This window comes from Desulfatibacillum aliphaticivorans DSM 15576 (assembly GCF_000429905.1).
Lineage (GTDB): Bacteria > Desulfobacterota > Desulfobacteria > Desulfobacterales > Desulfatibacillaceae > Desulfatibacillum > Desulfatibacillum aliphaticivorans.
Genome location: NZ_AUCT01000029.1, coordinates 1 through 57,671, shown reverse-complemented (window position 1 = coordinate 57,671; position 57,671 = coordinate 1). Strand labels below are relative to the sequence as shown.

Sequence of the window (57,671 nt, the reverse complement as noted above, 5' to 3'; positions counted from 1 at the left end):
AGCCCATTACAGGCGCCAAGGGGGAGTATGAAAGAGGACGTATACACCAGGCTGGGAGAAAGGCTGAACAAAAATCCTACAAGAATGCCGCTGGTGCCGGAGGTTCTGGGGTTTCTGCAATCCATATTCAATGAGGAGGAGGCGCAAGTAGGCGCCGATTTTCCCTTGGGCTCCCATCCGGTGGAGGCTTTGGCGGAAGCTATGGAGAGGGAACCGGAGGAATTGCGGGCTATGCTGGAATCCATGGCGGATAAGGGTCTGGTTTTTTCCAAGGACAAGGATTCGGGCGTGCGGGAGTATTCTTTGCCTCCGTTCATGCCCGGCTTGATTGAGCTGCAACTCATGCGCGGCAGGGAGGATGCAGTCGAGGTTCGCCAGGCAAAATTGATCAAGAAAATGCTGGACGGGGTGGAGGAAGCGGTCAAAGGGCTTTTCATGATGCCGGAAAAGGCTCGCCGTGTGATCAAGCCGGCCCTGCGCACCCTGACGGTTGAGCAGGAGTTGCCGTTGGAGTCCGGGGTTCAGCCTTACGAAAGGGTGGCCGAGGTTATCAAGGCCGAAAGCTCGTTCGCCGCCGCAGTCTGTCATTGCAGGCAGCAGGCCAAGTTGACGGGAGATCCCTGCAAGGTGAAGGACGCGCCTTCCCACACCTGTTTGTATTTCGGAAGCGCGGCGGATTATGTGGTGGATCGCGGCTTCGCCTCCAGGGCCACCCGGGAGGAGTGCATGGAAATTTTGGAAGCCAGCGAAAAAGCCGGGCTGGTGCACAATGTGAGCAATTTCGACGGCGACAACATTGTGCTTTGCAATTGCTGCGGATGCTGCTGCGACTTTATGATCAAGATGAAAAAATACCGGGGCGTGCGCATGGTGTATCCTTCCAATTTCGCCGCCAGAATAGACGGCGATCTTTGCATAGGATGCGGCGAGTGCCTGGACAGGTGCCAGGTGGCGGCCATCTCCCTGGACGGGGACGCCGCCGTAATCGCCGGGGAATATTGCATTGGGTGCGGCAACTGCGCTACGGTGTGTCCCCAGGAAGCCATTAGCATGGTTCGGTGTGCGGAAAAAGCGCCTCCGCCCCGGCCGGATTTCATCGTAGGGCTTGGGGTGTAGGGGATATTTCAATTTTTGGAGATTTTTTGTGACCGTCAAACGATTCAGGGAATTACGCAAATCGCAAAAGGAAGATCGCAGGCAGGCCATTACGGACACGGCGGAGGAAATCCTTACGGCCAAGGGGATCGACGGGGTGGCCATTCGCAGCGTGGCCAAGGCCGCAGGGCTTTCCGTGGGCTCCATCTATGTGTATTTCAAGAACAAGGAGGAACTGCTTTTAAGCATTCTTCTTAGGCATCTTGCGGCCTTGGACGCGGTTTTTGAGGAAAGAATCCAGGAGCCTGACCCGGTAAAGGCTTTTAAAGCCATGGCGCATGATTACAAGGACTATTACCTGCAATGCGGAAGATACATCAGCGCAATGGGGTATTTTTACGAGCAGGGCGACAAGACGAAGGACGTCAATCCCGATCTTATGGAAGAGTTGAATACCCTGCTGGGCCGAATCCTGGAGAAGATACATTTTATCCTGGCGCGCCCGGCAATGGCGCCCATGCTGAACGGCCTGGACCCCGCCCGCGCCATACCTATTATTTGGAGCATGATCACCGGCGTGGCGGAACTGACCCTGGCCTCGGCCCGAAGCGTCCAGTCCGGTTTTGATTTTGAGCAGGTGTTGAATGATTCCATCCATGTTTTGACGGGGAGGGGAGACGCCTCCTGACAAAGGAGAACAGCTTGAAGACTATAGTGGCCTTGATGCGGTGTAAGGAGTATGATTTCGAAACCTTGAAGGATGTCGTCGCAAGGGGAGTGACGGCGGCCGGATTCGATCTTTCTTCATTGGGCGGTTTGAGGGTCGCCCTGAAGCCCAATCTGTTGATGCCCAGCCATCCGGATAAATGCGTGGTCACTCATCCCGTGTTTTTTCGGGCGGTTGCGTCCATCGTCAAAGATTACGGCGGCCATCCGGTTTTGATTGAAAACCCCAATTTTTTCTCCCTGGAAAATACGCTTAAAAAGGCTGGCTACGGCCCCATTGTGGAGGAACTGGGCATTGAAGTCGCCGATCCGGTCCCCACCCGGCCCTTGCACTGGGAGCACGCCAAGCTGTACCGGACCATTGATATTTCCGCCGCCTATTTTGAGGCGGACGTCATCCTGAATCTGGTGAAATTCAAGACCCATTCCTATTCCTACGTAACCGGCGCGGTAAAGCATTGGTTCGGGACGATTCCCGGTTTGAAAAAATCCCGGATGCACATGCGCGTGCCCGACCAGATGGATTTCGCCGATTATTTGCTGGACCTTTACGGCGGCCTGAAGTACGGATTGGGGGACGGCAGGAGAATCTTTCATATTGTAGACGGCGTGCGCTCCATGGAAGGGGAGGGGCCGGGGCCTACGGGCTCGCCCAGGGATTGGGGCGTGGTCATCGCCGGAGAGGACGCCATCGCCGTGGACTGGGTTGCGGTAAAGACCGCGGGCCTGGATGCCGATAAGGCGTATACCCTGGTGCAGGGCTTTAAGAGGGATTTCGGCCCCAACTCGCCGGATGACATCCAGGTGCTGGGGGAAAGCATTCAGGATTTGGCATGCCGGTTTACGCCGCCGAAAAACACCGTTTACGGCGGAGTGGTGTGGCCCCTGACGTCCAAAACGGTAAAAAACTGGCTGGTGGAAAAACCGGCCCCAAACCCGGAAAAATGCGTTTTATGCTATCAATGCATGAAAACCTGTCCGGCGGAAGCCATCTCCAAGCCCCGGGAGGGCAAAAAAACGCCGGTTTTTGACTATCGAAAATGCATCCGTTGCTTCTGCTGCATGGAAATTTGCCCGGAAGCCGCCATCGGCTTGAAAAAAGGGACGCTGCAATGGTTGTTTTCGTTTAAATAGGAGATTGCGATGAGCAGCTTGAAAATATACCGGTCCCTGGCCGAGAAATTCGTTTTTAAAAGCATGTTTCCTAACGTGCTTGTAACCGATTCCCTGCTGGCTTTGGTCAAGTTTTTATTCGACGAACAGGAGGCGAAGGTGTTGAACGCCCTGTCCTTTGCGCCCAAGCCGGCCAAGACCGTGGCCCGGTATGCCAACCTGCCTTTGGAGACGGTGCGGCCCATTTTGGAGGACCTGGGAGACCGGTTTATGATCTTGCGCCTGACCATGGCCGGGGTTCCCGTTTACAATCTCCTTCCTTTGGCGCCCGGCATATTTGAATCCCAGATGATCCGGAGCAAAAGCGATGCCGAAAATGCTCCTTTTTACAGGGAATTCGCCAGATTGTTTGAAGACGTGTACCACGAATACATGCTCTATTTTAAGGACAAGGCCAAGGGAAAAGACCTGCGCTTCGGCCGAATCGTGCCCATTGAAAAATCCCTGGAGTCCACCACGGGCGTCATGCCCCTGGCCACGGACAGGTATTCTGAAATCGTGGAACGGAACCGGAGCTTCTCCCTGGTGGACGTGTGCGCCTGCCGGACGCATCAGGAATACCTGGGGCAGGGGTGCGGACGGGCCATGCACGCGTGTTCGGCCATGGGCTGGCTGGCGGACATGGCTATAGACAAAAATATCGCCCGAAGGGTTTCCCGGGAGGAATTCCTGGACGCCAAAGCCGCCGCCGTGGAAGCGGGCCTGGTGAACATGGTGGACAACCTGGAAGACCCCATGCAGGTGTGCTCGTGCTGCACCTGCTGCTGCGGCGTCATGCGCATCCTCAAGGAATACAACATCCCCACCATCATCGCCAAAAGCCATTTTGAGGCCAGCGTGGACGCGGATAAATGCATCGGCTGCAACCAGTGCGTGGAAATCTGCCCCATGGAGGCCCTCTCCCTGGTGGACGACAAGGCGGTCATCGACCACACCCGATGCATCGGCTGCGGCCTGTGCGTCCCCAAATGCGGCAAGACCAAAGCCATCAGCCTCAAGGAGCGCTACGGTCATAAACCGCCTTCCAAGGACGTCCTGGCCTACGCGGCCGAGCGGATCGAGGAGCTGAAAGGCATCCAGAAATCCCTGCTGCCCAGGCTCACCCTGGGGGCGGGAAGCCTGCTGTATCAGCTTTCCCCCAAGCAATTGACCGGCCCCCGGTACAAACCGCCCAAGTCGTGAATCAGGGCGTTTTTCGCGCAGATTATCGGTGAAGATTGTTTGATAATCCTGCCATTTATGAAAAATTTTCTATGGGTTTTTTTGGGGCGTCCATCTGGATTGTTGAGTCAGACCTCCCTGCTCGAAGTTCATGGTTAGTGGATTATTCTGGGATGTCCCAAAAATTATGGAATTTCCTGTCAGAAAGCACATACTTATTTTTTGAAATAATATATTTCGACGAGTTTACAAGTTTAATATAATATATTGATATACAATATATTTTTAGCTTGAAATCAATTTAGTACTGTCGTATATTTGAAAGTGTAGATGTCGTATTTTTGGAAGGAGGCGGCCGTGCCGGTAAAAAACACCTTAGAGAGCAAGATAACCTACCGCGTGAAGCGTAGTAAGACGCCTGTTTTTGTGCGTGATGATTTCAAGGATATTGGCGGCTACGATCAGGTCGGACGCATTTTGAGGGGGCTTGTGAAAAAGGGGGTCCTGGTTAGTCTGGGTTACGGGGCCTACGCCCGCTCTAAAAGATCAAGCGTTAGCGGCGCTGTTGTTCCGGAGAAGCCCCTGCCGGAACTTGCAAAAGAGCTTCTGAAAAAACTCGGCGTTAAGGTGGTCCCATCATCCGCCGAGAGGGCTTATAATTCAGGGAAAACAACCCAAGTTCCAACCGGGCGTGTGATTGGCGTCAAAGGCAGGATTGTGCGGCGTATTGGCTATAATGGAAGGTATATCTCTTTTGAAAAAGTCAGTTGATAAAACTGTTATTCAGGATATTTCCTTAGAGTTAGGTCTTGATCCGTCGTTTATCGAGAAGGATTGGTACGCGGTGCAACTCCTTGTCCTTCTATCTGATTTCAAAAGCGATAAAGAGGTGAAAATTGTATTTTCAGGCGGAACCAGCCTCTCCAAAGGCTATGGTCTGATAAAACGATTTTCCGAGGATTTGGATTTTATACTGACTATTCCTGAGGGCGTCTCGCTGTCCGCTGGACAAAGAAGAGCCTTTCGCAGGGAGTTGGTCTCTGCAATACAAAGGGATGAGCGCTTCAATATTGACGAAGATAAAATCCAGCGCGGCGACAGCCATCGTTTCTTCAAAATACCTATTCAATACGACAGGTTTTAGGATGCCGCATCCCTAAGACCGCATCTTCAGTTAGAGATGTCTTTTAAGGAACTTAATCGGCCTTTTGAACGCCGGAGTATACGTTCAATGGCGTCTGAAATGGCAAAATCAGACCCGGAGCTTGAAATTGACTGCGTCTCGGCTATAGAGACGGCAGGCGACAAATTAAGTGCATTAACGTGGCGTATCCTCGTTCGTGACAGGGCGGATGAGAAAGATGACCCCACAATCATACGACATCTTCATGACCTTGCTGCGCTGGAGAATATGATTTTAGACGCATCAGATGATTTTGTATCCTCAGCTAAAAAATCTTTGGAACAAGATAAAAATCAAAGGGGCGGCGATATTATTGCGAATATGTCTGTTATTGACAGACTGGCGAACACATTAAAAATTCTGAAAGAGGATGATTTGTACAAAAAAGAGTATACGATGTTTGTAACAAGCATGTCCTATGCGCCCGAGGATGAACTGACAGGATTTGAGGGAGCGGTTCATGCGCTTGAAAGAATAATTTATCATTATAATGCATTATCCGAGTAAAGCGGATTTTGTTTCATGAATTGCGCAGATTTTGAGTTTAAGGAACTCTTTTGGAGATGTCCCCAATGATTTCAAAACAGATATCCGGCCCAAGATACAAACCGCCCAAGTCGTGATTACGGGCGTTTTTAGCGCGGATTATCGGTGAAGACCGTTTGATAGTCCCGCTCATCAAAGATAAATATCAATCAAAACCTTTTTGATTGGATAGTAACCATCTTACAATCAAAAAAGAGACACTGTCCAACTCCTCGCAGTCCATCTTATATGAGGCGCGGATTACGCTTATATGCTGAAATTCTTGTTAATATAAATTTTCCCTTTACGGATGCGCCCCCCCATTGTATTATTTCTACGCTTGTTCCGGCCATAGCGCCAGACGATGAATGCGCCGGCCTTTTTTTGCTACTGCAGCATTGAGAGTGGAGGGAGTATGAAAAAAATGTTTGGATGGCTGCCCAAAGCAGCCGTGGTTGCGGCCCTGTTTTCTTTGGTATTTCCGGCTTTTGCAGCCGATAAGGCTACCAAGGAGGAATGCATCGGTAAGTGTGAGGCGGCGGCGCAATTGATGGAGACTAAAGGCGCGGCGGAGGCCTTCAAGGCGATCAACGACAAAGGGGGGGAGTTTGTCTGGAAGGATTCTTATGTTTTTTGCCTGGACCTGGAAAAACAGTGCAACGCAGCGCATCCCATCAGCCCGGCGCTTATCGGGCGCAATCTCATGATGGCCAAGGACGTGAACGGCAAGATGTTCTTCGCAGAGTTCATCAGCGTGGCCGTCAATCAGGGAGAAGGGTGGGTCAGCTACATGTGGCCCAAGCCCGGCGACCAGGGGCCTTCCCCCAAAATCACCTACGTCAAGAAAGTTCCCAACCAGCCCTACGCCATGTGCGCCGGCATTTACGAATAAGCCTGAGTAAGATAGGCGGACGAAAGGCCGCCCGGCCTGTTTAGCCCGAACAATATCAATGGGGCTGCATGGGAGACCATTCCCGCGGCCCCATTGCTGTTTTTGGGCTTCGGGAGTCAGCTTTTGCCAAACAAAAATGGATGCCGCTTCGCGGCGGTTTTTTAGGTAGGCGCGGCTATTCACACTGATGTTGGATTTTGCAAGCTATTCCCAACCTAATATTGGCATTTGCTATGAGGTTGAAGTGATGATATAAAACCCTGTGACAGAATAAAAGATGTGAAATTATGTTGCGCAAGCCGAGAGGCAAAACCCCATGTGGCCCTTTATCAAGAAAATCCAACGGCCGAAAGCGCCCAAATACGACGCTCAGGAACGGGAATTGACCGTATCCGTGACCAATATGGCGGATTACGTCCGGGTTGCGGAAATCTTGCCGCTGGATGCCCTGTCCGAGTTCATGAACCGGTATTGTGAGCTGAACGTCGAGGAGATTCATTCCCGGGAAGGATGCGTGGACCGGTTTGAAGGGGACAAAATTTTCGCCTTCTGGGGGCTTTTTGAGACGGAGAAGCATAGCGCCCAATTGGCCTGCGAAGCGGCCATGGCCCAAATCCAGGCCATGAAGCGGTTTCATGTCTGGGCGGCGGAGCGCGGATATCCATGCCCCGGGATAAGAATCGGGATTAACACCGGCCAAATGGTCGTGGGGAATATGGGATCCGACCAGCGCATGGGCTACTCGGTCATGGGCAAGGAGGTGAGCATCGCCCATGCCGTGGAGGAAGCGGCCAAGAAGCATGGGTTTGAAATTCTCGTCTCAGAAAGTACGGCCGGGAACGCCCAGGGCGTCCCTTTCGGCGAACCCGTTTCGGTTGATTTCGCCCAGGAGAGTCTGGTTGCCTATCCCGTCTGTACCAAATCCATTCATTAAAACGTTTATGGAGCTATTATGAAAAGTTGCAGCCCGCGGTATTATCTTCTCCTAATCGCTCATATTATTTTACTTATGTGCGTTTCGCCGGCCTTGGCCGGGGTCTGTTCTCGCATGCCGGCAGACATTGACGATGCTCATGTAATCCTGGAGCAAGGCCTTGCCCCCGAAACCCTTGCCATGATCGACGCCATGGAATCGGAAGACGACATGATTAAGTTTCATTTTGGCTTGGGGACTGGCATCAGAAATTGTTGGGGATTATGGAGCGGTTCCGAATTCCAAAAATATTTGGTGGAGCTTGGTTTTCGGCATCCTGACGATATGTCCGGGACGATTCTGGACACATTCTGGCGCAAGCGCCATGGCAAGACTTTCGACATTCAAGACTATGTCGCTCATTACGCCGCATACTGGAAGGAGGCGGAAAAGGCGGAGGAAGAGGAAAAAGTCCGGGTTGAGGCGGTTAAACAAAGGATCCGCTCCATGATGATGGGCCTTCAACTCGAGAGCCGGGACGCGACGAAAATTCGCATGCCGGATAGAGTATACAATTCAGAACGAGCCCGGCAATTGGCGCCTTATGCAGGCGGCGTTTTTATTTCGGTTAGAAATTCGGCGTGGAGAACGGAAGACGATTTTGTTACCGAAGGTTACTTTTTCACTCCGGCAACCGGGAAAATTCATAAGGTTTTGACGCCTGAAATTGCTGAAACGCACTCGGTTGTCGCCATTGGCCGGACAGCCTGGTTCACCGGGGTGACGGAGGGGCGCACCATTCTTATAGGCCTCAGGGACAATACGCGTTTCCACATCCCGCTGCCGCAAGCCGGCCCGCCGCCCTCTCTCGGCTTCCACGGCGACAAACTCCTGGCGGTCTATCCCAAGGCAGTGTACCAACTCGAAGAATCAAGATGGGAGCTTCTGTATTCAGGAGACATCCTTCTGCCCAAGCCCGGCCCTCCACCCGAATTGCATGGGAACGTGCTATACATCAGGGATGAAGGAAAGCACGAAAACAATAAACGGCTATGGCTCCTGGAAATCGGACCAAAGCCCAAATTGGTCAGCCTTGATAAAGATGTGGGATTGGTGGGGTGGCACGGGCCGCGTTGTGAGAACTCGTACTCCTATGCGGTTGCGGAAGACGGCGATCTTTGGGCTTGCGTGGGGGGATGCATAACCAGATGTTCTCTACTTCGCAGGTCTGAAAACGGGCGCTATTCCATTGCGATCATTAATAACTCTACCGTGTTTGACAACAATTTGTTTGGATCGGAGGAATCCGACCAGGGCCTTACAGTTACTGCCGTAAAAATACTTCCCAATGGAGAAATGGTTCTGGCCGGGGCGTGTGGACTGTTTCGCCTCGTTGGAGACCGGGTCATACAGGATTTTTCCTTTACGAACACAAGGCAGAAGATTCCGTTGAAAAACAAGGACACCGTGTACCATTGGAACTGGGAACCAAGCAAGCTGATGCGCCTGGAAGACGGCTCCTATTTAATAAGCGGGGCGTTTGGCGGAATCTATCTGCTCGCCAAAAAGGACGAAGAGGGATGGCGCCTTCAGGCTTTGGACGAAGAATTTGGCGAACCTCTTTTTTGGTGAAACAGGAAGCGTTGCTTTATGCTTTTCCCGGTCTTCATTGCTGCGGCGTGTGCCAGAGAACGTCGAACCAGCCTGCTTGCATAAAAATAGGGGTAATAATCTTTTATCGCGAACAAATATTATTCACGGACTAACGGCCTGGAACCTAAACGGAAATCTATTCGACCGACTTTTTCCTCGCATGGTTAATTTCCGCCAAGCCAAGCTCGCGCTTGGCCTTATGGCCTATTTGATGTATGACTAATAGGCTTTTCAGATTTTAAGCCGCCGCCCGACGGATTCAGCCCTTTTTTTGATTCCTGTCCGACAAGATAGCTTCATATTGCACTTAAATGTTTTTGGAGGCCTGTCTTATGCAAGAACAAATGCGCGAACAAATCGACCGAATGTTCCATCCCCGGGGAATCGCCTTTTACGGAGGCGTAACCAAGTTCGGCTCCTTTGCCAATTTCGTCATGCTTTCCATCATGAAATACGGTTATGAGGGGAAGATCTATCCCATATCCGAAAAAGGCGGGGACGTGCTGGGCGTTCCGGCCATTCCCAGCCTGGACCAGGCGGACGGCCCCGTGGATCTGGCCTCCATCTCGGTGCCTGCCAAGGCGGTTCCCGAAGTATTGGAGCAATGCCTGCAAAACGGCGTGGCCGGGGTGCAGGTGCATACTTCCGGTTTTGCTGAAATGGGGGACGAGGAAGGAATCGCCCTGCAGAAACAATTGGAGGAATACGCGGCCAAGGGCTTGCGGATTGTAGGCCCCAATTGCTTTGGCATCCACTGCCCCAAAGGCGGACTGACGGTTTTGCCGGGATTCGACTTCAACAAGCAGCCCGGACCCTGTTCCATGATTTCCCAGAGCGGCGGCCTTGCCAACGATTTCGGGCATGAAGCGGCCCTGGCCGGCCTGGGGATTTCCAAGGTGGTCTCGTTCGGCAACGGGTGCGACCTGGACGCCATATCGCTTATGGAGTATCTGGCCGATGATCCCCAGACCGAGTACATCGCCGCGTACATCGAAGGCGTGGCCGACGCCGTCGCCTTTTTGGACGTGGTTCGGAAGACCGCGGCGAAAAAACCCGTGATCATCTGGAAGGGCGGCCTCACGCCTTTGGGCGGCCGGGCCACGCTGTCCCACACCGGATCCATGGGCGGGGAGTCGAAAATCTGGGAAGGCGCCCTGGCCCAGGCCGGCGCTTATGCGGTGCAGGGCCTGGATGAGATGATGGACACGTTGATGGGCCTGGTGTACACCAAAAGCCGGGGCAAAAAGATCGCCCTGGTGGGAGGCGGGGGCGCCATCGGCGTTTTCACCTCGGATCTGGCCTATCGCTGGGGCCTGGAGATTCCGGTTTTCAGCAATGAGACCCAAAAGAAGCTCAGGACCTATTTCCCCACGCCGGGCAACAGCATGAAAAATCCCCTGGACACGGGCACGCCCGCGCTTCCCCTGGACGTGTTGAAAGGCTGTGTGACCGAAATCCTGACCGCCGAGCCCGTGGACGTCATGATCCTCATTTTATTGACCCATCCCCTGGAAACGGTTTCCTCCACATTCTGCAAAATGTACGGTTTGGAGCCGCCCCCTCCAGGGCAGTATGTGGACAGCCTGTTTGAGACCCTCACGGGACTCAGGGGGCAGACCGGAAAGGATTTGGCCCTGGTTTTTGAAAACCGGGCCTATCGCCTGGAAGACATGGAAGCCGATGCCGCGTGGCGGCAATTGCGCGTCAAATATCAGGCTGCGGGGATTCCTGTGTTCGCCAGTGCGGAAAGGGCGTTGCGCGCAGTCAGGAACGCGGCCCTTAATATAGCATAAGTTTCCAGGTTTATTCTTGATGGTTACCGTTGATTTTGATATTATAGCTCGAATTCGCTTAAGTGCGTCCCAAAGCGGTTTGCTTGTTACCTCTTGTAGTTATTTATGAAGGCCTGGCGTACATGCATTTAAAAGGCAATTTTGAGACTGCGTCGTTGACCACCATCCTTCAGATGTTGTCCAACGATATGAAAACCGGGCTTCTGCGCCTGACCAATGAAGAGAATGACGTGCGCATTTTCTTCAAGGAAGGCGTGGTGATCTATGCAAGAGGAACAGCCCAGGAGCACGCTCTGGGCCAGGTGCTGATGTCCAAAGGCGTCATTACAAGCGATCAGCTGGACGAATGCCTGGAGGAATCCTCCCGGACCCGGCAGGCCTTGGGCAACATTCTGGTCAAAAAAGGGCATGTAAGCCTAAAAAGGCTTAAGAAGCATATCGCGGATCAGGCCGAGCAGGTGATTTACAGCGTTTTTTTCTGGGACGGCGGCCGTTTCGATTATTCGGACTCCGACCTGGTTCCTCCGGGGGTTCTGGTCACTCACCTGGACATCATGAACATCCTGCTGGAAGCCACACGGCGCATTGACGAATTGGATGTGCTGAAAAAGCACCTTCCCGGCGACGATGTGGTATTGAAGGCCGTGGGAGCCGCCTCCGCGGACCAGGTCAAGCTGAGCCCCATTGAATGGCGCTTTCTTTCTCTTGTGGACGGCAAGCGCAAGATCAAGGACATCACGCGGGAAAGCGGATACGATAAGTTTACGGTTTATCAGGTTTTAAATTCCCTGCTTTCCATGGGATTGGCGGAAAAGGACGAAGTGCTGGCCTCCAAAGTCGAAGCCTACGGCCCGATTTTGGATCTTTACAGGCAGTTTTGGGTGGTGGTTCGCAAGGAACTGGAAAAGGACCTGGGTTCACGGCCTTTTATCATCGTCGGGACTCCTCCCCCCGCCTCTCCTTCCAAGCGCAGGGATTTTATAAAGAATTTGCACGAAACTGAATTGTGGAAATGGATTTCCAATATTTTACTCAAGGCGCGGCCGAAAGACGAAGCGTTTCGAGGCGTTTTCAAGGGGATCCATCCGGATAACACGCCCACCGAAACCAAAGATTGGGTTTTTGAATGCTTTAAGGAGGAGGCTCCGGAAAAAGGCGCACGAATATTGGAGGAAGGGTACAAGTTGTATTTAACGAACCTGTTAAAAGACTTGCCTGATATCATTGGGGGATTCAGGACCCTGGACGTTATCGCCGCCTTGACCGAAACCCTAAGCAAAACCCGCGATAAGAGGCTCATGCTCTCACCGGATCAGTCAAACGGCATCCAGTCCGTTTTTGCGATGGCAAGTCAGTTCGTTGCAGAAAAGCTCAATGATGAAGAAGAAAAGATATTCGGACTTTTTGCTCTGAAAAACAGGAAGTATCTCTCTTAAGACCAACACGTCAGCCTATTGATTTATGCGAGCCGCGGCAGGGGGTGACCCGCAGGGCGGCTTTCCGGGGATTGGGGAATCGTTATGTTTGAAGTCGTTGCCAGGGAAGAATTCAATGACGGAGATCTTATATTCGAGGAAGACGCCGCCGGTGATAAAATCTACCAGGTGGAAACCGGCGCCGTAACCGTCACCAAAAAAGTGTACGGAGAGGACATCGTGGTTGAGGTCATCCGAAAGGGGGAGATTTTCGGAGAAATGTCCTATATCGCAAAAATACCCAGGACCGCCACAGCCAGGGCTTTGGGCGCCACGGTGGTCAACGTCCTGGACCCGGGAGCAATCCGCGACGAGTTTTCCGGCCTGAGCCAGGGGATGAGGCAGATCTTCCGGAGCCTGGTTATGCGCCTTAAAAAGGCTACGGACACTTCCTCGGGAGTTCATTTTCTCCGTAAAGAGCCCCGTATGAAAAAAATGTTTTCGCTGTCCTTTCTGGCCGGCGACGCCATAAGGGAAAGCTATTCCCACGACGCCAGTTGCGGAGGCTTGTTTATAAAGACCGACCGGCCCCTGGACATAGGCCGGGAGTTTGAATTGAGCCTGTGGCTGCCTAATCACCCCAAGCCGCTGAAAATCAAAAGCAAAGTCATGTGGAACCGGCCCAAGACGGACGATCCCATTGAGATGCCTGTAGGCATGGGGGTGCAATTCACTAGTATCAGTCGGGATGATTACGAAAAGTTGCAGGTAGCCTTACCGGAATGCTGATAAAAGTCCCGGGTATGCCGGCAAGCCCTTATTGTTTAAGGTAAAGTATAGAAAATGCTTGACATTTTATATGCAAAGCTGGAATGATAATATGCCTTTATTGCACAGTTTTTAATGATATTTTCTCTAATGCCGCAGCCTTGCATTTTGTATGGTGTAAAACATTGCGCAATACAGGGGGTGTGTTTTGAGCAATATTGACAATGAAGAGCTGGATGTTTTTCTTGACGATCCCGAGGATCGAACGCCTCGAGATCAGGACTCGGCGCCAGGGGGCGGTTCGGAAACCGGGCTTATGGGGCCGGGCCGTTCCTCTTCGTCCCAGATGGAAAGTCTAACCGAGGATTCGGGCGCCTTGTCCGGGGAGGAATCGGAGTTCCGGGAAGACGCCCCCATGGACCCGGATTCCGGTGAGGAAGCGTTTCAGGATGATTTCCCCTTGGAGGCCTCCATGTCTGAGGCGTCCGGCTCAGACGGCGCGGATTACGGAGACGACTCTGAGATCGGTTTCATCGTAATTGATCCGCCGGAAGACGAGGAGGGGGCGCCGCCGGACCCCGATAACCCGGAAACGACGGAGTGCGCGCCCGATCAGAGCGATCCTTCCCAGGACCTGGGATTCGTCTCCGAGCAGATTTCCGGGCTGTCCCAGCAGATGGAGCAGTTGTCCCGGGATTTTGAAAGCAAGTTGAAATACGACTCCCACAAGGAGAAAATCATTGATTCTTTGCACGGGGAGTTGCAGGAGTATAAAGACGGGCTCCTGAAAAAACATATGCAGTCCATGGTAATGGATATTTTGAAGATCATCGACGACGTGCGAAAGATCGTCCGCTATTACCGGGAAAAGGAACTGAGTGAAAGCGATCTTCCTAAATTATTGGACATATTAGAGGATTTGCCTTCGGATTTGGAGGACGCCTTTTCCTTCCAGGGGATCAGGCCGTACACATGCGAGGGAGACGCTTTCAACCCGTCCAGGCAAAGGGTGCTGCAAAAAATTGCAACGCAGGATGAGTCGCTGGACAAAAAGGTGGCCAAGCGGCTGCTGCCTGGGTACGAATGGGATGATACAACAATAAGACTTGAGATGGTTGGGGTTTACACTTACAAGCCCGTCTCAGAGGACTAGGGATTAGGAGTCAATATGGGCACGCAAATGAAACGGATTTACGGAATTGACCTGGGCACCACTTATTCTTCCATCGCTTATGTTGACGAGTTCGGAAAAGCGGTTGTCATTCCAAATTCTGAAAATGAACGCGTAACGCCCTCGGTTGTGTTTTTCGACGGGGACGCTGTGGTGGTGGGCGGCGTGGCAAAGGAAAGCGCCAGGCTGTATCCCAACGAAGTGGTCAGTTTTATCAAGCGTTCCATGGGCGAGCCCAACTTTTTGTTCGAATACAACGGGAAGAGCTACCGCCCCGAAGAAATCTCCGCCTATGTTTTGAAAAAGGTGGCCAAGGACGCAGAGGAGAAAATCGGCGAGGCCATTACGGACGTGGTCATCACCTGCCCGGCTTATTTCGGCATCAACGAGCGGGAGGCCACCAAGATCGCCGGCGAGATCGCCGGGTTCAACGTGCGCCAGATCATCAACGAGCCCACCGCCGCGGCCATCGCCTACGGGTCCATTGAACAAACCGACAACCGGGTCGTCCTGGTATACGACCTCGGGGGCGGCACCTTCGACATCACCATGATCGACATTCGGCCGGACGCCATCCAGGTCATCTGCACCGGCGGCGATCACAACCTGGGCGGCAAGGACTGGGACGACCGCATCGTCAACAACCTGGTCCAGGAGTTCCAGACCCAGACCGGCTCCCAGGAAGACATTCTGGAAGACCCCGACACCTGGCAGGACCTGCAGCTCTCCGCTGAAAAATCCAAGAAGATCCTCTCCCAAAGGGAAAAAACGCCCATCGCCGTCACCCACGGCGGAGAGCGCGTCAAGGTGGAGCTGCAAAGGGACAAGTTTTACGAAATCACGCGGGACCTGTTGGAACGCACCATTTCCCTGACCCACGGCATTTTGGAGGAAGCCCGGAAAAAGGGCTACAACCGGTTTGACGAAATCATCCTGGTGGGCGGCTCCACCCGCATGCCGCAGGTGGAAAAACGCATCAAGGAAGAATTCGGCATGGATCCCAAGGTTTTCGATCCGGATGAAGCCGTAGCCAAGGGCGCCGCCATTTTTGGTTGGAAGCTGTCCATCAACGACGACCTGATCAAGAGGGTGGCGCAAAAGACCCAGAAAACCGTGGAAGAAATCACCAAGACCATGGACACCAGCTCCCAGCAGTTCAAAGACGCTGCAAGGGAAATGGCCGACGATACCGGCGTGACCCAGGCCGCGGTGGAAAGCTCCCTCATAAAAATCAGGGACGTCACCAGCAAGAGCTTCGGCGTTGTGGTCAACAACGCTGAGAATGAAGAAGCCGTGTTCAATGTGGTGCTGAGGAACACGGCGGTTCCCGTCAATGCCAAAGACACCTTTTTCACCGCCGTCGCCAATCAGCAAAAAGTCCTCATTCGCATTATGGAGTGTGAAACCAGCGAGGAATGGGTGCCTGTGGAGACGGCCGTGGAAATTGGAACAGCGGTCCTTAACCTGCCGACCGGCCTGCCAACGGAAACTCCCGTGGAAATTTCCTTTTCCCTGAACAGGGAAGGGCGCCTGCAGATTACGGCCCGGGAAACCACGGAATCCAAGGAAGTGAATGTGGTTATCGAAACCACGTCGGTCATCCGCGGCAAGGACCTGGATGAAGCCAAAGCCCGCAGCCAGGGGGCCGTTGTGCAATAATAGAAATGTGCGAGACGGCCTCAGGGTATTGTATCGGCAGCCCAAGCTGCCATCACGCAGAGACTTAGGATGATAAGCGCTTCATGGATAGGGAAAACTATTACATTCTGTTGGAACTGAACATTGACCCTCCTGAACAGGACCCTGCTAAGATAGACGCCGCTATCAAGCGCATGCAGGCCAACTGGAGCCGTTTGCGCAACCATCCCACCAAGGGGATTCAGGCGAAAAACTATATAGGGCTCATTCCTGAAATCCGCAAAGTCATGAGCGATCCCGAATTGCGGGAGGCGGAGGCCAGGGACGCCCTGAAAGTCAGCCGGGAGAAAGAAGGCGAAGCCTTTGCCGAAATCGACAGGCATCTGGCCCTTCATTTAAGCAAGGGGTACATTTCCAACCAGGAAATCACCAAGCTCGCCGAACTGCATCATATTGAAGAAGACGACATCCGCGCCCGGATCAAGCTCATGGAAGAAGGGAGGCTGGTGGAGCTGGACAGCCAGCTCGGCTTGCGCATGGCCAAGGGGTATATCACCCAGGAGGAAATCTCCAAGTTGGCCAAAGCCCATGGCATGACCGAAAAGGATATTAAAAAGCGGGTGAACGTTCCCATCCGCAAAGCCGGATCCACGGAAAAGATCAAAGGCAAATCCCTGGATAAATCCATTGAGAAGGTGATCAATGACAACCTGAAGATCGTCGGCCACGCTTCTTTGTATGAATTTTTGGGCCTGCCTGAAACCGCCAGCGTCGAGCTTCTAAGGAAAACCGCCCGTAAAAAGGAAGCGGAAATCCTTAAAATCGCCAAAAAGGACGCCCTGGTGACGGCTTCCGGCATTTTGGCGGGGCAATGCTCGGCCATTTTTCGGGATCAGGAATCGCGCGCATCCTACGACATCAGCCGGGGACGCTCCCGTTTAAAGGATCTGGAAGCCGATATCGACGTGGCCGGCATTGACGGCAAAATCCGCTCCCAGTATTTCGACATCCTGGTCAAAACAGGCCAGGATCTGGGCATGGATGAGGCCGAGGCCAAGTCCTTTATCAAGAATTACTGCAAAAAAAAAAATTACGTTATCGAAGGCCAGGAAAAAAGGAAGATCTCCCCAAAGCAGTTCATTATCATTGGGGCCGCCCTGGTCGTTCTATGCGTGGCCGCAATGGGCGGACTCTACCTATTAATGGCCATGCAGGCCAAAGCCGAGTTTGAAGACACGACCGAAAGAGCTCTCCAGCAGCAAGATCCGGAAAAACGGATCGTCATCTATCGCAACTACGTTGCAGTCAATGATCCCAGTAAATACACCGAGCAGGTGAACGCGCTCATACGCGAAACCATGCAGCAGATGAAAGCTGACAAGGAAAAGGCCGCCTTTGCGTCGGTGGACAAACAGGCCAAGGAATTCCTCGCCGCCGAGGAGTTTGGAAAAGCCCTTGACTCGTATAAGGAGTACCTTGCGGATTTCCCGGGCGGCTCTCAAACAGGCGCTGCAAACGCCAAAGTCAAGGAAATTGAAAACGCCTTTGAAACCTTCCAGTTCGAAGGGCTGAAAGCCCTGGACGCCGCAGACACCGACCAACGCATCGCCGCTTACGTGGAATATCTGGCCAATCATCCCCACGGTCAGCATAAGGACGAAGTCTCCAAACTCATTTGGGAGATGGGCGACGAGTATTACCTGTTCCTGAACCGGAGAATCGAGCTGGCCTCCCGCCAGGAAAACTGGGCTCAGGCGATAGAATATTGCGACTCCTACATTCGGATCTTCGATAACAATAACGCCAAACGGTTAAGCCGGGAAAAGGAAGGCTTCCAAAAGAGGCTGGCTGACCAAAAGGCTTTCGAAGCTGTCCAGGCTAAGGCTTCGCGCCGCGGAACCGATTATGATGCAGCCCTGGCGGACTACAACGAATTTTTGACGCTCCATCCCCGGACCACGGCCAAAGACAAGGTCCTGGAGCAGATCAGAATGCTGCAGGCCTTAAAGTACAAGTCCCGCATTGACAACGCTCAGGCGGCCATGCGCCTGAAGCTGAGCGGCAATAAACGCTTTACCGAACAAAAGCCGGGGACTGTTCTGGATAGAAAAACAGGCCTGACCTGGACCCTTTTGTCATCCCAGGACGACCTGCAAGAGTGCGTGAGCTATGACTATGCCAAGGCCTACGTACAAAACATGAGTGTAGGAGGAGTCAGGGGATGGCGCTTGCCCACCGAAGCGGAGTTGGAGGCCTTTTACAAAATGGATAATGGCTATCCCGCCGCACCGGGCCTGGTCTTTTGGTCGAGCTCCAGCAATCCCAGATGGGCGGACGGCTACATGGCCGAGCAGGTGATCGTGGTTTCCGTTGATGACGGAGTGGAAAACTTCCGGTTGGATTCCAGGAAATGCGCAGCGGTGCACGCAGTCAAATAACAAGCTGCTTTTACAGTTAAAATAAAAGCCCGGAGGCGCCTGAAGCGGCCCCGGGCTTTTTTATTGAGTAGGAGCTTTACAGTTTTCGCAACTCCTTCTTGTCAATCTTACCCACCGTGGTCAGGGGGATTTCATCCATGATGATAATTTCCTTGGGCGCTTCATAAGGGGCCAGCTTGTCTTTGGCCAGGTCCATGATTCCCTTTTTGATGGCCTCCTTGTTTTTGGTCTTGGCGTAATCCGGATTCAAGGTCACATAGGCCCGGACCAATTCCGAGCCCGGCCTTTCCGGATTGGGTTTGCCGGTGATGGCGATCATGTCCACGCCGGGGTGTGTGGCGAGCACCTCCTCCACCTTCACGGAAAAGACTTTGTAGCCGCCCACGATGAGCATGTCTTTGGTGCGATCCACAATGGAGACGTAGCCGTGTTCGTCCATTATTCCCACGTCTCCTGTGTGCATGAAGCCTTCCGAGTCAATGGCCTTGGCGGTTTCCTCGGGCTTGTTGTAATACCCCACCATGACCTGGGGGCCTTTGACGCAGATTTCTCCGGGCTGGCCCTGCTCCACCTCCTCGCCGGTTGAGGTGTCCACCAGGCGGACCTCCGTATTGAGGAGGGGGAGACCCACGGACCCGAGCTTTTTTCTGCCCTTGGCCGGATTCATGGCCGACAGGGGGGAGGTTTCGGTCATGCCGTAGACCTCCAGGAGCTTCCCCCGGCCCACAACGGCTTCCAACTCCTTTTGGGACTCCTCGGGAAAAGGCGCCGCGGCCGATATGCACACCTCCAGGTTGGAAAAATCCAAGGCCTTGAAGGCGGGCTCGGCCAACAGCATTTGAAACAGGGAGGGTACATTAACCAGCGCGGTGGGTTTGTATTTTTCGATTTCCTTGCAAATATGCTTGGTGTCCCTGGGGTTGGGAATCAGGATTTGCGTCCAGCCCAGATACACGCAGTTTTCGCAAAAGAAAAGCCCGGCGATGTGAAAAAAGGGGAAGCCGGATAAGGCCAGGCCCTTGCCATGCTCCCAACTGAGCCATTTTTGGGTGATCAGCAAGTCGGAGACGGCGTTGCGATGGCTCAGCATGGCGCCTTTGGGAGGTCCGGTGGTGCCGCCCGTGTATTGGATGTAGGCGATGTCGTCCGGAGAAAGGGCCACAGACGGCTGCTTTGAGTCGAACTGTTCCCCTTGAATTACCTGGGAGAACTTAAGCACCTTTTTGCCAGGAAGCTGGGTCACCTTGCCGGAGGGAATTTTTTTCAGCAGCTTTCCCAAGGTCCTCTTTAGCGGCGGCAAAAACCCGCCCACCGACCCAGCCACCACCAGTTTCAGGTCCGGCAGGTAGGGAGCGATTTCCGTGACCCTGGCGGCGAAAATGGCGTCCAGGGTGACCAATCCTTTTGCATTGGAATTCTCCAACTGATATTTCATGCCGTCCGAAGCCATCAGCGGGGAGACGCCGGAAACCACGCAGCCGGCCTTCAGGGTTCCCAGCCAGGCGATGGCGTATTCAGGAATGTTGGGCAGATTAATGCCCACCACGTCCCCTTTTTTCAGCCCGCTGTCAAGCAGCATGTTGGCAAACCGGTTGGAGTACAGGTCCAACTCGGCGAAGGTGATTTCCACGCCCATGAATGCAAAGGCGGTCTTATTTGGAAATCTTTCAAAAACAGGTTTGACCGCATCGACGTAATTGGTTTCCCAAACCGATGGATCCAAATCTTCCATGCCCGGGTCGTACGACTTTCTCCAAAATTGCTCGCCCATCTGTTTTTCCCTCCATAAACGTGAAATACGACATGAAAAGCGACAACAGGCCCTGAGCTTTTTTTCTTCCAGGGCTATTTCCCAAGAAAAAAACCTGAATTGTAAAAAGGGGGAATAGATTTTACAGCATTAAAGGTGGATTAGTTGCCTTCATTATATCTTCGCTTTGGCCCTTCGGTCAAGGGATTCCCGCCATTTTGCAGCCGTCGGCGATTTTACCTCGTGCGCTTTAATCTGAATGTCGCTAAAATAATTCGGAATTTTTTATGCAAATAAAATGAATTTTAGGGCTTTTTTAGGCGTAATTTTTGCATAATTTAGGGGTGAATGGCGCTAAAGTTTGGTGACCTGCCTGCCGATTAACTTGTGTGGCGTTACCTCCTCGAAGGTCTTGTTCGCGCCTTTTTCTGTTTATAAACCATCCTTGATAGCAACAGGGGGTGCTTATGTTCAAAAAAGTAAAACTGGGGACCAAAATTTTTGGCGCCGTGATCCCGATTATGGTGCTTCTATGCCTTGTGGCGGGCTTTGCGTACAATGGATTCCAAAAGGTCGCGGATCGGGTGGAAAAGGGAGACGACGTCAACCGGCTGGTGAAAATTTTTTTGGAGACGCGGCGGCAGGAAAAGAATTATATGCTGCGCGGCGAGGAGGAGTACTTAAACTCCGTCCGCAAGAACGTTTCTGATATAACGGCCCTGGCCGAGGCTTCCAAGAAAAAGTTTCAGTCCGACGCCAGCAAAAAGCAAATAGACGAGGTGATCGCCAGCGCCGCGGAGTACGCCCAGGCCTTTGAGGCTTATGCAGCTTCCGTCGTGCAGAGAAACCAGGCTTTGGAAAGAATCGATGCGTTGGCCGAATCCGCTATTCAAGAGGCCAAGGATATCGGCGAAGAGCAAAAAGGCCAGTTGGAAAGGATCCGGTCTCGCAGCAAGCAATTGGTCGCCGAAACCCAATGGAGCGCCGAGGCCGCCGGAGAGGTCATTTACATGATTTTTGACGCCCGGGGCGCCGAGAAAAGCTATCAGCTCACCAGCTTTGACAAATACGCCGATAAGGTCCAGGAGTCGGGCGTTCAAATCAACCGGTTGCTTAGCAGCATTGAAAAGAAAATAGACAAGGAGCCTGGAAAAACTCTCATACAGGAGGCTCTTGCCGCGTCCCAGGCCTATTTCGAAGGCTTCGCAAAAATCGTGGAGATGACCAAAAACTATGAATACTCCCAGGCCGCCGAAGTCCGTGAGGAGGCCTCCGCCCAGGCGGATTTGCTGGTTCAAAAGGTGGAGGCGTTGACGGAAAACCAAAAGGTGGTATTGAACGAAATCCGAGATGAAGCAGAAGCCCAAACCAAGGATAAAATTGAAAAGGCCGACTCTTCCCGCAAGCTGGTTCAATGGTTTTTGGAGGCCCGTCTGGCGGAAAAGGCTTTTGTCAATTCACAAGGCGGGCTCGTCCATCTGGATGCGGTCAACGCCAGGATCGGCTCCATTCTGTCTCTTGGCGAGGACCTGGAAAACAGGTTCACCCAGCAGCGCAACCAAGAGAGGATCGGTGCAGTCATGGACGCGGTTCGCGCCTATGTGGGCGAGTTCGGGGCCATTGCCTCCATGATGGAAGAGCAGCTCATGGCCGAAAGCGTCATGGTGGAGTCGGCGCGGGAAGCCATAAAAGTCTGCGCAGCCGCCCGTGAGGAGCAGAAGACGAAGATGCTGGACGTGATGTCCTCCACCACGCGCAATATGATCCTGGCGGCTCTGGGGGCTGTCATTCTGGGATTATTTTTGGCTTTGACAATCACCCGCAGCATTACCAAGCCCATCCACGCCGTCATCTCCGGCTTAAACGAAGGCTCCGAACAAGTGGCCTCGGCGTCCCAGCAGGTTTCTTCTTCCAGCCAGTCTCTGGCCGAAGGGGCTTCCCAACAGGCGGCCACGCTGGAGGAAACCTCCTCCTCCCTGGAGGAAATGGCGTCCATGACCAAACAAAATGCGGAGAACGCGGGCCAGGCCGACAATCTCATGAAGGAGACCTTTCTGGTGGTGGAAAAGGCCGGAGGGTCCATGAGCCAGTTGACCCAATCCATTGCGGATATAGCCCAGGCCAGCGCCGAGACCTCCAAAATTATCAAGACAATCGATGAAATAGCCTTTCAGACAAATCTTTTGGCACTAAACGCAGCCGTGGAGGCCGCCAGGGCCGGGGAGGCCGGCGCCGGGTTCGCCGTGGTGGCCGATGAAGTCCGCAATCTGGCGACCAGGGCTGCAGAAGCGGCTCACAACACCTCGTTCTTAATCGACGCCACCATGGAAAAGGTGACTCAGGGAACCGACCTGGTGGAAAAAACCAATGAAGCATTTGGGGAAGTGGGAGCCAGCGCTTCCCGGGTGGAGGGGCTTGTCGCGGAGATCGCCGAAGCCTCCCGGGAGCAGTCCCAGGGGATCGAACAGGTGAACAACGGGGTGACGGACATGGACAAGGTCACCCAGCAGAACGCCGCCAACGCCGAAGAGTCGGCGTCCGCCTCGGAGGAGCTTAACGCCCAGGCTGAGCAGTTGAAAAGCATGGTGGAGCAGTTAAGCAAAATCGTCGGCGGCAAGGCCAAAGGGAAAAAGACCGAAACCCCAAAGCCCCAGCCCAAGCTCGCCGCCCGCAAGGCCAAGTCGCTGACGGATAAAGCAAGCAGCCGGGGGAGGATTGTGGATCCGGAACAGGTCATACCTATGGATGACGAAGATTTTACAGACTTTTAAAAAGGCGGGATAAACAAGCGGATTGCATGAAAAACAAAAGGCCGCCCAAGAAAACGGGCGGCCTTTGCCCTTTATACAATACACGTTTTTTTGTCGTCCGTTATCCGGCCGGGGTCACGTAAATGGGCATGCCCATCAAAGGCCATATAACGCCCACGGCAATGGCCACCACCACCATCAGCATGGCGCTGGCGGGGATGCCGTACATAAAGAATTCACCTGTGGTGAATTGCTTGGAGTCGTAGGCGATGGCGTTGGGAGCGGCGCCCACAAGCAGCAGGAAGGGCATGCCGGCAGTCACCAGGGAGGCGAACAGGATGCCTTCCGGGGCAGCGCCCAGGTAGGGAGCAATAACCAAGGCCACGGGCAGAGAAATAGCGATGGCCGCCACGTTCATGATGAAGTTGGTCATGATCATGACAAAGAAGGCGATGCTCATGATGAACACAAAGGGGCTGGCCTTTTCGAACATGACCAGCCAGTTGACGGCCAGCCATTCTGCCGCGCCCGTATCCCACAGGCAGAAGCCGATGCTCATGGCGCCGGCGAAGAGCAGGATGATGTTCCAGGGAATCTCCTCCAGGTCATCAATGTCCAGGATGTTCAGGACAAAAAACAGAATGGTGGAGCACAGGATGACGGCTGTTTTATGCAGTTTGGGGAATCCGTCAATTAGGGATCCCAAAGACATGATCAGAATAACCGAGCCTACGATCACTGCAGCCAGGATTTCGTTTTTGGTGATGGGGCCGTTGTTGGCGTCCAGGTCTTTGGCTTTTTGCCGCAGGCCGGGGATCGTTGTTTTTTCAGGCTTGAGGAAGACCATGAAAAATCCCCACAGCAAAAACACCATCAACCAACCGATGGGGAACATGAACTTGGTCAGTTCAAAAAAGCCCACGGTTTTGCCGACCACGTCGTTGTAAAAGCCGATGGCCACGGCGCCGCGCGCCGCGCCCAACAGAGTCACGATGCTGCCTGCGCCGGCCACGTAGGCCATGCCCATGAACAAGCCTTTGCCGAACTTGGTCTGCTTGTCGCCTTCTCCATACAAGGCGTAGATGGTCAGCAGCAGGGGGTAAATGGTGGCGGCCACCGCCGTATGGGCCATGATGTGCGCCAGGGCTGCTGTGACGATGAAGCAGCCAAGGTAGATCATGCTGGTTTTTTCGCCCACCACAATGAGCATTTTATATGCCAGCCTTTTGGTAAGGCCCGTTTTGGTGAAAACCATGCCAATGACGATGGAGCCAAAGATAAACAGAACCGAGGGGTCCATGAAATCCTTGAACGCCACTTTGGCGGGGCGAATCAGGAACAACGCCTGTAATGCGCCGATTGTCAGGCTGGTGACGCCGATGGGCACAACCTCAAAAACCCACCATGTGCCTGCCAGTAAAAACACCGCCAGAGCCCCCTTGGCTTCCTTGCTCAATGGAAAGTGGACCCCGTTGGGATCCACGGCATCAGGCAGCGGCGGGCAATAATACACGATGACAAAGAGAGCTACGCCCAGCATTAAAAAACAAAATCGCTTCCAATCAAACGGCTCTTTCGCTTCAATATTGCTATCCATATCGTTTTTATTCCTCACTCCAAACCGGCCGGCCAAGTCGGTCGTCGTCCCCTTTGACGCCTGATTTCTCCCACCCCTTGCCGGACTTTTTAAGTGGTCATCCGGGGTAAAACCCCAGTTTGCAATCCCATGTGTGTTTATCAAAGTATTTATTGCCGTCCAAGTGTTTTTTTTCACTTGTTTGTCGCAAAAAGAATTTAAAGCGCAAAAAAAATCGCCAAAACAAGATGTTAGACTTTGCGGAGAAAAAGGAAAAAACGACAAGATTGTTTAAAAATAAATCGTAGACGGCATTTTTCCCGGGCGAGGGGACCCTTTTTTTTGCAGCGCAAGAATCCCCCGGCAATCCGGGAGGAAGATTTTTCGGGAATGAGGCGCCAGCGGCGCCTTTATCGATTGATTTCCCAGGTTGCGACGTACTCGGTGCGTTCCGGCGTGCGGGAAATCTTCGGGTCGGATTCCGTCCAGCGGCCCTCCAATCCTTTTTCCCTGGCGCTCAACTCGAAGTGACACATGGCGATGCCCATGTCGATTCGTTGGAGGTCGGCCTTGAAAATATTTTTGTAAGCCTTGTTTCTGGTGAGGAACAGGTGGAAGCCGGAATCGCTGTCTATTATTCTCCAGGGCTGCCGATTGGAGGCGGAAGGCGCCAGCCGCGCCATTTCCAAGGGAGTAGAGTATTCGCCGGCGGCCTTTTGGGTCAATGGGGAGGAAAAATCGTTGTGAAAGAAAAGCTCAGGCCAGGCTTTCCGTTTTTTGGAGCCTGCGCCTGCGGCGAACATGGCGTCCACCAAGGTTTTTCTGGGCGCCCGGAGGCCCACCGGACAAATGCAAGGCAGGACTTCGTCTTTTTGCAGCCTGATCTTTTCCGCAAAGATGGTGTGCTTCAAGGTGCCGCCCATCCAGCAAGTTCCCAGATCCAGGGCGGTGGCGAACAGGATGGCCTTTTCGAACAGGTAGCCGTAGTCTTCCAGATATTTGGGACCGGGTTCGGCGACGCCTACGATGAAGTCGCGGGCGCCTTTGATGACTCCGTAGGTTCCCGGAACCCGTTTGGCGCCGTCCACGCCGGCGTCCACCAATTCGAATCGGGTTTGGGAGTTAAAAGGAGGCGTCCCCGGGTCTGCCAGGAACTCCTCCATTTTTTGCTTGGCATCCACGGGCAGGGAGGCGCCGGAAAAGCTCCTCCAGGAACACCGTTTTTCAATCAGGTCGATAACCGAAACATCCATGTTCATAATTCAAGGCCTTTGTTTGAGTTGACGCCGTGAAAAGACGGTTTTCGCCAAGCTACTTTTGGAAAAAAAGGTACGCGGCCAGTCCCACCAGAATTCCTGCGAAAATTTTCTTAAAGCTGGCAGTGGATACGCCTTCCAGAAGGCGCGGTCCTATTTGGGCTCCGATGATGCCGCCGATGCCGAGCATAATGCCGGCCACATAATCCACGTTGGACAATTTGTTATGGGCGATGATCGCCGAAAACGAAATAACCAGGATGGCCATGAAGGACGTCCCCACGGCCTGCTGTGCTTCGTACTTCATGAACAGTAGAAGAGGGACGATCAAAAATCCGCCGCCGAGTCCGGAAAAACTGGCGCCAACGCCTACCACCACGCCAAATGCGACCAACATTGCATACAAACCATAACCCGCCATAAAACCACCTCCGTAAGAGAAACACCCTCTCCAACCGCCTCCGAAAATGCCATACCACACCCTTCAGCGCCTGACCAGTTTCATTCATGCAATTGACAACCAAAATCGCACGGGGTAGTCTGTCGGAAGAATCATGCAAAACTGATCAATATCCTATTTCATTCTCAGGGAGATATATGACATGCAGTTAGGAATCATAGGCCTGGAGCGGTGCGGAAAGACCACCTTGTTCGAGGCCCTGACCCAAAGCGAAGCCGACCCGACCCGCAAGGGAGAGGTCCGCATCGGAACCATCAACGTGCCGGACGACCGGGTTGACATCCTCAGCAAGATGTACAACCCGCGCAAGACCATATACGCCCAAATACAATACGTGCTGCCCGGCGCCCGGGACGCCCAGGCTAAAAGCGCCGACGCCATCTGGAATCCGGTGCGCACCTGCGACGCCCTCATCCACGTGGTTCGTAATTTCGAGGATATGGGCGGAGAAGCGCCTGACCCGGCCAAGGATTTCAGCAAGCTGGACCAGGAGTTGGTTTTCGCCGACCTCATTGTGGTGGAAAAACGCCTGGAACGCCTGGAACTGGACGCCAAGCGGGGCAAGAAAGTGGACCCCGAGGAGTTGGACCTGCTTAAGGCCTGCCACGAGCTTTTGGAAAACGACAAGCCCATCCGCACCAACCCGGAGTTGGCGGCCGCGCCCAAGCTGCGCGGATTCACCTTTGTCTCGGCCAAGCCAACCCTCATCGTTTTCAACAATGACGAAGGCGACGAGGCCATGCCCGAGGTTCCCGGCTTGGGCGAACATGAATCCTGCATGGTGGTTCGGGGTAAATTGGAGGCGGAGCTGGCCATGATGGATCCCGAGGAGGCCGAGGTCTTTTTGGAGGAATACGGCGTAACCTCCACGGCCCGGGACCGGATGATCCGCAGATCCTACGAGCTTTTGGGCAAGATGTCCTTTTTCACGGTGGGCGAGGACGAGGTCAGGGCCTGGACCATTTCCCGCGAAACCCAGGCCGTGGATGCAGCGGACGTTATTCACTCGGACATCAAGCGGGGGTTCATCCGTGCGGAAACACTGGCATATCAGGACCTTATAGATACAGGCTCCTACGTGGAAGCCAAAAAAGCCGCCAAGGTCCGTCTGGAAGGCAAGACGTATATCGTGGCGGACGGGGACATCATTAATTTCCGTTTCAACGTATAGGCGCCTATATAAATAGGTATAAAATTTTTTCCGGGGCGATTTTTCGTTTCAAAAGGGTTGAAACAGCCGTGGAATCGGCGCCGGGAATCAGCCTGGATGCTCGCCGATCCGGCAGGGGGGGAATTCGTTGGCGCGCGTATTGATGATCAAACCCAAGCATCCCCACTTCAAGGGATTGAATAAGACCGCCACGCCGCCCCTTGGCCTCATGTCCCTGGCAGCCTACGCCAGGGAACGCAGGCCGGGCAAAGACGTCTTTTGTATCGCCGACGAAAGGGTCGCCCCCCGCACCATGGACGGCTGGACCGATCTGGTGCGCGAATTCAACCCGGACCTCATCGCCGTCAGCGCCATGACCGTGGAAGGGCGCCGTCTGGAAAAAATCGCGGCCCGGTTTAAGGCGGACTTTCCGGAGATTCCCATCATCGTGGGCGGACCCCTGGCCAGCGCTTCCGGCGCCAGGATTTTGGAGTCGGGAAATATCGATTACATTCTCCGGGGAGAGGGGGAAGTGGGGTTTATTGATTTTCTGGACGCCAAGGAACAAGGGGACAGGTTTCCCGAGCGGCCCATCAGCGGTTTGGCGTTTAAAAATGAAGATCAAGCCCTGGTGGAAAATCCCATGAATCTATCCGTTCCGGACATGGAGGAAATTCCCATCCCAGCCTGGGATCTGATCGACCTTACCGACTATCAAAGCCTGAGCCACTTCACGCCCATCGATTCCTCATCCCGTTACGCCGTGTTGTTCACCTCCCGGGGATGCCCCTACGGCTGCATCTATTGCCACAGAATTTTTTCCAAAAAATTCAGGCCGATGAACGCCTATCGCGTCGTGGATGAAATGGAGTGCCTGGTTAAAAAATACCAGGTGGAGACCTTTGAGATTGTGGATGACATCTTTAACCTGGATTACGGCCGGGCCATGGAGTTTTGCCGCGAGATTAAAAAGCGCGGGCTTAAGGTGAGGATCTCCTTCCCTAATGGGGTGCGAGGCGATCTGTTGGACCGGGATTTAATCCGGGAATTGGCTTCCGTGGGCGTGTATGAAATGGCATTCGCCGTGGAAACGGCCAGCCCCCGGGTTCAAAAGCTCATTCGCAAAAACATTAAGCTGGACAAGATTCGGGAGAACATAGCCATTGCAGCGGAAGCGGGGATTTTCACCTGGGGGTTTTTTATGCTGGGCTTTCCCTCGGAAACGCGTAAAGAGTTAATGCAAACCATAAAGTTCGCGTGCACTTCCCGGCTTCATGGCGCCTATTTTTTCACGGTGGTCCCCTTCGAAGGAACCGACCTGGCCGCCATGGCCGCCGCCCAACACGGTTTGCAGCCCAAAGACCTTTGGGGGGATTACCATCACATTCACAAATCCATCGCCGGAGTGAGCGCCCGGGAGCTTTCCCTGTTTCAGGCCCTGGCCTTTTCCCTGTTTTTTTTCGACCCGCGAAGGGCGTACCGGATTTTGCGCGACTATCCCCTGGACCGCATGCAGGCGGTGCGTAAGTTTTTGGCCCTCAGCTATTTTTTGTTTATTGAGAAGCCTCTTGGATTAATAAAGGATTCCTTCCATAGCCCGGCCCGCTCCGCCCGGGACTGACCACCCCTTACCCGGGAATGTCAATATCGACTACAAGGCCGCCTTGGGGATTGGCGCTGGCGGAAATGGTCCCGTGGTGGGCCTCCACGATGCGTTTGCACAAGGTGAGCCCCAGGCCGGTTCCGCCGGTTTTTCGGGACCGGCTTCTGTCGCTTCGGAAAAAGGGTTCGAAGAGCCGGGGCAGGTCTTCTTCGGGGACTCCCTGGCCGTAATTCATGACCTGGATATGCAGGCGGTTTTCCTTTTTTTTCGCAAACAGGATCGGTTTGGCGTTCGACGGGCTGTACTTGACGGCGTTATCCAACAGGTTGTCGCAAACCCGGTTGAACAAGTCCGGGTCGAGCATGATTTCCATGTCCTCGACGGAGGAGTTGATCTCCAGAACCCTGTCCGTATAGCGGCGTTCAAACCGTTCTCTGGTCTTATCGAGAAAATCAGGCATGGCAACCCGCCGCAAACGCACGGGGATGGAGGCCGGGCTGCTGGAGGCCAGATCCAGGCGGGCGCTGGCCAGAACGTTTTCCAGCAGGCTTTCCAACTCAGCCAGGTCGGAGCCCATGCCTATCAAGCGCTCCATGGTTTCCGCGGCGTCTCCAGGGGCGTCTTCACATAACTCAATGGCAACCCTAAGCCTTGCCAGGGGGGTTCTGATTTCGTGGGAAATATTGGCCAGCAGTTCTTTTTCGCTGTGAATGCGCTCTTCCAGGCGGTCCGCCATGTTGTCCAGGGTTTTGGCGAGGTCCCCCACCTCGTCCTTTCGAACCACGCCGCTCCTGGCGGAGAGATCGCCCGCCGCCAGGGCTTTGGCATTATCGCTTAAACGCTCCAAAGGGCGGGTGATAGCCCTGGCCAGGGGCCAGGAAAGAATTCCCACGGTCAGCAAGACGGCGCCTAAAGCAAGGAACAGTCTCCGGGGGCCTCCGCCTTTGCCGTCTATCACAAGATAAGGAGCGTCATCATCTCCCAGGGGCATGGAATACACCCATATGCCATGGGACCGGATGGAGCGCCATTTGCCAATGCGGCGATGGTCTTTGGCCTCCAGGGCCTGGGGGGGGGCCGCGCCCGAAGCGGCCAGCCTGACTCCGTCTCTCGTGTAAACGGCCGCGCCGCTGTTGACGAGGGTGGAAATATGGTCCAGATAATTTTGCAATTCGGCCGGCTTGTCCAACCTGGCATGCAATTCAACCGTCACCCACTCCCTGATGCGGTGGGGGCTTCCGTGAAAATGGGCGTTGGGCTCCATGATGATGGAGGGCAAAACCGCCGCAACCGTGGCGGCAATAATGAGGAGCAGCCCGAATAGGTAGATGCGCCAGAATAATTTTCCGGGAAGATTCATGAGTTTCCTCGGCTGAGGTATTGGTATCCTGCTCCGCGCACCGTGCGGATTCGTGTGGGGTGACGGGGATCGTCCCCGATTTTTTGCCGCAGCCGGGAAATATGTACGTCAATGGACCGGTCGAAAGCCTCCTCGGCGTTGCCCTTGGCAAGCTCCATCAGACGCTCCCGGGAGAGAACCTGGCCGGCCCGTTCCGCCAGGGCCTTTAGCAGGGCGAACTCGTAGGTGGTCAAGTCCAGAGGGGCGCCGTCCAACACGGCGGTGAGGGCGGCGGGGTCCAGCATGAGATCGCCCACGACCACCACGGAGCTGCGGGGGCCTGCCTGGCCCCTGGCCCGGCGGACCATGGCCCTTATGCGGGCGAGCAATTCCCTGGGGGAAAAGGGCTTGGGCAGATAGTCGTCCGCGCCGATCTCCAGGCCCATGACCCGGTCGGCTTCCTCGCCCCTGGCCGTGACCATGATGATGGGGACGTCGGAATGCTCCCGGATGCGCTGGCACACGGAAATTCCGTCGCGCGCCGGCAGCATGAGGTCCAGCACGATGGCGTCGAATCGGTGCTGCAAGGCCTGCTGAAGCCCGGCTTCTCCGTCTCCGGAAAGGGAGACGGCCAAGCCGTTGCGCTCCAGGTACTCCTGGGTGAGCTTGGCCAGCCGCTGGTCGTCTTCGATCATCAGGATGTTGATCAATGTTTGTTCCATGGTGAAATCATACCGTAAACCGGGGCTGATGAAAACAGAATATGAGAATCATCAGCCCCGGCTCATCCGATCAACGTTTAGCAGGCCTGGCTTTTCAGGCAGACGGGCTCCGGCTGATTGTTCTGCACATACTCGGTGATGTCGATGCCAAAATGCACGTAAAGGTCCTCGCGGCCGGGCAGGGGAATCCAGTAGGAGTCCACAACCATGCCGAGAGCGTCTATCGTCCCAATTTTGCGCACGGCGCTTTGCCGCTTCATGGCTTTTCCGGCAAGGCATCCCTTGTGCATTTCCTTGCCTCCCTGTTCGTAGCAATAGGTTCCCGGGGCGTATCCAAGGGCTCTGCCCGCCTTATTGCAGTCAACGATCATCCGGTCCTTGTTGTTCAGCATGACCGGGAAGGGAAAGTTGTCCCAAAACAGGTGAAATCCGTCCAAAATTTCTTGTTCCACTTCCATATTTTGCATCATGCGTTCCTTTCCTCTTGCGTCCGGGTCGTTAAAAAGGCTTTTAGAAGCATTCCTCTTGCTTGGCCTTGATGTGCTCCAGCAGGGCGTCTCTTTGTTCAACCGTGAGCACGGCGGACATATCGGCCAATTTGTCGGCCGTCCTATGGGCGAATTCCGTCATCAGGCGGATTTGCTCATCCAGTTGTTGGTGCAGAGCCTCCCGGTCAATTTCTTCGGCCAAAAGGGTTTCCACCATCGCCGACCGGGAATTTTTAGCCCTTTGCTTGACCGTGAGCGCGTCTTCCAGGAGCAATTGCGCAATGCCATGGATTTCCTCTTGCTGAGCCTCGTCGGCTTTTAATTTGGACAAAGCCCGATCCAGGCCTTTTTCCACGCGAAGCGCGACAACCTCCGGGTCATGATTGAAGCGGCAGTTATTGCGGCATCCGGCGAAAAGAAAGCCCCCCAGAACCATCGACAGAACGAGAATTCCCAAAATTTTCGGCATCTTCTTTGTTTTCATCTTCATGATAATCTCCTTTATGCAGTGGGTTTAACGACAACGTTGCACAGGAGTCTGCCACGGCTTTCTTGCGTGAGTTTGTACAGATTGTTAAGAAGTATGAAGCGGGAAAAAAAGGGCGGCGATTCCGGCTGCGTTGCGCAACCGGAACCGCCGTCCTTGTGTTTTAAGGCTATATGATTGGGAGGCTTGCAGAGTGCGCCTCCCAAGGCTTGTTTTACGCAGGCGTCACCGTGACGAAATGCTCCTGCATGGCGACAGCGCCGCCCGCCCGGTCCCAGTTGTCCAGGCCGCCTGTCATGAGGCGGTTATCCGCCGCGCCTTTGCCCAGAGCGCGGGATTCCACCTTAAGGCGATGTCCGAAGCCGTGGACCATAAAGACCGCCTCCGGATGGATGCAGTCGGTGACGCGGGCCTTGATGCTCTCCTGGGCCCCGTTGTTGGCCACGTTGACTGTGGCGCCGTCCTCGATGCCCAGGGCTTCTGCGGGGCCGGAGTGGATCCACAGGACGTTTTCGGGCATGAGTTCGGAGAGGGCCGTGTTATTGGCGGTATGTCCCTGGGTGTGAGTTGCGACCCTGCCGAAGGTCAGGCGGAAGGCGCCTTCGGGGGGCTGTTGCGGAGACTCGTAAGGCTTCAGGGATTGAATGCCGGCGTCTTCCAATTTTTGCGAAATGATTTCTATCTTTTTGGAGGGCGTTTTAAAGGCAATGTCCTCCTGGGCCTTGTATACGGGCTTATCCGCGAAAAGAATCCGGCCTGTTTCCTTGAAATCGTCGATGGTGTATCCGGTGTCTTTCAACTGGAAGGCCCAGACGTCTTCCACGGAGTCAAAGACCAGTTCTGGCAGGTCCAGGCGTTTCGCCAGGCCGGAGACGATTTCCCAGTCCGCCTTGGAGTCGAAGCGCGGTTCCATAGCCCTTTGGCGCAGGAAGAAATAGGGCTGCAGCGCGTTTTTGGCGGCGATGATGCTTTCCCTTTCCAGATAGGTGGACAGGGGCAGGACCACATCGGAGTGCCAGGCCGTGTCGGACCAGGAAAAGGTGACGCTGACCATGAGATCCAGGTTGTTGAATCTTTTTTGCAAGCGGTCGGGGTCGGGCAAGCCCATAAGGGGGTCGTGCCTCCACGCGATGTATGCCTTGACCGGATAGGGATCCTCGGTTTCCATGGCTTTGAACAGTAAATGCGTCAGGCCGGGGCCTTTTTCAATATGGGGCAGTCTCCAGCCTGCGCCGTCAACGCGTTCGTCCTTCGGAGAAGGGTAGAGATCCATGAATTTTTTCAGGGAGCGGACGCCCATGTCTCCGGGTTTGTTCACAAAAGGCAGGCCGCCCTTGGCGCCGTAGGACCCCAGCAAGGCGTTGATGATGTACGCCGTGCGGGATACTTGGAAGGAATCCTTGTACCGGGCGGTCATCCAGCCGGGATGCCAGATCACCGAGGGAGCGGCGTCGGCCAGTTCCCTGGCGAAGGCGCGGATGCTTTCCGCGGACACGCCGCATTCCTTGGCGGCCCAGTCCGGGGTGTAGGGCTTGACGAATTGTTCCAGGGCGTCCAGGTCCTGGATATGCTTGGAAGCAAAGTCTTTGTCGTAAATACCTTCCTTTAAAAGCTCGTGGATGACCGACAGATTCAGGGCGTAGTCCGTGCCCGGGCGCACCATGAAAAAGCGGTTGGCCTTGGTGGAGGAGACATTGGCCCGGATGTCGATTACAGTCAGACGGCACCCTTTGTCCATGGCGTCCACCAGATCGCCCACTTCCTGCACATTCACCGCCTCAAACATGTTTCGGGATTGCAGCACCACGTGCTTGGCGTTCTTGAGGTCGTATTCCACGGCTTTGCGGCCCTGGCCTGTGAGCGACAATGCCGCGTGCTGAACGTTGCGGGCGCAGGAGGCGTCGTGGTTGCAATAGTTGGGAGTGCCCAGGCCTCTGAGAAACGCCCGGTGCATGTCGCGGAAGGGGCCGCCGCGGTCCGACAGGGAAACCGCTCTGGCGCCGTATTTGTCCATGACGCCTTTCATTTTGTTGGCGATGTAATCCAAGGCCTCGTCCCAGGACACGGCTTTCCAATGGCCGGAGCCTCTTTCGCCCACGCGGATCAACGGGCTTTGGGGCCTTTCATCGTCTTCCACCAGGGCTTTGCCGGCGACTCCACGCGGGCACACGCCCTTCATGGAGGAAAAATTGGGGTTTCCCTGGATGAACCTTACTCTGCCGTGCCCGGTTTCCACTTTGATGGGGCAACGCACGGTGCACATGCCGCAAATGCTGTAAGTCGTCTTTAACGATTCGGTCAATGGATTCTCCTTGGTTCTTAAAGATGCGCTTCTACGCTCTTCCAAAATTACAAACAGCCGGAATCCAAAAAGGGAATTCCAGCCATATTTTGGGGCGGCAGTCCTAAAAAAGGCGGCGCCGCCCATCTTCTGTTTATCGGATAGACAATCAAACCTCTTGATCGCCCTGGGACTAAAAACGGTGAAAGTGCAGAAATCCATAAAAGCCGCAAGCCCGTAGGCTTTCAGCATGGAAGGGGAGATGGTTCGCAGTCGTTTTCGGCGCTCCTTCACGTCGTCCTGTCCGCCCGATAATTTACCAAAGGCCCGTACGATATGTCAATATTGATATAATGATAATCATTATTTTTTGCTCTTTGATTTTTTACGGGAAAAGAAGTGCGCCTCTCGTTCAAAAATTTATAAAAGCCAGGGTGTTGCAGGATAGCAAGTTTGCAATAGCAGGTTTGCAAATTGCCTTGGATAGATATATTCTGATAAAATCAGCGTAGTAAGAAACATGGACCAATAGGGCATATAAAGGTGCACATGGTTTCGAAAAATCAAATGAAATTAGCTTGGCTGCAGGAATGGATGGACGCCCAGGGGGTGGAGTTATGGGGCGGGGCGGATTTGCAGGAATTTGAAACGCCTCAAGATGAATACGGAGACGGCTTTCCTCGGGCTGTGTCTTTCGGCCTGCCCATGAACCCGGAGATTATGCAGTCCATCCGCAAGGGGCCCAACCGCGCCTATGCGGCGGAATACACCCGGGTGAACAACGAAATCAACCGCATCGCCCTGGAACTGGCCCACGCCATCTGGTCCAGGGGATATAGGGCCAAGACCCTGGCCGCTTCCATGCGCACGGATTACGAGAACATCCGGGGGGACTTCCCTCACAAGACCGCAGCCACCCGGGCCGGTCTGGGGTGGATCGGCAGGCATTGCCAGTTGGTGACCCGGCTTTACGGCCCATGGGTGCGTTTGGGCACGGTGTTTACGGACATGCCTTTGGATTGCGGCCCGGCTAAGGATGTGGGCCATTGCGGGACCTGCAGAAAGTGCGTGGACGCATGCCCGGCCGGAGCGTTAAGCGGCAAAAGCTGGCAGGCCGGCGCGCCCCGGGAGGACATCCTGGACGCGCAAGCCTGCGATATTTACAAAAAAATGCACTTCTTTGAATTCCACAAAGGGCATAATTGCGGCATTTGCACCTCCGCCTGCCCTTACGGAAAGAAAAGGGCGGAATGACAGCCCTTATTTTTTTTCCAGCAAAGCCAACTGGAGTTCGGGCATGGTCACGTTATTCTTGATGCAATAATCCCACGCCTGGTTGGCCATGTCCTGCATTTCCTTTTGATCCTGGCTGACTTTCGCGATGGCGTCCACGGTTTCGGGCTTGACGTATCCCAGGGTCACGGCGTCGCGTCCCGCCTCTCTGGCCGCGTCCAGGACGCGGTTGTTTTCCTCGTCGAAAATGGGATTGTTCAACTGCTCGGAGGCCGGGCGATAGATTTCACCGATGATGTTCATGCCCCAATCCCCGCCTGCCGCGGCCAGGTAATGGAAATTGGCTGAAAAGGCTCCGAAATGGGAGACCTCGGGAAATCCGCACACGCCGATAATCACCGTGTTCTGGACGTCCTTGTATCCTTTGCGATGGGGATGGGTGGTGTGTCCGTCGCCCCGGGGAATCAGGTAGGGCTCCACCGAGGGCAGGGTGCGTTCGATGTATTTTTTCAGCAGGGAGATAATGCCGAAATGGTACAAGGGCGCGGCGTAAACCACCAGGTCGGCCTCTTCGGTCTTCTGCATGATTTCCGGCACGTCATCCTTGAAGATGCAGACTCCCGGGGTTTTGGTCCAGCAGGTGAAACAGCCCTGGCAGTGGGCGATTTTTTTGTCGCGCAGGTTCACGATTTCGGTGGACGCGCCGGCCTGCTCACAGCCTTCCAGAAAGGCCGCCGTGACCACTTCGGTCTTGCTTACGCCGTCTTTTCGCGGGCTGCCCTGGATGACCAGAACCTTCTTGATGGAATTGGGCTCGGCTGTTCCGTATTGCTGGTAATGGGGAAATTGAAGGGACTTGGGAATGGGATTTTCCATGGATGACCTCCTGTTAGCCACGGTGATTAATTTTAAAGTCCGGTAAGACGCCAGGACGGCTAGTTCTTATCAAGCCCGGACTCCTCCAACGCTTTTACGGTATCCTGCATATTGCTCATCACATCCTCGGCAAACCTCAGCCCGCATTCAAAGCAAAGCAACTCAAAGGGATCGGCGTGCGCACGGATGATCGGTTCGTATTCTCGTAGCTTTTCGAACATTTTATTCAGGGAGTTCATGTAGTTGACGGCCAGCGTCCGGCGTTCGTAGGGCTCCAGATGGGCGAAGAAAAACAGCCGCGCCATGAAGGAGTTTTTATACTTGTCCAGGCCCAAGGGGGCGCGCATGGCTTCGTGAAAAGCCTCCCGCCCCTTGTCCGTGACGGCACAGAGCTTCTTGTTGGGGGCCCCTTCCTGGATCATCAACTGGGTTGTGATGAGTCCGGCGGCCTCCATTTTTTTCAAGGCCGGATAGATGGAGCCGTAGCTGAGTCCTGAGAAAAAGCCGAAGGACATATCGAATTTTTGGCGGATGTCGTATCCGGTCATATCCTGGTTCATGAGGAAGCCCAGGATCATGGTTTGGATGTCCATGGTGGATCCTTTCGCTATGTTGAAATGATATATATCGTTTTGATATATATCAAGTCAATAGGGTGGGGCGAAAAAAAATCGAAACGCCGGAGTGAGACTGACGCTTATCAAGATAGTTTATTCCATAATAATAGCTTGTTATATTGAAATATTAAAATAAGGTTTGCTGCTTGGGCGGGGCGGTTTTTTCAAGTTCTATGGGCGCCATGCAGTTCGGATCGTTGTGCGAGGGGGAGTTGACCGCCTTGGAAACCGGCCAGGTTTGGATCTCTCCCATGAAATTGTTTTCCAGAAGATTATTCAATTCTCCGGGGTTCTGGTTTTGGGGATCCAGCCAGGATGCCCAGGCCTGGGGCTGAAGAATGACGGGCATTCTGTGATGGATTGGGGCGAAAGACGCGTCGGCCTCCCGGGTGAGGATGGTGAAGGAATGCAGAGCCTGGCTGTCTGAGGGGGCTTCCCGGGGCTTCCAGACTTCCCATAGGCCAGCATAGGCGATCATCTTTTTTGGGGCCGGAGAGCAGTAATAAGGCTGTTTGGCGCCCTTTCCGCCGGTCCATTCGTAAAATCCGTTGGCGGGAACCAGGCACCGGCGCTTTTTATAGGCCGAGCGGAAGCTGGGTTTTTCCGCCGCGGTTTCGCTCCGCGCATTGATGAGCCGGGCCGCGCCCGCCGCGTCTTTGGCCCAGGACGGAACCAATCCCCAGGAAAAGGCCTCCAGGCGGGAGGCTTTGTCATGGATGATCACCCAGGCTTTTTGGGTGGGGGCTACGTTGTAGCTGGGCGTAAAGTTTTCCGGCTTTTCCTTGACGCCCAGGCTTTCCAGGTCGTCGCCCTCAAACCAGAATTGGAGAAATCTTCCGCACATGCCGCGTCCCCCGGGTTGATTGTGCTGACGCACGCTGGTTGCAAGCCTTAACGGCGGTTGCCGCTTTCCTGATTTTCAAAATGGACGAAGTCGATGAGGAACACGGCGCCCAGAAAAAGGGCTTTGCGCTCCACGGGCCAGTCCCGGGGAAAGACCACGCCGAAGTTGTCGGCGTCGGTAAAGCCTTCGGTGAGGAGGCCGCTCCATTTTTTGGTGATTTTCCCAAGCTCCCGGTCCTGTTCATCCAGGATGTTGAAGGTCCAGGGATGGAGGATGGGGCCGAACAGGCGATAGATTTCGTTGCCGTTGGGGTCCAGGACCGAGTATTTTTTCCGCAAGATGGAAAATCGCCGTTTGATGGTCCCCAACAGCCGGTCGCTTCCGTCGAAGATGTCGGCCGTATGGAACCAGAAACGGAAGTAACGCCTTACCTTGAGCTCCGGGCGCTGGTCGAGCGACAGCAAAAGGATGGTAAAGGGCCGGAGAGCTTTCAGAATCCATCTCCATAGGAAGAACCCGCCGTCCTCTACGGCGGTGTATAATTCCCGCCCCTGGACGTCAAAAACCGTATAGGCGTTCTTCGTTTCAAAATCGGTGACGATTTCGATCCATTCTTTTTTTTGCTGCACCAACAGCGTATCCAGCGACTCCAATTGCCTCATGGGGCTCTCCTTGCAATGGTTGTCAATGATTCCAGGCTAATAAAATTTGATATCCATTTAGCACGATGCACCGGTCTGTTTCAAGCGTTGAGGAAGAAATAGAGGCTTGCTGCAAAAAGGGAATTATAATAGGAGATGCCTAAGGCGAGGGGGCTTTGCTCCGCCTGGGCGCTGCTCCCCGGCGCTGTATGGGGGAGTATGAAATAGTGGTTTATAATTCACTTTCGAAATTGGCGGCAATACATTGAAATCAGGCAACTACGTCTGGATCTCAGTCCCGTTTATACTCCAGAGCCCGACATTCTTCGTCCCTTCCCCCCTGGCGGGGGAAGGACAGGATGGGGGGGACTATCTGGAGCGGCGCATTCTTTCACCCCCACCCCAGCCCTCCCCCGTCAAGGGGGAGGGGGCTTTGGGGCGCCGGCTTTGGCGTTTAATTCCTCATCACCCATATAATCTCTTGAATATGTGGAAAAAAGCTCATTCTCGAAAGTTGAGTTTATAATATGACCAAAAAAGTGGAACTGCTGGCGCCCGTGGGCAACCGGGAAAAGCTGGAAATCGCCGTCCATTACGGGGCGGACGCCGTGTATCTGGCGGGCAAGGATTTTTCTTTGCGGAATTTTTCCGGCAACTTCACCCTGGAAGAGTTGGGGGAGGCCCTGGACTACGCCCACGGCCAAGGCGTTAAAGTATACGTGGCCTGCAATGCCTTTGCGAGAAACCATGAACTGGAGGCCATTGGGGATTATCTCGCGGCCTTATCTCGGTTTAAACCAGACGCCTTTATCATCGCCGATCCCGGCGTTTTCGCCATCGCCAAGGAAGCCGCGCCGGGCGTGGACGTCCACGTGAGCACCCAGGCCAATGTCACCAGCATCGCCTCGGCCCGATTCTGGAAAGGCATGGGCGCCTCCCGGGTGATCCTTGCCCGGGAATTGCCGCTGAACGAAATCCGGGAGATTGCAAGGCAAAGCGGAATCGAAGTGGAAACCTTTGTCCACGGCGCCATGTGCATTTCGTACTCCGGCCGCTGCCTGCTTTCCGCGTTCATGGCCAACCGGGATTCCAACCGGGGCCAGTGCTGCCACCCCTGCCGGTGGAAATACCACGTGGTGGAGGAGCTTCGGCCCGGCCAGTATTATCCCATCATGGAGGACGACCGCGGGGCGTACATTTTCAACTCCCGGGATTTATGCCTGCTGGAGCATCTGCCCAAATTGATTGAGGCCGGCATCTGCTCGTTCAAGATCGAAGGCCGCATGAAGGGCGTGAACTACCTGGCTTCTGTGGTGAAAACCTACCGGGAGGCCATCGACGCTTATTACGACGATCCTTCAGTCTTTCAGGTCAGGCCGGAGTGGCTGGAGGAGCTTTCTCGCATCAGCAGCAGGAAGTATTGCACGGGGTTTTATTTCGGCGATCCCAGGGAGGTGGCGCCCAACTACGAAAACACCTCGCCGGACACCATTCACCGGTTTGCGGGCAAGATTTTAGGCGTGGACGGCGACTTGTGCGTCCTGGAGGTCCGGAACAAGATCTTCCAGGGCGATTCCGTGGAGATCCTGCCCCAGAAAGGGCCGGCCGTTGCGGACGTTGTGGAGGAGATTTTGGAGCGGGAGGATCGCTCTCCCAAGGAATTGGCCCAGAACAACACCACGGTTCTGGTGCGGCTGTCCCGGACGTACAACCCCAACGATCTGCTGCGCATGGGCGTGGAGTCCAGCTATCAATACCGGGAGTAGCGCCTGACCAAATGTCTGGTTGAATAAAAAAAGGCGCTTTTCGTCGCGAATTGGACGAAAAGCGCCTTTTGCGTTTATTGGGAGATTAGAGCTTGAAGCGGCTGGTTTTGTCTTCCAGGGTGTCTCCCAACTGCTGGAGGCCCAGGGTAAGCTGTTCCAGGCGCTGGGAGCTTTCCAGGTTTTGGCCGCTGGCGTCCTTGATGCTTTTCATGGCCATGTCAAGCTGCTCCATGCCCGCCAGTTGCTGGCGGCAGGAGGAGGCGATCTGCTGGGCCGAGCGGACCGAGGCTTCAATGCTGGCGGAGAGCTTTTTGATGGTGTCGCCGGTCAGGCCGGACAGGGCCACGCCTTTTTCCACGGCCTTGGCGCCCCGCTCTGCAGCCAGGATGGCGTCGTTGGTTGCCTTATGGATTTCGCCCAAAAGCTGTCTGACCTGTGCCGTGGATTGCTTGGACTGAGTGGCCAGGTTTTTCACTTCCTGGGCGACCACGGCGAATCCCTTGCCGAACTCTCCGGCCTTGGCCGCCTCGATGGAGGCGTTTACGGAGAGCAGGTCGGACTGGTTGGCGATTTCGTTCACGGAATTGATGATTTCCTCAATGTTCAGGGTCTGGTTGCTCAATTGCATGATGCTTTGGGCGATGCTTTCCATTTCCTCCCGGATCAGATCCATGCCGGCTGCCGCCTCATCGGTCACCTCCATGCCTTTTTGGGAGACCTGCACCATGCTGTCGGCGTCGTGAGTGACCTGTTCGGCCTTTTCATTGGAAAGGGAAACGGTCTGCTTGACCTCCTCGGTGGTGGTGCTGACTTCCGTGACCGTGGTGGTTTCCTCGGCGGCGCTGGCCGCCATCTGGGCGGCTGTGCTGGTGACGTCGGCGGTGAAGGCGGCCAGGGAGTTGGCCGCCATGGTGATATCCATGATCATGCCGTGAAGGGTGGACATGAACTGATTGAAGCACCTGGCCAACTCGCCCATTTCCCCCTTGTCGTCCTCGGGCAGGCGGGCTGCCAGATCGCCGCCTCCCTGGGAGATTTCCTTCAAGCTCGCCACAACCCGGTTCACCGGCATGATGATGGACCGGGACAGGGCGAAGGCCAGGAACAACAAAGCCGCCAGGCTGACCAGACTGGACAGGACGCTGACCGTGCTTTGCCTGCGCGAGAAAGCATTGATGCGATCATTGGAGTATTTGGAAATATCTTCAGTGACCTTCAGCAATTTATTCTGGGTGTCCAGTAACGGTTGTTCAAGACGCTGGATTTCTTTCCAGTATGTATGAATCTTGGCTTCCAGGGCCAGGACGTTAGGCACTTCATCAAGCGCCGTTTCCCACATTTTGTCGTATTTTTCCGACTTCAGAGTTTTGAGTGTGGTTTCAATGTTGCGGCTGCGCAACGCCACATTATCCTTGAAGACTTGCACTTTCTTTTTGTAAGAGTCCTCGTCGCCCTTTAATAAGAGGGCCTGGATGTTGGAGGTCAGCTCATCGCCCAACCGGAGGATGTCTTTGGTTTCATTTCTCAGGCCGGTCCTGGTGGGATCCAGAGTCTGGCCGCTTTCCATGAGCAGCATGGCCTCTTTCATGTTCACATCATCGATGATGGCCTGAAACCGGCCTTCCGTCACGGTGATTTTATCGATGATGGAGTTTTGGTCATCATGCATATTCTTGACGTTAAAAGCCATTTCTTCAAAGCGCTTTTTGTGCTCAAGAACCTGTTCGGACATCTCAGCGGTCAGAGACTTGATTTCTGCGTCCTTGGATCGTTTGGACAACGCTTTGACCTGTTTTTGCACGCTAGCTTCGATTGCCCCCAAATGGTCCAAAGTCTTTTTCGAGGGGTCGTTTATGTATAGTGCTTCGTAACGCATTCCTTCCATTACTTGCCGGCTGATTTGGTGGCTGGCCCTTTCCAACTCCATGTATTGGGTTTTTTGCCTTGCAAACAGCCCGTTGAACCAAAGGGTGACGCCCATCAGGCCCACGGCGAGCATGGCGAAAAGGATGATGCGTGCACTGATACTGGAAAAATTGATCTTTTTGATCTGCATGAAATACCGCTCCTAATCAGGTCAGGGCGCAGTCCTGTCCTGTTGGGGAAACTGCCAAAAAACGAGTTGTATGGGAGTATTAAAGCCTGGTTCCTGAAGAGCGATCATCGATTCCGCAGAAAGCGGAAAGGCTGGAAAGAACCTCGGGCGCCGCCTGGAACTGGTAAACAATGGTTTATACACTGCCATTACAAACTACATGCCCCTGAAAACAATACTGCATGGAAAAACGATAAATAAGGATTACAAAGGGCTGCTTAAACCCCCCAATGGTTAAGCCTCCCGGAATCCTTTTGCTGGCGACTCATACCATGAGGCGCTTTCCATGACAAGAAAAACCATCATAATTATCGGCGCCCCTAATATTAAACAACCGTTGCTTTTTGTAGGGAATCGGAGATCCAGCCCTGAACGGACGTCGATTTTCAGGCCTAAACAAGAGGGCTGGAATCCCCGCACAGGAGGGGGAGCCTTATGAATATCAGTGTGTTAGAGCAATACTCCCTGGAAAATCTGTATTCCCGGGCGGAAAGCCGGGCCTTGCCCAAGGGGGCTTTATGGGGCCGCCATTTGCTGCATCTGGACAGGCCGGGCGCCAGGAGGCCTTTAAGCTGGGCGTCCATGCCTTTTGCCGCAGCGCCTTTCGGGGGGGAATCTTGATGCGGCCATGTGGTTCTTTTTTAATGAGCGCTTGAGTGCGGGGTGAACCTGGAAAAAGGGGAGGGGGATCACTTTTTTTTTCGCTCCGGCAGGGAGCGTCTGAGGGCGTGAAATAAAACAGCCGGAGGCGCCCTTGCTGGCCCCCGGCTGTTTAGCGTGAAGGAAATTCCGCTAAAATTTCCTTACAGCTTAAATCGTTTGGTCTCGCTCTCCAGCGCATAGCCCAGGTCACGCAACCCCTTGGTGAGTTCCTCCAGGCGCTTGGAGCTGTCCAGGTTTTGGCCGCTGGAAACGCTGATGCTGCGCATGGCCATGTCAAGCTGTTCCATGCCCGCAAGCTGCTGGCGGCAGGAGGAGGCGATCTGAGCCGCCGACCTGACGGACTGTTCTATGCTTTTCGTCAGTTCCCCGATGGCTTTTCCCGATTCCAGGGAAAGGTTTTTGCCTGCTTCCACGGCTTTGGCGCCCCGTTCGGCCGCCATGACGGCCTCGTCCGTGGCTTTATGGATTTCCTGAAGGATGCGGCGCACCTGGTTGGCCGACTCCCGGGACTGGTGGGCCAGGTTTTTCACTTCCTGGGCGACTACCGCAAACCCTTTGCCGAACTCCCCGGCTTTGGCGGCCTCGATGGAAGCGTTGACGGAAAGCAGGTCCGACTGGTTGGAAAGCTCGGTAACGGCGTTGATGATTTCTTCAATGCTTTGGGTTTGTTCGCTCAGCTTGATGATGCTTTGGGCGATATACTCCATTTCCTCCATGATGGCGGCCATGCCGTCGGAGGCTCTTGTCGTGACGTCGATGCCCGCCTGGGAAACCTGGGACATGGCGTCTGATTCCTGGGCCACCATTTCGGCTTTTTCGCTGGAAAGAGCCACGGTTTGCTTAACCTCTTCGGTGGTGGTGGTCACTTCCGAAACGCTGGTGGTTTCCTCGGCGGCGCTGGCCGCCAGTTGGGACGCCGTGCTAGTGACCTCGAGGGTGTAAGCGCCCAGGGATTGCGCGGCGTCGGAGATCCGGTTGATCATGGTATGCTGTTTTTCAATAAAGAGGTTGAAATACTTTGCCAGCTCCCCCATTTCCGAATCGTCTTTAATGGACAGGCGGACCGTCAGGTCGCCTTCTCCTTCCGAGATGTTTTTAAGCCCCTCCACCACCATTCTGACGGGTTTTACAATGGAGCGGTGGACGGCGAAGCCCAACAGGATCATGAAGCCAAGGCCGCTGAATACGACGGTGTAGCCTACGGCGTGCTGAATGCTTTCGCTCATGAAAATGCTTTTTTCCGTGTGCTCGGCGATTTTTTCAGCAGCTTCCCGGACTCTTTTTCGGGTTCCCTGGAGTTCTACGGCCAACTGCTTTTTCTTTTCGCATTTGTCGATAATGGCGGCTTCCAGGGCCAGGAACTCGTCCTTGGCCGCGGAGAATTGGTCGGCCAGGTCTGCATATTCCTGCTTTGGCATGGCGGCTAAGCCGTTGATGGTGTTGGTCACATGCAGCTTGAAGTTGTCAAGCGTCTCCCGCCGCTGGGCCATATACTCTTTTTGCTGCTCTTCGCCGCCGTCAACATGCATGTAGACCAGGGCGCGCACGTGGGCCAGAACCTGTTCCGTAGCGCGCAGCAGGTCTTTGGCCTCATCGCGGAGCCCCGCCAGGGCCGGATCCAGGGTTTTGCCGCCGGACATCATCAACTGCACTTCCTTTTGATTGACGCTTGCTATAAAGTCCTTCAGCGCTTGGCTTTCCTGTTCGGCCTGCGCCGCCAGGGCATTTTCGTCCTTGACGATTTGCTGAGTGTTCTCGGCTGCTTTTTCAAAAATCTCGGCATGTTCTTTTAAGCTGATTTCAATGGCTTTGCTAAGTTCTTCAACGGTGGGGCCGGTATCTCCCCCCATTGCAGCCTGCCAGGTTCCCTGAAGCGTATGCTTGATATCCACCCATAGGGGGTTGCCTGCATTTCCGGTCGCTCTTTTTTGAATGCCTTCCGTAGCGTTGTTAATGGACTTGGAAAGGCCTTCCAGCTCCGATAGGGTTTCTGGGTGCGGGTTGTTCAGGAAGCGCTCTTCCAGCTTCATGCTTTCCACCACGTTGAGGGTGATCACGTGGCTCATGCGTTCAACCCGGTTAGCAGTGGTTTTCCGCAAGTTCAGCACCCCGTTCATTCCGGCGATGATCCCCATGAGCAACAAGCCCATAAAGGTCAAAAAGGTGATGCGTCTTCCGATGCTGGATAACCTGATCTTGGATAAGAACATAACTTAACTCCCGCCCGCCCGGCGTCCCGGCGGGCAATCAAAATGGCGCAAAAAGAGATAATCCCCGTTTTGCATTATTCCGTATAGGCGCCGGCGCCCATGCAGTAATGCTGGCCGGGAACCTTAAGCACATAGGTGGCTTTCTTTACAGGCGCGGTTTCTCCGGGTTTGGGCCAGACATACTCCACCCATCCTTCTCCGGGATCCATGGCGACTCTGATGAATTCGGCGAAAAACATCTTGCCGTTGGCGTCCTTGGCGCTCATGGCCCAGTCCTTGCCCACGAGTGCGGGGTTGACGGGGTGGGCGATAACCAGACGCTTCTCCAGGTCCAGGCAGAATACGTAGGAGTCTTTCCACACATAGGGGCTGTCAGGGTTGTTCAGGGTTTGGATGGCCTTTTCCATTCCGACTTTTTGGGCCATTTCCACAGCCTGCTTCACTTTGGCCACACACTCCTCCTTGACGGCCTGTTCCCCCGCGAAAGCGGGTGCGCCTACGGTCAAAACCACGGCAAGACATACAACCAACCAACCCAATCCATGCACTGTTTTCATATTCCCTCCCTTTTTTTAAATAGGTCGCCGCTTTGCATGGCCTATATAAGAACTTATGAAGAACAGCGCGGTTCGTCGCCGCTCCTTTATTCCCTATCACTGCTTTGGCGGCAGCCCTGCTAATGATTCCCGGAAGACGGGATCTGTGTGAATCACGTGGCGATTTTGGAAAATACGGCGGACAGATTGGTTATGCGGCGATTCCCGGCGAGTCGTGCTCATGGCTGTGGGCAAACTATCCATCAAACCTGCTACCATTACTGCTGTTATAGCCGTCTGCACGCCGGGGCGCCCCCTGCATGCGATGATTTTCCTTGGAAAAAAACCAACTCTATTCTGTTATTGACAAAGGAACCTGAAAAAATGTAGCCGGTGGGAGTCAGCACTCCCGGCCGAAATTCCGAACTAGTTATACTGAGCCTATGGTGACAAAATTTTAAGAGAATTGCAACGGATTTTATGAAATGGTAAGCATGAAGAAGCTATTTTTAACAGGTGTTTTATCATTTATAACGGCCTTTGTAGTCTAAAATGAATATATAATCCCTTCAATATCCTTTGAAATCAATGTGTACCATGTATAATGCTAATCAATATACGAACTTCGTCATGCCATGCAGGAATGTTGACGATAATTAAATTTACATTCCTTCAGGCCTCTCCCGCCCGGCCAAACCGCCCTTTCCATAATCCCAGCCGCCTGCGCCGGTCCTTTGCCCCAGCCCTTGAGAGGGCCATCAAACAACCTCGGCTTTGAGCGGCGCCGGCAAAAAAGCCGACGAAACGCCGCTCCAGGCATGGGTGACTATAAGGGGCGCTTGGGCTTGGTTTAGCGGGCTCCATGGGGAGAGACAAAAAAAAAGGCCGGAAAATCCGGCCCTTGAAGCTGCAAATAATCTAACGGAGAGAACGGCGCGCGGCCTCAGCCGTCGGGGATGGGGCTTGGCTCTGGCCCGCTAAGCGACTTGGGCGCCCTCCGCTTCCGCCTGGGGCTTTGCATCGTCGCCGTCTTCCGCTTTTCTCAATTCATTGAACTTCTGGATTTCAGGGGAAACCTTGTTGATCCAGGCCTGAGCTTCTTTTAGGAAGGTGGCTTCCAAATGGCCGGTTTTCAGTTTTTTATAAAAACGGTCCATGAACAGGTGGAAGGGCTCTTTCCATTCCGGGCCTGTTTCGCTCACTGTTTTCAATTTGGGCTTGATGCGCTGAGCCGCCAGGTCGAACCTGCCGGCGCCCAGGAAATTCCTGATCCTCTGGCAGGTTTTTACGGGCTGGGAAACCAAGTCATTGAAATCCACCACAATGGACGGATATTTTCTTTTGGAGAAATCGGCCAGAAATTTGGCGTAGTTGATTAAAAAGACCTGTCCGGGGGGATAGTAGCCCACCAGTTTTTTACCGTGGGACTTCCGGTTGGTTTCGTCCAGGATCGTGGCGGAATTGTGCTGCTCCCGCCAATCGCGGGTCATGAGAATGCATTTGTGCATGTATTCAATGTCGGTGGTGGCCAAGCCGTGGGTGAAGACCTTGCAGGCTTTGAGCTGGGTGGCTTTGGGGTCCAGCTTGCAGTTTTCCTTGTTGACGCCTTTGTCGATCCATCGGGATTCGTAAAAGCCTTCCTTATTAAGGTGGTTGTTGGCGCCTTTCCAGGCTTTGGGGAATTTTTCCCCCAGAACGTCGAATCCCGCTTCCTCCATGATTTGCATCATAAGGCTGGTGCCTGTTCTGTAAGTACCTGATATAATGATCATAGTTCGGTCGTTCTCCCTTTGGTCTTATATTGGCTTGATAGAGACGGCCTCATTCCTGGTGAAAGGGAGGTCCACCTCATAGAGAAAATGTGTTGTTTTGAATCGAATACGTTCGGGCTTTTCCGCCGTCCCGGATTTTTTTGGGGAAGATGCCAGGTCCAGGGCCTTTTGTATCAAAGCTGTCCGGTCGGAATCCGCGTGGCCGCTCGAGTTATACAGCCCCTCCAGAAAACGGTTTTCCTTGTTTGCCGTGAATATATGGCAACCGGTCCTTTCTCCCCACAAAGTTTCTTTTTTTGCTGCGGCGCCGATTACATCCTCTTCATTGGAAAAAAAGAACATATCAGGCGGGGGGAATGTTCCGTTGAGTTGGGCGTAGATTTTTTCCGGATAGTATAAATCCGGCTCCACATCATCCACAAGGCTGTCGAAATTCCAAATAAAGGAAACAGCGAGACCGTTAATTTGCACAGAGACCCTTCTGGGGGTTTTGATGTAATCCACTTCCCCAATAGAGGAGTCATCCACAACAAGGCTAAAAAGGCCCGGCCAAAAAGCATTGCAGATATGCACCATGTTGCCGCCGTGAGAAAAGCCGGCGGCCATGATCCGTTCCGGAACCACTCCGTTGCCTTGCAAGGATTCCAGAGCGTTGACAAAACCCGTTAATATGTCAAAAGCCTGCAGAAAAAACATATGCTTCAGGCCGCGGGGAGTTTGTTTGAATGAGCATAGCAACTCAGGGTGAACATTCTTTTTCTTGCATTCTGCGATCAGTTCCTGCAAATCCATCCCGTTTTTGAAGGCGCCCGAAATTTCGTCCGTCAACCCGCCCGTGAGGCGATAATTGTGCCTGGGGGACGGAATATTCAAAAAATCGGTCATGAAGCAGTTGCTTTCAATGCATACGGCGTTCAGTCCGTCCGCCATCCATTGTCTGGTTTTCGCCATTGCGGGGCTTTCAACGTGGAGGAAGGCCCCTCTTGACAATAGGATGATTAATGGATTTTCCGGCGCGCCTCCGGAGGGCTCCGTTATAATTGTCGTCACTTTGTAAGGATCTGCGTAAGATCCTTCTCGATTCAACACGATTTTGCTTGGAACGTCACTCATAAATTTATGCGCTTTGCTGGAAAAACATGGGCGTCACCATGGCCTTGGGAGGCTCTTTAGGCGTCGTGGTGGCCAGTTTGCGCGGCACAATCGTGAGTTCCTTGACGAATTCCTCTTCAAAGGCTTCCTGGGTTTCCTTAAGGCTCATGCCCAGCACTTCCTTGGCCTGGGCGTTTTGTTCGTCCGTAAACGAGATTTCCTTGTTCCGGTTGCGCAGGAATTTCTTCTGGAACTCAAACATGCTCCGGGACCGGTCCGAAATGCCGATAAAGCTGCAGATGGCTTTGCGGTGCAGGTCCGGGTGCTCCACCAGGTTTTGGTGGTGCAAAAGCAGGAAGCGGTCCCGGTCCAGGGTGCGAACGCCATTCAGGAAGGCTTTGTACAACTCATTATTGAAGCAGACGATTCTCTGGAAGACGTTGTAATCCTGCCAGGCGTCCTTAAGATCGTGGGGGACGTGGACGGGCAGGGCTTTCTTGCCCTCGTCGTCCAGCCAGACGTCAAACAGGTCCGCCCAGGTTCCGGGTTTGGACGTGGTGGCGCGCACCCAGGAGCGAACCACATACTGCATGGGCCGATAGGTGAGCAGTATTTTGGCCTTGTTCAGAACGCCGGCCAGCCTGGGAAAGCAATAAGCCACCTCGGGGTGTTTCATGGCCAGCCTGTGGCGTTGGTGAAACTGTTCGATGGGCAGGGTGTAACGGCCCAGGTCGTTGATGACAAAACGCTTGTCGCCCCGGTAGGTGAAGCGCTCGTTTTTAAACCCGTTGCCCAGGATTTTGGTCAGGCCCACAATATGCTCGCCATCGAACACGCCGTTGGCGATGATGCCCCGGGCCGTGTATTGGGACAGTTCCGGGTTTTTCACATAGGCGCATAAGCCGGTTTGGCCGGCGAAATAAAAGATGGAGGTGTGCTCCCTTTCCAGAAAGTCGCTGGCAACGCAAATTTCTTCATGGGAGTTGATGAAATCCGTCAGAATGGTTGTTCCGCCCCGGTACGGGCCGCCCACGATAACCATGTTATTCAAAATTTTTTCGCGGGTTTCATCGCAACCCACGCTGCGGCGGTTTCCGTGCATGGGGATGGTTTGGAAGTTAATTTGATTATCGCCCAATGTGCATTACCTCCATAAAAAAGTATAAGTATAAGAATTAAAAGTTCTTTATAGAAAAAATGGTTTGATAGCGCAAGGGAAAACATGAAGTGACATCTATGGAGTGAGGTATTTCACAGCGTGAAAAAGGGGCTGGAAGGCCGCCGGGCGGAAAGGTCAGAAAAAGCTACTCCAAAAAACCCACGAATTCCAGCACCTCTTCGGAAGAAGCTTTGACAATCCATGCATCGTTCAGGCCCATTTTTTCCCCCAATTCCTGCTGTATTTCCCGGGTGATTTCCAAACTGGGAAAAAATCCGACCCTAAGCCTTTTCCAAACCGTATCCTCCGTTACGAATTTGGTGATGTAGCAGTAGTAGCCCTGATCCATGAGGGCCAAGGCCAGTTCCGACAGATCCCTGGACTGATCCCGGGACATGACGTTGATGGTCCAAAAGTTCCGGAATTCGCGGTTGATCTTCCTGGCGCGCTCCTTCACGTTGCTGGGGTGCACAATGGCGATGCTCAGACCCGGAGGCAGCGGAGTGAAGGGCAGATCCATATCATGGGGGATGGCGTCCCGAATTTCCTCAATATTATAGTAATACAGCTGGGGCCACTTAAGGCAAGAGCCGTACACATCCAGGCTGGCCGCCATGTCGCAAAGGGTGTCGCCCTTTTCCGTTATGTGGATAGTGTACTGCAAGGGCGTTTCCGCATCCAGGGATTGCTCCCATGCATAAGACGCAGGAGCGCAAGGAATCATGAGAGATGTCAGGATTCCAGCCAGGACAAAAGCCTTTGTTGCCAAGCTGAGGGAAAGTCTTATTGTAAGCATGGATCGGCTATATCACATGCCAGCAAAAATGCAAAGCAGGTATTGCAGTCCAACTTACAATTTTTTAACAATTCGGCGTTGAAAGGCATGCCTTGCGGCTCGCCGCCGCCCGTGGTAATCTGAAGGCAAAGAGCGGGCAACGTGAATATTGAAGACAAGGGGAGGCTGACGTATGGCTCAGAGTCAAAAAGAGGCGAGAAAAAGTAAAGCGGAAACCTATAACGGGTTTGAACAGGGCCCCATACGGCCGCCCAGCGAGGCGCGCAGCCTGCTTATTCGCGTGTCCCGGAACTGTCCGTGGAACCGGTGCACTTTTTGCCCGGTTTATAAAGGCTCCCAGTTTTCCCTGCGGTCCAAGGACCATGTTATTGAAGACATCGAGGCCGTCCACAGGTATCTTGAAAGAATCCTGCCCATACTGGAAAAGCAGGACCGCATCACGCACCAGGAGCTTCAGGAGGCTGTGCGTACGGTCAACCCCCAGGATCCCGTAGCTTATCAGGCCGCCGTCAACTGGATCAACTACGGCATGGAGTCCATTTTCCTCCAGGACGCCAACAGCCTGATTATCAAGCCCAAGGACTTGATTGAAATCCTGCAGCATTTGCGCAGGAGGTTCCCGTGGACCAAACGCATCACCTCTTACGCCCGGTCCCACACCATCGCCCGAATCAGCCTGGAAGACCTGACCGCCATGGCCGAGGCGGGGCTCAACCGCATCCATATCGGCATGGAGTCCGGATCGGACAAGGTATTGAAACGGGTGAAAAAGGGCGTGGACAAAGCGACCCATATTAAAGCCGGGAGGCTGGTGAAAGATGCGGGCATGGAATTGTCCGAATACGTCATGCCCGGATTGGGCGGCCGGGATTTGAGCGAAGACCATGCTTTGGAAACCGCGGACGCCCTCAACCAGATTAATGCGGATTTCATTCGCGTTCGCAGTCTGGCCCTGCCGCCCAACGCGCCCATTTATCAGGAGCACCAGGAAGGCGCCTTCGACCTTCTCACTGGGGTGGAAACCGCCAAGGAGCTGCTTTTGTTCCTGGAAACCCTGGACGGCGTTACAAGCTACTTAAAGAGCGACCACATTTTGAACCTGTTTGAAACCCTGGAAGGCAGGTATCCCCAGGACAAGGAGAAAATGACCGCCCAGGTTAAGGATTTTCTGGCCCTGCCTCCGGACCAACAGGTTCTATATCAGGTGGGCCGGCGCGCGGGCATCTTCCGGGGGCTGGAAGATATGAAAGACCCGGGGCAGCTTAGTCAGGCCCAGGGCGTGGTCAACCGCCTTGGCGCCAATCCGGAAAATGTGGATTCCATCATTTACGAACTCATGCAGCGGTTCGTGTAAGGGCCTGCCAGGCCGGAAAAACCGGGAGGCGCCATGGGCGGCTTGTACATCCACGTTCCCTTTTGCAGAAAAAAATGCCGGTATTGCGATTTTTATTCGGTGACGGATGACTCCGCAATCCCGGCTTACATCCAGGCTTTGAAACGGGAAATGCAAATCAGGGATTGGGATGCAGGCCCCTTTGACACCGTATTTTTCGGGGGCGGCACCCCTTCGGTTCTGCCCCCCGGCCGCGTGGCTGAAATCCTGGAAAGGGCCAGTCTGATTTTCGGAATCGCCCCGGACGCGGAAGTCACGCTGGAAGCCAATCCCGGCACGGTCTCTCAAAACGATCTGGAGGCTTTTCAACAAGCGGGCGTCAACCGGATCAGCCTGGGCGTTCAATCGTTGGACGACCAAACGCTGCAATTCCTGGGCCGGATTCATAGCGCTTTCGAAGCCAGGTTGGCTTTGGACTGGGCCATGGAGGCTGGGTTTGATTCCGTGGGGTGCGACCTGATTTACGGCGTTCCGGGCCAGACAAGAGAATCCTGGACCAAGGACCTGGAAGACGTGCTGGCTTACGGCCCGGACCATTTGTCCTGTTACATCCTAACCATAGAAGAATCCACGCCCCTGGGGCGCGCGTTGGAGCGGGGGGAGTTCTCCCCCATGGACGAGGGCAGGGTGGGGGAGCTTTTTCTCCACACCTCGGACTTTCTGGAAAGTAAAGGATTTCTCCATTACGAGATATCCAACTTTTCCCGCGGACGGGAAAAAGCCTGCCGCCACAACCTTCACTACTGGAACCACGCCCCCTATCTCGGCCTTGGACCGGCCGCCCATTCCTTTTTGGAAATCGGCAGGCAATGGAACGTTTCCGACCTGGAAATTTATCTTGCCATGGTGAATGCAGGACGAATGCCCATGGAAGAGTCGGAAATACTCACGGAAGAGCAGCACATGCTTGAGTGGCTCTACACCGGGTTGCGCCAGGCAAAAGGGATTGACGCCGGGGCTTTTTTCCAGCGGTTCGACCGGGAGTTTTTGGACATTTTCGGACCGGACTGGAAGCGTCTGCAGGATGAGGGCCTTGCCAGGGAATCCTCCCAATCCTTCGCCCTGACCAAAAAGGGCATGCTTTTTTCCGACGGCGTCTGCCAGTTGCTGGCCAATCGCCTGGAATAGGCGTAACGGCGTCTGGCTTCGTAAAGGACGGCGTTTGGAATCCAACTTGGGCGCAATTGTTGCCGCGCCCAATCTTTGCGAGTATACTGATTCAATCTCACAAACTGAAAGAGAAATGTCTATGCGCGTGATTTCAGCGTAACGGGCGAGGCTTTCTTCATTGTTTAATCCTTTTATGAAGCGGGAGAAGGAACATGGGTAGAACTTTCACGGTATTGATGCTTTGTCTCATCACTTTGGGCTGCGCAACCGGCGGCGGAAACGCCCAATTATCCAGCACGGATCCTGGGGCTGTTTTGAATAAAACCTGGCAATGGACCGTCACCAAGGGGCCGCAGCACGATGTCACGGTTATTGCCCCTGAGCGCTACACGATCTTTTTGGCTGACGGCCGTGCGCAGGTGAAGTTTGACTGCAACAGAGGCGGCGGGACTTATAAAATCAGCCAGGGCAAACTCTCTTTCGGCCCCATGATGTCCACCAAAATGTTCTGCAGGGATTCGCAGGACATCATTTTTGCGGATAATTTGCAGCAAGTCGCCGCGTTTAAAGTCGAGGGCGGCGTGTTATATCTGACCTTGACCGACAACCAAACAACCATGCAATTCCGCCAGGCGCCTAATGAATAGAACCAAAACCGCTTCAAGGATGAAACGGTAGGGATTGCCTGGCATTCGTCCCTGAAAAATAAAAAAATCCCCGCACAGGCTTTCAGGCCCATGCGGGGATTCTGTTTTTAGCGATGTGTCTGAGTTGTTTAGGTGGACAAGGTTTCGATCAACTTGTCCAAATAGAACCGGGCGTGGCTGATGGGCGCGGCCATGTTGGCGCGGTGATTGGCGATGAATCCGTCGCTGGCGCCTTCGGTGACCAGCCAGGGATCCATTTCCTTGGCCATATGCAGGGAGTGGATGGCGTGCTCGATCAACTCTTCACCGTGCCTGGGCTCCAGGGTTTCCTGGAAGTCCACCAGGATGCCTTCCAGCATGGTGTGCACGGCGCTGGCCACGCCCTTGGAGTAATACAGGTAGTTGTCTGCGCTGAAGGTGCTGACCTCTTCGCCGTTGTCTTCGTGGGACTTGACCAGGTTTTCGTCGCAGCTTCCCAGAAGGTCCCGGTAATCCTTGAGCAGGGGAATCAGGTTGTCGGACCTGACGTAGAATCTGGCCTGTCCCTTTTTCAGGCGCTCCTTGTATTTTTCCATTTCCTTGAGGCCCGTGGAGTAGGCGCCTTCGGCAGAGGGAAAGACAAGGCTTTTGGCGCCGATCATGAACTGGTTCATGGCCAGTTCCAGATTGGGGTCGAAAGAGTCGGTGTCGCCGGTGCGGGAAAGGCGCTTGGCCAGATTTTCCGTGGTGCGGCGGGTGGCTTCCAGGACTCCAAGCTGAAATTCGTTGACGTTGTCCGTAAACTGGCGGGTGATGTCATTGGGACGCCAGCCCCAGAACCGGCCGTCCAGTTCGTATTGCATGGGCTTCATGGCCTGCTCTACAAAAAAGACGCCCTTGGGAAAGTTGGAATGTACGACCGGAGCGGCATGCGAAGAAGCTGCAGGCGCGGCCTTGTGCGTGGTTTCTTCCTTAACGGCCGGAGCAGTGTGGGATTCCGCGGCGGCTGCTGTATCATGCGCGGCAGCGGCTGCCGTATCGTGGGAGACCGCTTTCGCAGGCGTTGTTGTGTGGCTGCTGACTGTGGCATGCGAGTTGGAGGCGGTCTGATATTGCGGGGATTCCACGCCTCCGGAGAAAACCATGATGGACAGCAGGATCATAAAAACCACCATGCCTATAAACACATAGGCCATGTGCTTCCTGTCCTGCATCCAGATCCAGAGGGCGGATCCCCATTGGCTTATTTTAGCGAGAACTGCATCTTTATCCATGGTAATTTTCCTTTCCGGTTTCCAATAGGGCGCTTCAAAAGAGTGTTATCGCAGCTTCCGGTTGTCCCCCACCCGCAAGGTGAGCCTGATGGAGTCGAAATGCTCCATAAGGGGGATGACGTATTTTCTGGAAGCTCCGGTCATTTCCTTGAACTGGGGCATGGAAATCTCCCCGTTTTCCTTTAAAAAGGCCGTGAGCCTGTCCTTCAGGTCCTGGATGGCGCCGGCGTCAAAATATAAGTCTTCCTTGACCTTTACGATGGTTTGTTCGCTCACCATATGGGAAATCAAGTCCTTGGTTTTGGCCGGGTCCAGGGACATGGATTGGACGATCTCCTTGAGATACGGAGGCATGAGCTTGCCGTCCTTGTAAGCCTGGGCGATCTTGGCCCGGACCTCCTCCTGGTCCTGCTGCAGGGAAACCGTGTGGGACGCCAGCCGGATCAGGTCCTCTTCCAGGACCGCCAGGCCCGCGGAGGTCATGATTTCCAAAAGCATATGAAAGGTCTTAGCGCTCAGGATCGGCGGGAACTTGCTTTTCAGCTCTTCCTTGGGCATGCCGTTTTTCAGGGGATTGGCCTTGTGGTAATCCTCCATATACGAGACGGCCCGCTTTTCCAGGGAGTCCATGATTTTTTTATGCAGGTAGGTCTTGCTTTCCTTGTCCACAGTCACCAGGGTTTTCTGGGACAGGAGTTTGTTTGTCATTTCCTGCAGCTTCTTGGCCGGAAGATTGGTCATGACCAGCAACTGGGCGAAAGACGCGCCAGCGTAACTGGCCCCCGAAACAAGCTGGCTGACCATTTCCATGGGATCGGCGTCCAAAAGCATTTCCAGGTGCTCGATCACTTCGGGCCTGTTGGCTTTGTGCTTGGTAGGGACCGGGTTTAAAATGCGGCCGCCGCCGATAGTATCCACCGGGGAATAGCTGCGGATGACAAAATGGTCGTCCTTGACCACGGTCACGGGAGCGTCCAGCCGCATTTGGGCCAAAGCGCTTTCTCCGGGGAGCAGTTCGTTTTTGTTCAACAGGATCACGTGGCCCATGATTTCGCTGGAACCGGTGTGAAAACGCACCTTTTGGCGGGTTTTGATGGGCTTGGTCAGGCTCTTTAAGGCCTCCAAATGAATGTCCACCATATAGCTGGGGAATAAAGCCCCCGGCGAGGCCAGGACGTCGCCCCGGTTGACCGATTCCTTTTCCAAACCCTGGAAATTGATCGCCGTGCGCATGCCGGACTGGGCTTCGTTCATGGCGTCGTTATGCACCTGAATGCCCCGGACCTTGGACATGACGCCCGAAGGATAGATCTCCACGGGATCGCCCACCTGAATCTTTCCGGACGTCAGGGTGCCGGTGATGACCGTGCCGAATCCGTGCATGGTGAACACCCGGTCCACGGGCAGGCGAAACAGCCCGGAAGGCGGAAGATCTGGGATTTTTTTGCAAATGGAGTCCAGGATGGACTTGAACTCCTCCATGCCCTGGCCGGTGACGGACGAAACATGGACAATGGGGGCGTCTTCCAGAAAGGTGCCCTGGAGATATTCCATGACGTCTTCGGTCACCATCTCCAGCCATTCTTCGTCCACCATGTCCGATTTGGTCAGAACCACCATGCCGTGTTCGATGGCCAGCAGCGAGCAGATGTCCAGATGCTCCCGGGTCTGGGGCATGACGCCTTCGTCCGCGGCGATGACCATGGCCACCACGTCGATTCCCGTGGCCCCGGCCACCATGTTTTTTACGAATTTTTCATGGCCGGGCACGTCCACAATGCCCACCCGCTGCCCGCTGGGAAGGTCAATGGACGCAAAGCCCAGCTCTATGGTGATTCCCCGGGCCTTCTCCTCCTGGAGGCGGTCCGTGTCAATGCCCGTAAGGGCCTTAATCAGGCTTGTCTTGCCGTGGTCAATATGGCCGGCGGTGCCTAAAACGATTTGCTTCATAATGCGTCGGATTTATCGTTTGATTGTTTTTTTCTGAAATGCTCCCGGATGTATACGATTCCCAACAAAAAGCATCCCAGAACAATTCCCCACGCAAGATGAACCTCCGGGCGAAAAAGGCGCATGAGGACGACGGAAAATATGATCGTAAGTACTATTCGGATTGCTAAAACCACGCTTTAACTCCTGCCCTGGTAGAATTCCGTACAAGATAAAATCTATATAATTTATGGGTCAACGCGTCAATGATAAGTTTGTTTCAGACCTCGGCTTGGAAAAGACTAAACTGGGGGCTAAGGGAAATGATGGGAAGGCGGCGACTGATTCCAAATTGCGGCCATTCGAGTCATTTGCTCATTCATTTTCATGACTTTGTATCCATATCCAGCCTCCCTCCACGAGGATGACGGAGGATGGCGGCCGTAGCAGCCGTGCTGTGTTGTTGGGTTTCGCGGCGGCGACGCAAACGTTAAAATCGATTTAGGCGGGATGCACTTTCTTTACTTCAAAGAGCTGTTTCAGCGCTCTACCCCAACCTGTTATGGGTAATACGTGTCAAGAGGCAAAACCGCTCCCTGTCCTTTTTTTATAGGAGTAGTTTTTTTTGAATTC

45 protein-coding genes and 1 pseudogene are annotated in these 57,671 nt (G+C 54.1%); 24 read left to right on the top strand and 22 right to left on the bottom strand.

Translation table 11 applies throughout. From position 1 onward, the window contains the following. Positions 1-27: 27 nt before the first annotated feature. The 15 genes and pseudogenes from G491_RS0121925 to G491_RS0121855 all read left to right on the top strand — a co-directional run bounded on the left by G491_RS0121925 (position 28) and on the right by G491_RS0121855 (position 18,544). Positions 28-1,116: a 4Fe-4S dicluster-binding protein gene (locus G491_RS0121925; RefSeq protein WP_028316086.1), complete on the top strand. Its 1,089-nt coding sequence runs from the start codon at positions 28-30 to the stop codon at positions 1,114-1,116. A gap of 28 nt (positions 1,117-1,144) precedes the next feature. Beyond that, entirely contained in the window at positions 1,145-1,783 is a 639-nt protein-coding gene (locus G491_RS0121920; RefSeq protein WP_012610293.1) for a TetR/AcrR family transcriptional regulator, read from the top strand. A gap of 14 nt (positions 1,784-1,797) precedes the next feature. Further along, entirely contained in the window at positions 1,798-2,955 is a 1,158-nt protein-coding gene (locus G491_RS0121915; RefSeq protein WP_012610292.1) for a DUF362 domain-containing protein, read from the top strand. Between the two features lie 9 nt (positions 2,956-2,964). Beyond that, on the top strand, positions 2,965-4,176 hold the full coding sequence (locus tag G491_RS0121910) for a 4Fe-4S binding protein (protein WP_028316084.1): 1,212 nt from the start codon (positions 2,965-2,967) through the stop codon (positions 4,174-4,176). A 336-nt stretch (positions 4,177-4,512) separates the two neighbouring features. Further along, complete coding sequence (locus tag G491_RS0121905; RefSeq protein WP_012610290.1) at positions 4,513-4,926, top strand: DUF6088 family protein; 414 nt, start codon at positions 4,513-4,515, stop codon at positions 4,924-4,926. Next, positions 4,892-5,845: pseudogene (locus G491_RS36410) on the top strand (nucleotidyl transferase AbiEii/AbiGii toxin family protein). The gene G491_RS0121905 and the pseudogene G491_RS36410 overlap by 35 nt, the downstream one beginning before the upstream one ends. 433 nt (positions 5,846-6,278) lie before the next feature. Continuing rightward, on the top strand, positions 6,279-6,755 hold the full coding sequence (locus G491_RS0121895; protein ID WP_028316083.1) for a cache domain-containing protein: 477 nt from the start codon (positions 6,279-6,281) through the stop codon (positions 6,753-6,755). 316 nt (positions 6,756-7,071) lie between these two features. Beyond that, positions 7,072-7,689 (top strand): adenylate/guanylate cyclase domain-containing protein, encoded by a 618-nt coding sequence (locus G491_RS0121890; RefSeq protein WP_028316082.1) that lies wholly within the window; start codon positions 7,072-7,074, stop codon positions 7,687-7,689. A gap of 114 nt (positions 7,690-7,803) precedes the next feature. Then, complete coding sequence (locus tag G491_RS31960) at positions 7,804-9,300, top strand: DUF6794 domain-containing protein (protein WP_035219801.1); 1,497 nt, start codon at positions 7,804-7,806, stop codon at positions 9,298-9,300. 353 nt (positions 9,301-9,653) lie between these two features. Beyond that, entirely contained in the window at positions 9,654-11,114 is a 1,461-nt protein-coding gene (locus G491_RS0121880; protein ID WP_028316081.1) for a CoA-binding protein, read from the top strand. Between the two features lie 83 nt (positions 11,115-11,197). Further along, positions 11,198-12,550 carry a DUF4388 domain-containing protein gene (locus tag G491_RS34425; protein WP_136360571.1) on the top strand — a complete coding sequence of 451 codons (1,353 nt, stop codon included), beginning with the start codon at positions 11,198-11,200 and terminating at the stop codon, positions 12,548-12,550. Positions 12,551-12,634: 84 nt separating this feature from the next. After that, the gene (locus G491_RS34420; RefSeq protein WP_051327448.1) at positions 12,635-13,318 is read left to right on the top strand and encodes a cyclic nucleotide-binding domain-containing protein; all 684 of its coding nucleotides are present in this window, start codon (positions 12,635-12,637) and stop codon (positions 13,316-13,318) included. Between the two features lie 187 nt (positions 13,319-13,505). Further along, positions 13,506-14,450 (top strand): nucleotide exchange factor GrpE, encoded by a 945-nt coding sequence (locus G491_RS0121865; RefSeq protein WP_028316080.1) that lies wholly within the window; start codon positions 13,506-13,508, stop codon positions 14,448-14,450. A 15-nt stretch (positions 14,451-14,465) separates the two neighbouring features. Beyond that, the gene (locus G491_RS0121860; protein ID WP_157468478.1) at positions 14,466-16,127 is read left to right on the top strand and encodes an Hsp70 family protein; all 1,662 of its coding nucleotides are present in this window, start codon (positions 14,466-14,468) and stop codon (positions 16,125-16,127) included. An 83-nt stretch (positions 16,128-16,210) separates the two neighbouring features. Next, positions 16,211-18,544: an Lcl C-terminal domain-containing protein gene (locus tag G491_RS0121855; protein WP_028316078.1), complete on the top strand. Its 2,334-nt coding sequence runs from the start codon at positions 16,211-16,213 to the stop codon at positions 18,542-18,544. Between the two features lie 76 nt (positions 18,545-18,620). Here the strand turns inward: G491_RS0121855 and G491_RS0121850 are convergent, their stop codons facing one another. After that, positions 18,621-20,315: an AMP-binding protein gene (locus G491_RS0121850; RefSeq protein WP_028316077.1), complete on the bottom strand. Its 1,695-nt coding sequence runs from the start codon at positions 20,313-20,315 to the stop codon at positions 18,621-18,623. A 446-nt stretch (positions 20,316-20,761) separates the two neighbouring features. Between G491_RS0121850 and G491_RS34415 the strand changes: the two genes are divergently transcribed. Then, complete coding sequence (locus G491_RS34415) at positions 20,762-23,065, top strand: methyl-accepting chemotaxis protein (RefSeq protein ID WP_051327447.1); 2,304 nt, start codon at positions 20,762-20,764, stop codon at positions 23,063-23,065. 100 nt (positions 23,066-23,165) lie between these two features. Here the strand turns inward: G491_RS34415 and G491_RS0121840 are convergent, their stop codons facing one another. From G491_RS0121840 to G491_RS0121825, 3 genes are all read right to left on the bottom strand, one after another. Continuing rightward, on the bottom strand, positions 23,166-24,641 hold the full coding sequence (locus tag G491_RS0121840) for an SLC13 family permease (RefSeq protein ID WP_012610274.1): 1,476 nt from the start codon (positions 24,639-24,641) through the stop codon (positions 23,166-23,168). Positions 24,642-25,030: 389 nt separating this feature from the next. Continuing rightward, positions 25,031-25,879, bottom strand: coding sequence for a nitroreductase family protein (locus tag G491_RS0121830; RefSeq protein ID WP_028316075.1), 849 nt, complete (start codon positions 25,877-25,879; stop codon positions 25,031-25,033). Positions 25,880-25,931: 52 nt separating this feature from the next. Next, entirely contained in the window at positions 25,932-26,297 is a 366-nt protein-coding gene (locus tag G491_RS0121825) for a sulfite exporter TauE/SafE family protein (protein WP_012610272.1), read from the bottom strand. Between the two features lie 181 nt (positions 26,298-26,478). On the opposite strand from G491_RS0121825, the gene G491_RS0121820 reads away from it, so the two are divergent. Further along, a complete protein-coding gene (locus G491_RS0121820; protein ID WP_012610271.1) occupies positions 26,479-27,507 on the top strand; it encodes a DUF933 domain-containing protein in 1,029 nt (342 codons plus the stop codon). A gap of 142 nt (positions 27,508-27,649) precedes the next feature. Beyond that, positions 27,650-29,107 carry a B12-binding domain-containing radical SAM protein gene (locus G491_RS0121815; protein WP_028316074.1) on the top strand — a complete coding sequence of 486 codons (1,458 nt, stop codon included), beginning with the start codon at positions 27,650-27,652 and terminating at the stop codon, positions 29,105-29,107. Positions 29,108-29,114: 7 nt separating this feature from the next. Here G491_RS0121815 and G491_RS31940 read toward each other — a convergent pair whose 3' ends face one another. The 5 genes from G491_RS31940 to G491_RS0121790 all read right to left on the bottom strand — a co-directional run bounded on the left by G491_RS31940 (position 29,115) and on the right by G491_RS0121790 (position 34,427). Further along, positions 29,115-30,449 (bottom strand): HAMP domain-containing sensor histidine kinase, encoded by a 1,335-nt coding sequence (locus G491_RS31940; protein WP_051327446.1) that lies wholly within the window; start codon positions 30,447-30,449, stop codon positions 29,115-29,117. After that, positions 30,446-31,150, bottom strand: coding sequence for a response regulator (locus G491_RS0121805; protein WP_028316073.1), 705 nt, complete (start codon positions 31,148-31,150; stop codon positions 30,446-30,448). The genes G491_RS31940 and G491_RS0121805 overlap by 4 nt, the downstream gene beginning before the upstream one ends. 77 nt (positions 31,151-31,227) lie before the next feature. Further along, positions 31,228-31,620, bottom strand: a complete 393-nt coding sequence (locus tag G491_RS0121800; RefSeq protein WP_012610267.1) for a hypothetical protein — start codon at positions 31,618-31,620, stop codon at positions 31,228-31,230. 40 nt (positions 31,621-31,660) lie between these two features. Further along, positions 31,661-32,128: a Spy/CpxP family protein refolding chaperone gene (locus tag G491_RS0121795; protein WP_028316072.1), complete on the bottom strand. Its 468-nt coding sequence runs from the start codon at positions 32,126-32,128 to the stop codon at positions 31,661-31,663. Positions 32,129-32,339: 211 nt separating this feature from the next. Continuing rightward, entirely contained in the window at positions 32,340-34,427 is a 2,088-nt protein-coding gene (locus G491_RS0121790) for a molybdopterin-containing oxidoreductase family protein (RefSeq protein WP_028316071.1), read from the bottom strand. Positions 34,428-34,973: 546 nt separating this feature from the next. Between G491_RS0121790 and G491_RS0121785 the strand changes: the two genes are divergently transcribed. Continuing rightward, positions 34,974-35,660, top strand: coding sequence for a 4Fe-4S double cluster binding domain-containing protein (locus tag G491_RS0121785; RefSeq protein ID WP_248635474.1), 687 nt, complete (start codon positions 34,974-34,976; stop codon positions 35,658-35,660). Between the two features lie 6 nt (positions 35,661-35,666). Here G491_RS0121785 and G491_RS34410 read toward each other — a convergent pair whose 3' ends face one another. The 4 genes from G491_RS34410 to G491_RS0121765 form a co-directional block, all read right to left on the bottom strand. Further along, the gene (locus G491_RS34410) at positions 35,667-36,515 is read right to left on the bottom strand and encodes a flavodoxin family protein (protein ID WP_012610263.1); all 849 of its coding nucleotides are present in this window, start codon (positions 36,513-36,515) and stop codon (positions 35,667-35,669) included. A 59-nt stretch (positions 36,516-36,574) separates the two neighbouring features. Continuing rightward, positions 36,575-37,108: a PadR family transcriptional regulator gene (locus G491_RS0121775; RefSeq protein ID WP_028316069.1), complete on the bottom strand. Its 534-nt coding sequence runs from the start codon at positions 37,106-37,108 to the stop codon at positions 36,575-36,577. 151 nt (positions 37,109-37,259) lie between these two features. Further along, positions 37,260-37,976, bottom strand: coding sequence for an SOS response-associated peptidase (locus G491_RS0121770; RefSeq protein WP_028316068.1), 717 nt, complete (start codon positions 37,974-37,976; stop codon positions 37,260-37,262). A gap of 47 nt (positions 37,977-38,023) precedes the next feature. Beyond that, positions 38,024-38,638 carry an LURP-one-related family protein gene (locus G491_RS0121765; RefSeq protein ID WP_028316067.1) on the bottom strand — a complete coding sequence of 205 codons (615 nt, stop codon included), beginning with the start codon at positions 38,636-38,638 and terminating at the stop codon, positions 38,024-38,026. Positions 38,639-39,144: 506 nt separating this feature from the next. On the opposite strand from G491_RS0121765, the gene G491_RS0121760 reads away from it, so the two are divergent. Continuing rightward, complete coding sequence (locus tag G491_RS0121760; RefSeq protein WP_028316066.1) at positions 39,145-40,383, top strand: peptidase U32 family protein; 1,239 nt, start codon at positions 39,145-39,147, stop codon at positions 40,381-40,383. An 85-nt stretch (positions 40,384-40,468) separates the two neighbouring features. On the opposite strand, the gene G491_RS34405 is transcribed toward G491_RS0121760, so the two are convergent. Continuing rightward, positions 40,469-42,439 (bottom strand): methyl-accepting chemotaxis protein, encoded by a 1,971-nt coding sequence (locus G491_RS34405; RefSeq protein WP_051327445.1) that lies wholly within the window; start codon positions 42,437-42,439, stop codon positions 40,469-40,471. A 474-nt stretch (positions 42,440-42,913) separates the two neighbouring features. On the opposite strand from G491_RS34405, the gene G491_RS0121750 reads away from it, so the two are divergent. Continuing rightward, positions 42,914-43,099 carry a hypothetical protein gene (locus tag G491_RS0121750; protein WP_028316065.1) on the top strand — a complete coding sequence of 62 codons (186 nt, stop codon included), beginning with the start codon at positions 42,914-42,916 and terminating at the stop codon, positions 43,097-43,099. Positions 43,100-43,281: 182 nt separating this feature from the next. Here G491_RS0121750 and G491_RS34400 read toward each other — a convergent pair whose 3' ends face one another. From G491_RS34400 to G491_RS0121720, 6 genes are all read right to left on the bottom strand, one after another. After that, positions 43,282-45,351: a methyl-accepting chemotaxis protein gene (locus G491_RS34400; RefSeq protein ID WP_051327444.1), complete on the bottom strand. Its 2,070-nt coding sequence runs from the start codon at positions 45,349-45,351 to the stop codon at positions 43,282-43,284. A 74-nt stretch (positions 45,352-45,425) separates the two neighbouring features. Then, positions 45,426-45,908, bottom strand: a complete 483-nt coding sequence (locus tag G491_RS0121740) for a cache domain-containing protein (RefSeq protein WP_035219795.1) — start codon at positions 45,906-45,908, stop codon at positions 45,426-45,428. 956 nt (positions 45,909-46,864) lie between these two features. Next, positions 46,865-47,659 carry a hypothetical protein gene (locus tag G491_RS0121735; protein WP_139264757.1) on the bottom strand — a complete coding sequence of 265 codons (795 nt, stop codon included), beginning with the start codon at positions 47,657-47,659 and terminating at the stop codon, positions 46,865-46,867. Positions 47,660-47,683: 24 nt separating this feature from the next. Beyond that, the gene (locus tag G491_RS0121730; RefSeq protein ID WP_028316062.1) at positions 47,684-48,610 is read right to left on the bottom strand and encodes a hypothetical protein; all 927 of its coding nucleotides are present in this window, start codon (positions 48,608-48,610) and stop codon (positions 47,684-47,686) included. 166 nt (positions 48,611-48,776) lie between these two features. Continuing rightward, positions 48,777-49,889, bottom strand: coding sequence for a sulfotransferase (locus G491_RS0121725; RefSeq protein WP_028316061.1), 1,113 nt, complete (start codon positions 49,887-49,889; stop codon positions 48,777-48,779). A gap of 166 nt (positions 49,890-50,055) precedes the next feature. Beyond that, positions 50,056-50,634: an SPOR domain-containing protein gene (locus G491_RS0121720; protein ID WP_028316060.1), complete on the bottom strand. Its 579-nt coding sequence runs from the start codon at positions 50,632-50,634 to the stop codon at positions 50,056-50,058. Between the two features lie 244 nt (positions 50,635-50,878). Between G491_RS0121720 and G491_RS0121715 the strand changes: the two genes are divergently transcribed. The 3 genes from G491_RS0121715 to G491_RS0121705 all read left to right on the top strand — a co-directional run bounded on the left by G491_RS0121715 (position 50,879) and on the right by G491_RS0121705 (position 53,856). Further along, on the top strand, positions 50,879-52,060 hold the full coding sequence (locus tag G491_RS0121715; protein WP_028316059.1) for a radical SAM protein: 1,182 nt from the start codon (positions 50,879-50,881) through the stop codon (positions 52,058-52,060). Between the two features lie 33 nt (positions 52,061-52,093). Beyond that, positions 52,094-53,227 carry a radical SAM family heme chaperone HemW gene (gene hemW, locus G491_RS0121710; RefSeq protein ID WP_028316058.1) on the top strand — a complete coding sequence of 378 codons (1,134 nt, stop codon included), beginning with the start codon at positions 52,094-52,096 and terminating at the stop codon, positions 53,225-53,227. Positions 53,228-53,421: 194 nt separating this feature from the next. Continuing rightward, positions 53,422-53,856 carry an META domain-containing protein gene (locus G491_RS0121705; RefSeq protein ID WP_084511632.1) on the top strand — a complete coding sequence of 145 codons (435 nt, stop codon included), beginning with the start codon at positions 53,422-53,424 and terminating at the stop codon, positions 53,854-53,856. Between the two features lie 128 nt (positions 53,857-53,984). Here the strand turns inward: G491_RS0121705 and G491_RS31920 are convergent, their stop codons facing one another. Together G491_RS31920 and selB are read right to left on the bottom strand one after the other, a co-directional pair. After that, complete coding sequence (locus G491_RS31920; protein ID WP_051327443.1) at positions 53,985-55,109, bottom strand: DUF2333 family protein; 1,125 nt, start codon at positions 55,107-55,109, stop codon at positions 53,985-53,987. 45 nt (positions 55,110-55,154) lie between these two features. After that, positions 55,155-57,059, bottom strand: coding sequence for a selenocysteine-specific translation elongation factor (gene selB, locus G491_RS0121695; protein ID WP_028316056.1), 1,905 nt, complete (start codon positions 57,057-57,059; stop codon positions 55,155-55,157). Positions 57,060-57,671: the final 612 nt, after the last annotated feature.

Excerpts from the sequence above, each read along its gene's own strand:
- G491_RS0121925 (WP_028316086.1), top strand. The coding sequence starts at position 28 with ATGAAAGAGGACGTATACACCAGGCTGGGAGAAAGGCTGAACAAAAAT.
- G491_RS0121910 (WP_028316084.1), top strand. The coding sequence starts at position 2,965 with ATGAGCAGCTTGAAAATATACCGGTCCCTGGCCGAGAAATTCGTTTTT.
- G491_RS0121895 (WP_028316083.1), top strand. The coding sequence starts at position 6,279 with ATGAAAAAAATGTTTGGATGGCTGCCCAAAGCAGCCGTGGTTGCGGCC.
- G491_RS0121890 (WP_028316082.1), top strand. The coding sequence starts at position 7,072 with ATGTGGCCCTTTATCAAGAAAATCCAACGGCCGAAAGCGCCCAAATAC.
- G491_RS31960 (WP_035219801.1), top strand. The coding sequence starts at position 7,804 with ATGCCGGCAGACATTGACGATGCTCATGTAATCCTGGAGCAAGGCCTT.
- G491_RS0121880 (WP_028316081.1), top strand. The coding sequence starts at position 9,654 with ATGCAAGAACAAATGCGCGAACAAATCGACCGAATGTTCCATCCCCGG.
- G491_RS34420 (WP_051327448.1), top strand. The coding sequence starts at position 12,635 with ATGTTTGAAGTCGTTGCCAGGGAAGAATTCAATGACGGAGATCTTATA.
- G491_RS0121860 (WP_157468478.1), top strand. The coding sequence starts at position 14,466 with ATGGGCACGCAAATGAAACGGATTTACGGAATTGACCTGGGCACCACT.
- G491_RS0121855 (WP_028316078.1), top strand. The coding sequence starts at position 16,211 with ATGGATAGGGAAAACTATTACATTCTGTTGGAACTGAACATTGACCCT.
- G491_RS0121850 (WP_028316077.1), bottom strand. The coding sequence starts at position 20,315 with ATGGGCGAGCAATTTTGGAGAAAGTCGTACGACCCGGGCATGGAAGAT.
- G491_RS34415 (WP_051327447.1), top strand. The coding sequence starts at position 20,762 with ATGTTCAAAAAAGTAAAACTGGGGACCAAAATTTTTGGCGCCGTGATC.
- G491_RS0121840 (WP_012610274.1), bottom strand. The coding sequence starts at position 24,641 with ATGGATAGCAATATTGAAGCGAAAGAGCCGTTTGATTGGAAGCGATTT.
- G491_RS0121830 (WP_028316075.1), bottom strand. The coding sequence starts at position 25,879 with ATGAACATGGATGTTTCGGTTATCGACCTGATTGAAAAACGGTGTTCC.
- G491_RS0121825 (WP_012610272.1), bottom strand. The coding sequence starts at position 26,297 with ATGGCGGGTTATGGTTTGTATGCAATGTTGGTCGCATTTGGCGTGGTG.
- G491_RS0121820 (WP_012610271.1), top strand. The coding sequence starts at position 26,479 with ATGCAGTTAGGAATCATAGGCCTGGAGCGGTGCGGAAAGACCACCTTG.
- G491_RS0121815 (WP_028316074.1), top strand. The coding sequence starts at position 27,650 with ATGATCAAACCCAAGCATCCCCACTTCAAGGGATTGAATAAGACCGCC.
- G491_RS31940 (WP_051327446.1), bottom strand. The coding sequence starts at position 30,449 with ATGAATCTTCCCGGAAAATTATTCTGGCGCATCTACCTATTCGGGCTG.
- G491_RS0121805 (WP_028316073.1), bottom strand. The coding sequence starts at position 31,150 with ATGGAACAAACATTGATCAACATCCTGATGATCGAAGACGACCAGCGG.
- G491_RS0121800 (WP_012610267.1), bottom strand. The coding sequence starts at position 31,620 with ATGATGCAAAATATGGAAGTGGAACAAGAAATTTTGGACGGATTTCAC.
- G491_RS0121795 (WP_028316072.1), bottom strand. The coding sequence starts at position 32,128 with ATGAAGATGAAAACAAAGAAGATGCCGAAAATTTTGGGAATTCTCGTT.
- G491_RS0121785 (WP_248635474.1), top strand. The coding sequence starts at position 34,974 with ATGAAATTAGCTTGGCTGCAGGAATGGATGGACGCCCAGGGGGTGGAG.
- G491_RS34410 (WP_012610263.1), bottom strand. The coding sequence starts at position 36,515 with ATGGAAAATCCCATTCCCAAGTCCCTTCAATTTCCCCATTACCAGCAA.
- G491_RS0121775 (WP_028316069.1), bottom strand. The coding sequence starts at position 37,108 with ATGGACATCCAAACCATGATCCTGGGCTTCCTCATGAACCAGGATATG.
- G491_RS0121770 (WP_028316068.1), bottom strand. The coding sequence starts at position 37,976 with ATGTGCGGAAGATTTCTCCAATTCTGGTTTGAGGGCGACGACCTGGAA.
- G491_RS0121765 (WP_028316067.1), bottom strand. The coding sequence starts at position 38,638 with ATGAGGCAATTGGAGTCGCTGGATACGCTGTTGGTGCAGCAAAAAAAA.
- G491_RS0121760 (WP_028316066.1), top strand. The coding sequence starts at position 39,145 with ATGACCAAAAAAGTGGAACTGCTGGCGCCCGTGGGCAACCGGGAAAAG.
- G491_RS34405 (WP_051327445.1), bottom strand. The coding sequence starts at position 42,439 with ATGCAGATCAAAAAGATCAATTTTTCCAGTATCAGTGCACGCATCATC.
- G491_RS0121750 (WP_028316065.1), top strand. The coding sequence starts at position 42,914 with ATGAATATCAGTGTGTTAGAGCAATACTCCCTGGAAAATCTGTATTCC.
- G491_RS34400 (WP_051327444.1), bottom strand. The coding sequence starts at position 45,351 with ATGTTCTTATCCAAGATCAGGTTATCCAGCATCGGAAGACGCATCACC.
- G491_RS0121740 (WP_035219795.1), bottom strand. The coding sequence starts at position 45,908 with ATGAAAACAGTGCATGGATTGGGTTGGTTGGTTGTATGTCTTGCCGTG.
- G491_RS0121735 (WP_139264757.1), bottom strand. The coding sequence starts at position 47,659 with ATGATCATTATATCAGGTACTTACAGAACAGGCACCAGCCTTATGATG.
- G491_RS0121730 (WP_028316062.1), bottom strand. The coding sequence starts at position 48,610 with ATGGCGAAAACCAGACAATGGATGGCGGACGGACTGAACGCCGTATGC.
- G491_RS0121720 (WP_028316060.1), bottom strand. The coding sequence starts at position 50,634 with ATGATTCCTTGCGCTCCTGCGTCTTATGCATGGGAGCAATCCCTGGAT.
- G491_RS0121715 (WP_028316059.1), top strand. The coding sequence starts at position 50,879 with ATGGCTCAGAGTCAAAAAGAGGCGAGAAAAAGTAAAGCGGAAACCTAT.
- hemW (WP_028316058.1), top strand. The coding sequence starts at position 52,094 with ATGGGCGGCTTGTACATCCACGTTCCCTTTTGCAGAAAAAAATGCCGG.
- G491_RS0121705 (WP_084511632.1), top strand. The coding sequence starts at position 53,422 with ATGGGTAGAACTTTCACGGTATTGATGCTTTGTCTCATCACTTTGGGC.
- G491_RS31920 (WP_051327443.1), bottom strand. The coding sequence starts at position 55,109 with ATGGATAAAGATGCAGTTCTCGCTAAAATAAGCCAATGGGGATCCGCC.
- selB (WP_028316056.1), bottom strand. The coding sequence starts at position 57,059 with ATGAAGCAAATCGTTTTAGGCACCGCCGGCCATATTGACCACGGCAAG.